Origin of the sequence: Corynebacterium sp. HMSC065D07, assembly GCF_001810695.1 — a bacterium.
Classification (GTDB): domain Bacteria; phylum Actinomycetota; class Actinomycetes; order Mycobacteriales; family Mycobacteriaceae; genus Corynebacterium; species Corynebacterium hesseae.
The window spans coordinates 13,796-56,930 of the sequence record NZ_KV802432.1 but is presented as its reverse complement, the minus strand read 5'-3'; the positions used below and the strand labels follow the sequence as shown (position 1 = coordinate 56,930).

General features: G+C 62.3%; 35 protein-coding genes and 2 pseudogenes. 12 read left to right on the top strand and 25 right to left on the bottom strand.

What is annotated here, in order from left to right; translation table 11 throughout:
• Positions 1-129: 129 nt before the first annotated feature.
• From HMPREF2760_RS12505 to HMPREF2760_RS03395, 5 genes are all read right to left on the bottom strand, one after another.
• Positions 130-231 (bottom strand): 30S ribosomal protein bS22, encoded by a 102-nt coding sequence (locus HMPREF2760_RS12505; protein ID WP_003855542.1) that lies wholly within the window; start codon positions 229-231, stop codon positions 130-132.
• A gap of 244 nt (positions 232-475) precedes the next feature.
• A complete protein-coding gene (locus HMPREF2760_RS03410) occupies positions 476-664 on the bottom strand; it encodes a helix-turn-helix domain-containing protein (protein WP_010189818.1) in 189 nt (62 codons plus the stop codon).
• Positions 665-864: 200 nt separating this feature from the next.
• Positions 865-1,656: a pyrroline-5-carboxylate reductase gene (gene proC, locus HMPREF2760_RS03405; RefSeq protein WP_070596625.1), complete on the bottom strand. Its 792-nt coding sequence runs from the start codon at positions 1,654-1,656 to the stop codon at positions 865-867.
• Positions 1,657-1,858: 202 nt separating this feature from the next.
• Positions 1,859-2,707: a hypothetical protein gene (locus tag HMPREF2760_RS03400; protein WP_070563644.1), complete on the bottom strand. Its 849-nt coding sequence runs from the start codon at positions 2,705-2,707 to the stop codon at positions 1,859-1,861.
• Positions 2,708-2,716: 9 nt separating this feature from the next.
• Entirely contained in the window at positions 2,717-3,646 is a 930-nt protein-coding gene (locus HMPREF2760_RS03395; RefSeq protein ID WP_083299172.1) for a Ppx/GppA family phosphatase, read from the bottom strand.
• 33 nt (positions 3,647-3,679) lie between these two features.
• Here HMPREF2760_RS03395 and HMPREF2760_RS03390 point away from each other — a divergent pair, with 33 nt between their 5' ends.
• Entirely contained in the window at positions 3,680-4,561 is an 882-nt protein-coding gene (locus HMPREF2760_RS03390) for a DUF3109 family protein (protein ID WP_070596624.1), read from the top strand.
• Here HMPREF2760_RS03390 and HMPREF2760_RS03385 read toward each other — a convergent pair.
• The 4 genes from HMPREF2760_RS03385 to mshA all read right to left on the bottom strand — a co-directional run bounded on the left by HMPREF2760_RS03385 (position 4,558) and on the right by mshA (position 8,696).
• Positions 4,558-5,256: a response regulator transcription factor gene (locus tag HMPREF2760_RS03385; RefSeq protein WP_070521121.1), complete on the bottom strand. Its 699-nt coding sequence runs from the start codon at positions 5,254-5,256 to the stop codon at positions 4,558-4,560. The two genes, HMPREF2760_RS03390 and HMPREF2760_RS03385, sit on opposite strands and share 4 nt — an antisense overlap.
• Positions 5,253-6,518, bottom strand: a complete 1,266-nt coding sequence (locus HMPREF2760_RS03380) for a sensor histidine kinase (RefSeq protein ID WP_070563639.1) — start codon at positions 6,516-6,518, stop codon at positions 5,253-5,255. The genes HMPREF2760_RS03385 and HMPREF2760_RS03380 overlap by 4 nt, the downstream gene beginning before the upstream one ends.
• Before the next feature lie 73 nt (positions 6,519-6,591).
• A complete protein-coding gene (locus tag HMPREF2760_RS03375) occupies positions 6,592-7,341 on the bottom strand; it encodes a phosphoglyceromutase (protein ID WP_070563655.1) in 750 nt (249 codons plus the stop codon).
• Positions 7,342-7,430: 89 nt separating this feature from the next.
• Positions 7,431-8,696, bottom strand: a complete 1,266-nt coding sequence (mshA, locus tag HMPREF2760_RS03370; RefSeq protein WP_070563636.1) for a D-inositol-3-phosphate glycosyltransferase — start codon at positions 8,694-8,696, stop codon at positions 7,431-7,433.
• Positions 8,697-8,772: 76 nt separating this feature from the next.
• Between mshA and HMPREF2760_RS03365 the strand changes: the two genes are divergently transcribed.
• On the top strand, positions 8,773-10,485 hold the full coding sequence (locus tag HMPREF2760_RS03365; protein WP_070596623.1) for a long-chain-fatty-acid--CoA ligase: 1,713 nt from the start codon (positions 8,773-8,775) through the stop codon (positions 10,483-10,485).
• A 179-nt stretch (positions 10,486-10,664) separates the two neighbouring features.
• Positions 10,665-12,404 (top strand): long-chain-fatty-acid--CoA ligase, encoded by a 1,740-nt coding sequence (locus HMPREF2760_RS03360; RefSeq protein ID WP_070596622.1) that lies wholly within the window; start codon positions 10,665-10,667, stop codon positions 12,402-12,404.
• On the opposite strand, the gene HMPREF2760_RS03355 is transcribed toward HMPREF2760_RS03360, so the two are convergent.
• The gene (locus HMPREF2760_RS03355; protein ID WP_070596621.1) at positions 12,401-13,327 is read right to left on the bottom strand and encodes a hypothetical protein; all 927 of its coding nucleotides are present in this window, start codon (positions 13,325-13,327) and stop codon (positions 12,401-12,403) included. The two genes, HMPREF2760_RS03360 and HMPREF2760_RS03355, sit on opposite strands and share 4 nt — an antisense overlap.
• 369 nt (positions 13,328-13,696) lie before the next feature.
• Here HMPREF2760_RS03355 and HMPREF2760_RS03350 point away from each other — a divergent pair, with 369 nt between their 5' ends.
• On the top strand, positions 13,697-22,624 hold the full coding sequence (locus tag HMPREF2760_RS03350; RefSeq protein WP_070596620.1) for a type I polyketide synthase: 8,928 nt from the start codon (positions 13,697-13,699) through the stop codon (positions 22,622-22,624).
• A 164-nt stretch (positions 22,625-22,788) separates the two neighbouring features.
• A complete protein-coding gene (locus HMPREF2760_RS03345) occupies positions 22,789-22,992 on the top strand; it encodes a hypothetical protein (RefSeq protein WP_070533974.1) in 204 nt (67 codons plus the stop codon).
• Positions 22,993-23,067: 75 nt separating this feature from the next.
• Here HMPREF2760_RS03345 and HMPREF2760_RS03340 read toward each other — a convergent pair whose 3' ends face one another.
• Positions 23,068-24,252 (bottom strand): YihY/virulence factor BrkB family protein, encoded by a 1,185-nt coding sequence (locus HMPREF2760_RS03340; RefSeq protein WP_227486026.1) that lies wholly within the window; start codon positions 24,250-24,252, stop codon positions 23,068-23,070.
• Between the two features lie 84 nt (positions 24,253-24,336).
• On the opposite strand from HMPREF2760_RS03340, the gene HMPREF2760_RS03335 reads away from it, so the two are divergent.
• Positions 24,337-24,813, top strand: a complete 477-nt coding sequence (locus tag HMPREF2760_RS03335) for an S-ribosylhomocysteine lyase (RefSeq protein WP_070563621.1) — start codon at positions 24,337-24,339, stop codon at positions 24,811-24,813.
• Positions 24,814-24,848: 35 nt separating this feature from the next.
• On the opposite strand, the gene HMPREF2760_RS03330 is transcribed toward HMPREF2760_RS03335, so the two are convergent.
• A complete protein-coding gene (locus tag HMPREF2760_RS03330) occupies positions 24,849-25,046 on the bottom strand; it encodes a hypothetical protein (RefSeq protein ID WP_070533977.1) in 198 nt (65 codons plus the stop codon).
• A 75-nt stretch (positions 25,047-25,121) separates the two neighbouring features.
• On the bottom strand, positions 25,122-26,240 hold the full coding sequence (locus tag HMPREF2760_RS03325; RefSeq protein WP_070563618.1) for a UDP-N-acetylmuramate dehydrogenase: 1,119 nt from the start codon (positions 26,238-26,240) through the stop codon (positions 25,122-25,124).
• Positions 26,241-26,264: 24 nt separating this feature from the next.
• Here HMPREF2760_RS03325 and HMPREF2760_RS03320 point away from each other — a divergent pair, with 24 nt between their 5' ends.
• From HMPREF2760_RS03320 to HMPREF2760_RS03310, 3 genes are read left to right on the top strand one after another with little or no spacing between them, the layout of a single operon-like run.
• Entirely contained in the window at positions 26,265-26,756 is a 492-nt protein-coding gene (locus HMPREF2760_RS03320) for a DUF2505 domain-containing protein (RefSeq protein ID WP_070521152.1), read from the top strand.
• Positions 26,757-26,783: 27 nt separating this feature from the next.
• The gene (locus tag HMPREF2760_RS03315; protein WP_070563614.1) at positions 26,784-27,593 is read left to right on the top strand and encodes a class I SAM-dependent methyltransferase; all 810 of its coding nucleotides are present in this window, start codon (positions 26,784-26,786) and stop codon (positions 27,591-27,593) included.
• A 23-nt stretch (positions 27,594-27,616) separates the two neighbouring features.
• The gene (locus tag HMPREF2760_RS03310) at positions 27,617-28,417 is read left to right on the top strand and encodes an LmeA family phospholipid-binding protein (RefSeq protein ID WP_070563611.1); all 801 of its coding nucleotides are present in this window, start codon (positions 27,617-27,619) and stop codon (positions 28,415-28,417) included.
• A 3-nt stretch (positions 28,418-28,420) separates the two neighbouring features.
• Here the strand turns inward: HMPREF2760_RS03310 and HMPREF2760_RS03305 are convergent, their stop codons facing one another.
• The 11 genes and pseudogenes from HMPREF2760_RS03305 to HMPREF2760_RS03255 all read right to left on the bottom strand — a co-directional run bounded on the left by HMPREF2760_RS03305 (position 28,421) and on the right by HMPREF2760_RS03255 (position 36,937).
• On the bottom strand, positions 28,421-28,882 hold the full coding sequence (locus tag HMPREF2760_RS03305; RefSeq protein ID WP_070563608.1) for a deoxyribose-phosphate aldolase: 462 nt from the start codon (positions 28,880-28,882) through the stop codon (positions 28,421-28,423).
• Entirely contained in the window at positions 28,882-29,172 is a 291-nt protein-coding gene (locus HMPREF2760_RS03300; protein ID WP_070596619.1) for a DUF2516 family protein, read from the bottom strand. The genes HMPREF2760_RS03305 and HMPREF2760_RS03300 overlap by 1 nt, the downstream gene beginning before the upstream one ends.
• 3 nt (positions 29,173-29,175) lie before the next feature.
• Positions 29,176-29,628 (bottom strand): CGLAU_01105 family protein, encoded by a 453-nt coding sequence (locus HMPREF2760_RS03295; RefSeq protein WP_070521169.1) that lies wholly within the window; start codon positions 29,626-29,628, stop codon positions 29,176-29,178.
• A 15-nt stretch (positions 29,629-29,643) separates the two neighbouring features.
• On the bottom strand, positions 29,644-30,978 hold the full coding sequence (locus HMPREF2760_RS03290; RefSeq protein WP_070596618.1) for a DUF445 domain-containing protein: 1,335 nt from the start codon (positions 30,976-30,978) through the stop codon (positions 29,644-29,646).
• 115 nt (positions 30,979-31,093) lie between these two features.
• Positions 31,094-31,585, bottom strand: coding sequence for a hypothetical protein (locus HMPREF2760_RS03285; RefSeq protein WP_070596617.1), 492 nt, complete (start codon positions 31,583-31,585; stop codon positions 31,094-31,096).
• A complete protein-coding gene (locus HMPREF2760_RS13050; RefSeq protein ID WP_246823612.1) occupies positions 31,582-31,890 on the bottom strand; it encodes a phage antirepressor KilAC domain-containing protein in 309 nt (102 codons plus the stop codon). Before HMPREF2760_RS13050 ends, HMPREF2760_RS03285 begins: the two co-directional genes overlap by 4 nt.
• A 73-nt stretch (positions 31,891-31,963) precedes the next feature.
• Positions 31,964-32,122 (bottom strand): annotated as a pseudogene (locus HMPREF2760_RS13045) (BRO family protein); the annotation flags it as partial.
• Positions 32,123-32,976: 854 nt separating this feature from the next.
• Positions 32,977-33,348: a hypothetical protein gene (locus HMPREF2760_RS03270; RefSeq protein ID WP_070596615.1), complete on the bottom strand. Its 372-nt coding sequence runs from the start codon at positions 33,346-33,348 to the stop codon at positions 32,977-32,979.
• 47 nt (positions 33,349-33,395) lie between these two features.
• On the bottom strand, positions 33,396-34,145 hold the full coding sequence (locus tag HMPREF2760_RS03265; RefSeq protein ID WP_070534020.1) for a succinate dehydrogenase/fumarate reductase iron-sulfur subunit: 750 nt from the start codon (positions 34,143-34,145) through the stop codon (positions 33,396-33,398).
• A complete protein-coding gene (locus HMPREF2760_RS03260; RefSeq protein ID WP_070521219.1) occupies positions 34,145-36,166 on the bottom strand; it encodes a fumarate reductase/succinate dehydrogenase flavoprotein subunit in 2,022 nt (673 codons plus the stop codon). The genes HMPREF2760_RS03265 and HMPREF2760_RS03260 overlap by 1 nt, the downstream gene beginning before the upstream one ends.
• Before the next feature lie 15 nt (positions 36,167-36,181).
• Entirely contained in the window at positions 36,182-36,937 is a 756-nt protein-coding gene (locus tag HMPREF2760_RS03255; protein ID WP_070521222.1) for a succinate dehydrogenase cytochrome b subunit, read from the bottom strand.
• A gap of 401 nt (positions 36,938-37,338) precedes the next feature.
• Here HMPREF2760_RS03255 and ramB point away from each other — a divergent pair, with 401 nt between their 5' ends.
• Complete coding sequence (gene ramB, locus HMPREF2760_RS03250; protein WP_070596614.1) at positions 37,339-38,745, top strand: acetate metabolism transcriptional regulator RamB; 1,407 nt, start codon at positions 37,339-37,341, stop codon at positions 38,743-38,745.
• A gap of 375 nt (positions 38,746-39,120) precedes the next feature.
• Here ramB and lpdA read toward each other — a convergent pair whose 3' ends face one another.
• A complete protein-coding gene (gene lpdA / locus HMPREF2760_RS03245; RefSeq protein WP_070596613.1) occupies positions 39,121-40,533 on the bottom strand; it encodes a dihydrolipoyl dehydrogenase in 1,413 nt (470 codons plus the stop codon).
• A 647-nt stretch (positions 40,534-41,180) separates the two neighbouring features.
• On the opposite strand from lpdA, the gene HMPREF2760_RS03240 reads away from it, so the two are divergent.
• Together HMPREF2760_RS03240 and HMPREF2760_RS03235 are read left to right on the top strand one after the other, a co-directional pair.
• On the top strand, positions 41,181-42,617 hold the full coding sequence (locus HMPREF2760_RS03240) for an alpha/beta hydrolase (RefSeq protein ID WP_070563589.1): 1,437 nt from the start codon (positions 41,181-41,183) through the stop codon (positions 42,615-42,617).
• 37 nt (positions 42,618-42,654) lie between these two features.
• Positions 42,655-43,135, top strand: a pseudogene (locus HMPREF2760_RS03235) (esterase family protein); the annotation flags it as partial.

Below are 43,135 nucleotides of genomic sequence, written 5' to 3'. Positions count from 1 at the left end.
GAAATGTCCCTTAGTGCGACACGCCGCAAATCCACACGAAATGTCCCTTAAGCCTAGAAGGGAGAATAGATAGCAGAAACTCCCCGCCACGATCCCAAAAGGACCATGCGGGGAGTTGCAGGCGAAGCTTTACTTGCCCAGCTTACGACGCTGAACACGGGTGCGGCGCAGCATCTTGCGGTGCTTCTTCTTGGACATGCGCTTGCGGCGCTTCTTGATGACAGAACCCATAGCAGGTTTCCTCACTTTCGGTATCAGTACGTACGTAACCCGGCCGGCAACGCCTGGAACAAAACCACCCACGGTGCACTCGAGGCGGTCCCCGCAAAACAGGGAGACGCAGGCATGCCAGTGCCGAAACGAATGTTCACTATCTTACCTAGCGGCCTGCCCAGCACCAAAACTAAGGGCAGCGCCCACCGCCGTGGACCGCGAGGGGTCCGCAGTGGTGGGCGCTGCCAGAAAGAGGTGAACGCTAGGCTCCGTATACGGAAGCCTCAAGGTATTCCTTGACGGCGGATTCGTGAACGCGGAACGAGCGTCCCACGCGCACGGCCGGCATGTCACCTGCATGAACCAACCTGTAGACCGTCATCTTGGAGACACGCATGATCTCCGCAACTTCGGCGATGGTCAGGAAAGTTCCCTTATCTTCATTCGTCATAGTTTATTTAACCCTTCAGCACGTGACGCGCTGTAGGCTTCCCCTCCCACAGGACTATCACGCACGCGCTCCTGCCAGCTTAGCGTGAAACCTGTGACTAATGCGACCCAAGAGCTAATTTTTTCCTCTTTCGCACCGCTGCTGCCCTTGAAGCCCGTGTGGTAACACGTGCCACAGGGCTCCCAGGGCGACGGGAAGTTTTAGGCAAGTTCCTGCGCACGCTGGGTGCAGGCTTCGGCGGCTCGGAAGAACGCACCCCGCAGGCCAGACTCCTCGAGCTCGCGAAGAGCGGCGGCAGTGGTTCCCCCCGGGGAGGTCACCCCTGCGCGCAAAGCAACCGGATCCTTGCCGGATTCAGCCAGCATCGTTCCGGCGCCTTGTGCGGTGCGGGTGGCTAGCTTCTCGGCAACATCGCGGGTGAGGCCGAGCTGCACGCCGGCGTCGATCAGCGCCTCCGTGACTAGGAAGTAGTAGGCGGGTGCGGAGCCGGCCAGAGCGGTAGCAGCATCAATGTGTTTTTCCTCAATGACGGCAACCTCGCCGACAGCCTCCAGGAGCTTGACCACGCCGTCGAGCTGTTCCTCCGTCACGTGGGTGCCGCCCGCGCAGGTGCACATACCCTTGCCCACCAACATGGGGGTGTTCGGCATGACGCGGACGACCGGCACGCCCTCCCCAGCGGCCTTCTCCAGGGTCTCGAGAGTTAAGCCGGCTGCCATGGACACAACCACGGCCGTCTGTGGGATGTCGAGCCCCTCAAGAAGCTCCACGATGGCATAAGGCTTCACGCAGGCGAAGATGTAGTCGGCGCCGTCGACAGCCGCGGCGTTATCGCTCGTGACGCTGACGCCGTAGGCGCTCTTCAGCTCCTCGCCGCGCTCAGTGCGGCGGTTGGTCACCACGACGTCCGCGGCATCATAGCCCGCATGCACCAGCCCAGAAACGAGGGCTTCGCCGATTTGTCCTCCACCAAGTACTGCAATTTTTGTCATGCTTTCCAGGGTGCCAGAAAGGCCAGGACGCGGCCACCAATCAACAGGGCTGCTCGCACGCTACCCTTACACATGCAAAAGGCATCTGCCAGAAGGCGTTTTCTGCCCTGAATATGCCATTTACAGAAGGATAGATGGCGTTCTCAGGGGCAAAAGTACCTTCTGGCAGATGCCTTTGAGAAGATGCCCTTTGGGCCGGTGCCTACATCACCACGAGCAGCGGGCCAAAGGTCAGCACGAGACCGGCCACGGCTGCGAGGAACATGGACAAACCATCGCGGCTCGTGCGGAGTGCGTGGACGATTCCGACGATGACGCCGGTGACAACAACGCCGAGTACCACGACGACCAAGCGGTCAAAGCGGTCCCAGAGAATCTCAAAGCCCTTGAACACGATGGCACCGAGCACGATGCCCACGAGGGCGAGCAGGACGACGGCGAAGGGGTTGAGCTTGCCCTCGTCCTCCTCGTCATAGTCCTCGTCGTACTCTTCAACATCATGGTCGACTGCCTCGAGTTCACCCGTGGTAAAGGTGTCATCCTCGGCCTTGTCTTCGACTTTGTCGTTGGCCTTTGGCTCAACTTTTTCCTCGGTCTTCAGCTCAGCCTTGGACTCGACCTTTGACTGGGCCTTGTCTTCAGCCTTCTTGGGCTCGTCCTTGACCTTCTGGATTACGCGCGTGTCCTCGTCAGAGGGCTGGGAAGGCTTGGACTCAGATTCGGTTGGCTTCTCCGCAGGGGCGGCGGAGTGAGACTTATCAGCGTCCTTCTGCGGGGCCTCCTGCTGAGGTGTCTCTTGCTGAGGCTTCTCCTTCTTCTCCTTCTTCGGCGCAGGAATAACCGGGGCCGGCTCATCGATGGAGACACTCGAGTGCTTAGCCTCTGCCGGAGTTGCCTTGACCTTTTCGAGATTGCCGGTCAGCTCCGCAACCGAGATGCCGCCTTCGTCAAGGCTCCGGCGATGGCGGCGCGAGCTCTTCTCCTCGCCGGATCGGTCCTTCGCGTTACGGGCCAGCAGCTCCGCAACTGTCAACTGTTTCTTGTCAGCCACGTTTCTTTCCTATTCCAGTCCCTTATCGGTACGGCGCAAAATGACACCTTCTCGGAGAGCCCAGGGGCAGATCTCCAGCTTTTCGATTCCCAGGGCACGCATGCTCGCCTCCGCCACTAAAGCGCCGGCGACGATCTGATGCGATCGGGTAGAACTTACACCCTCAAGGTCCGCCCTGTCAGCTGCAGTCATACGGGAAATGAAGGAAATCAGCTGACGCAGGCCCGGCGCAGTGAGCGTGCGCTTCACATAGGGGCCCGCCGAGGACGGCGCAGCACCTGTCAATCGGGCCAGCGTGCGGAAGGTTTTCGAGGTACCCACGGCCAACCCGGCAGGGCCCAGCGCGCGCATTTTATCGGCGACGCCGGCCAGTTCCGCATCGATATAATCCCGCAGCAGGTTCACCTTGGATTTTTCCGGCGGGTCGGTATCGAACCAGTTGTGAGTCAGACGGCCTGCTCCCAAATCGAGGGAGAAAGCCATTTCCGGATGCTCGTCGGTACCGGTGGACAGCTCCAGCGAGCCACCACCGATGTCGAGGTTGGTAATGCGGCCAGCGGACCAGCCATACCAACGGCGGGCGGCCAGGAAGGTCAACCGAGCTTCCTCCTCGCCCGACAAGATCTCGAGGCGGACGCCGGTTTGTTTCTCAACTTCATCGAGAACCTTGGCCGAGTTAGTGGCCGAGCGCACGGCAGAAGTAGCAAAGGCAATGAACTCGTCACAGCCCAGCTTGTCGCCCAACTCAGCGGCTTCCCCCACGGCGGAGATGAGCTTCTTCATGCCCTTCTCATGGATGTTGCCGTCTTTGTCTAGCTGTTCCACCAGACGCAGCGGGGTCTTCCAATCGCTCATCGGCGAAGGCCGCCCACCGGTTGCGGCATCGACCGCAACGAGGTGGACGGTATTACTTCCGACGTCTAATACACCTAATCGCACGCCTCTACAGTAGTAGGTCTACCGTGGGTAGGTGTGAATCGCCCGAAATCAAAAGAAGTTTACCTGGGTTTTCCGGCCTCCTCCCCCGCGGCGGCTTCCATTATCGCCGGCCGCGAAAAGGCCCCCGACTTCCCCAGAGAGTGGTTCGAATTTACGGATCCGCACGATCCACTCCACGTCTTTTCCATCGACCTGACTTGGCTCGAATCGCACTATGCCTGCCAGTTTGGGACGGAGAGGTGCCACGGCATCGATAAGCAACAGCCCGACGTCGGCTGCTGCGTGCACGGCGCATACATGGCCGATGAGACGGATCGGGAGCAGCTTCGCGACGCCGTCGCCCGCATGCCCGCACGTTTCTGGCAGCACCGCCCAGAGGGGGTAGATGGGTTCCTGAAGCACGGTGAACCCGAAGAACTGGAACCGTGGCTGGAGTGGGATGAGCTCGACGGCGATGATGGCGAGCCGGAACCGGCGCTGAAGACGCCGCTTGTCGACGGCGCCTGTATCTTCGCCAACCGCGCCGGCTGGCCCACGGGCGCGGGCTGCGCTATCCATCAGTGGGCGCTCGACGCGGGGGAAGAGCTCACCGTGGTCAAGCCCGAAGTGTGCTGGCAGCTGCCGATTCGCCGGCACGAAGACTATGAGGAGCGCCCCGACGGGGAGGAAATACTGCGCACCACCATCGGTGAGTACGACCGCCGCGGGTGGGGCAACGGCGGCGAGGACTTCGATTGGTATTGCTCGGCCGATCCCTCCTGCCACACCGCGGAAGAACCGCTGTGGAAGTCGCAGAAGACCGAGCTGATCGCGCTACTCGGCGAGGAGTGCTACGAAATCCTGGCCAAGCACTGCGAGGCCCGGGCGCGCTCCGGAGTCGAGTTCCCGCGGCACCCAGCGGACCCTGGCGCTTAAGCCTCAAACTTGTATCCCAGGCCGCGCACCGTCACGAGCTGCTGCGGGTGGGAAGGCTCAGCCTCGATCTTGGAGCGGAGGCGCTTGACGTGGACGTCGAGAGTCTTTGTGTCACCCACGTAGTCCGCGCCCCAAATACGGTCGATGAGCTGACCGCGGGTCAGCACGCGCCCAGAATTGCGCAGCAGGTACTCGAGGAGATCAAATTCCTTGAGCGGCATGGACACCGGCTCGCCGGCGACAAGCACGGTGTGGCGCTCCACGTCCATGCGCACGCGGCCGCCTTCCAGAATCTGCTCGTCGGGCTCCTCCTCACCGTGATCGGAAGAGGCATCGTTGCCGCGGCGCAGCACCGCGCGGATGCGGGCGATGAGTTCGCGAGAGGAATAGGGCTTGGTCACGTAATCATCTGCGCCCAGCTCGAGCCCCACGACCTTGTCAATTTCAGAGTCGCGCGCGGTCACCATGATCACCGGCACAGAGGATGTCGCGCGCAGTTGCTTGCACACGTCCGTTCCGGACATGCCTGGCAGCATGAGGTCCAGCAAGACGATGTCCACGTGGTTCGCTGCGAACTGTTCTAGCGCACTGGGCCCGTCCGGGGCGAGGAGAACGTCGAATCCCTCCTTTCGGAGGAGGAAGGCGAGGGGATCGGCCAGCGACTCTTCATCTTCAACGATGAGGATGGTGGTCATTGCGCTTTATCCTTTCGACGAGCGGCTACGCGCGCCACGGCGCGCTGTAAACCAGGGGCGGCGGAGCTGACGGCCCCGTCTTCTATATTATCCCGATGAATAAGATTATCTGCTGGCTTTTCTTCCGCGTAGATAGGGAGCTCGATTGTGAACGTCGAGCCAGTTCCGGGGCGTGACCACAGTTTGATATTGCCGCCGTGATTAGCCACGACGTGCTTCACAATGGCCAGACCAAGGCCGGTTCCACCGGTCTGCCGGGACCGCGCCTTATCCACGCGGAAGAAGCGCTCAAAGACCCGCTTCTGGTCTTCCGGGGCAATGCCGATGCCACGGTCGGTGACGCGGATGTGGACGACCTTTCCGCCGACGACCTTCTGCGTGACCGACACCGGCATCTCATCCGGCGAATAGTGGATGGCATTTGAGATGAGGTTGGAGATCGCCGTGACCAAGAGGGACTTGTCCCCCATGACCTGGACCCCCTCCGAATCACCGCGGGTGAGCTGATTGTGGTGGGAATCGGCGGCAAGCTGGTTGCGGGTAATGGCCTCATCGATGATCTCATCGAGATCGAGCGGCTCCATTTCCGGGAGCGCCTCCGCGCCCTGCAGTTTAGACAAGGAGATGAGCTCGCTGACCATGTCGGCCATACGCGCCGCCTCCTTCTGCACCTTGCTGCCGAAATACTCGACGTGCTCGGGATTCCCGGTGTCCTCAAGGAGGGCCTCAGCCAGCAGCGCGATGCCACCCACCGGGGTTTTCAACTCGTGGGAGACGTTGGCCACGAAGTCACGGCGAGCGGATTCCATGCGCACCGACTCGGACTCATCGGTGCCGTAGACGATGACAAAGCGATCGTCGTTCAGCGTCAGCGGCTGGACCACCGCACGCACCTGAATCACGCGATTTCCGGTGCGGCGCTTCGGGATAGATAGGTCCAGCGTTCGGGTCTCTTTATCCTCGAAAACCTCCTGCGCAACTTTCCACAGATCGGGGTTCACCGCCCGGTCGTGCACCATCGACATCTCATGGGAGGCAGGGTTAGAAAAGATGATCTCTTTGGACCGCGAGAGCACGGCCATCCCGGCTGGAGAGCCGGACACGGCGAGGTGCAAGACCTGGCTAACGCTGGTGACCTGGTTCGCATCCGCATCACGGACGCGGCGGCGCACTAGGCGCTCGCGGACCCGGGCGATCACCGGTATGGCCAGGCCGCAGGCCACCACGCCGGCCAGGAAAGCTAGTACCAGTTCCACAATCATTCACGCCCCTACAAAGAATCCCCAAGGAGTATAGGCTCCTTGGGGATCGTGCGCAGCACGTAGCGGTTTTCGGCTACTTCTTGCCACCCTGCGCGGCCACGGCGGCTGCACCAGCAGCGGCAGCCTCCGGATCCAGGTAGGTGCCACCCGGGTTCACCACGGAACCGTCTTCGGCGATCTCGTAGACCAGCGGGATGCCCGTCGGGATATTGAGGCCGGCGATCTCCTCATCGGAGATCTGATCCAGGTGCTTGACCAGCGCGCGCAGGGAGTTGCCATGTGCGGCGATGAGAACGGTCTCACCCTTCTTGGCGCGCGGGAGGATCTCCTCTTCGAAGTAAGGAACGAAGCGCTCGACGACATCCTTCAGGCACTCCGTACGCGGAACCTGATCCAGGTTGGCGTAGCGCGGGTCACCGGCCTGGGAGTACTCGGCGCCGTCCTCCAGCTCCGGCGGCGGGGTGCCGTAGGAGCGGCGCCATGCCATGAACTGTTCCTCGCCGTACTTGTCCTTGGTCTCGGCCTTGTTGAGGCCCTGCAGTGCGCCGTAGTGGCGCTCGTTCAGGCGCCAATCGCGCACGACCGGAATCCAGTGGCGGTCTGCGGCATTAAGCGCAATGTTGGCCGTGCGGATGGCGCGGCGCAGGAGGGAGGTGTAGACAACGTTCGGCAAGATGCCCTGTTCCTTGAGCAGCTCGCCGCCACGCTTGGCCTCACCCTCACCCTTGGCGGTGAGGTTGACATCAACCCAACCGGTGAACTGGTTGGACTCGTTCCATTCGGACTGTCCGTGTCGAAGTAGAATCAGCTTTCCGTTACTCATAAACACCAGCATGCCACGTTTTTCGGCCGCTTGCCTGTGAACCCGGGCACATCACCCCTAACTGTGGGTTTATGCCCGCTTATGTGGGATTAGTATCCGATTGCCCGGCGCGCGTGGCAGTCCGGAATCTCAATACTCATCGCGTCGGCGTAGATGTTCTCCAACTGGCCGGCAGCCGCCGCCCAACTAAACTGCTGGGCGTGATCGACGGCGGCTTCACCCATGGCGATGCGGCGGGGGTCGTCGTCAAGCAACTGCTCCAGCGCATCCGCCCAATCTTGCGCCGAATGCGTGTGGACAAGCAGGCCAGTATCACCGTCCGCAACCGCGATGGGCAAGCCGCCGACAGCCGCCGCCACGACGGGCGTTCCGGAAGCCTGAGCCTCCATGGCCACCAGCCCAAAGGACTCGTTATAACTGGGGACCGCGACAATATCCGCGGCCTGATAGATGGCTACGAGCTCCTGTGGCGGGCGCGGGCTGAGGAAGCGCACGACGCGCTCCACCCCCAGCTCGCGGGCGAGGTTGTGGTAGGTATCCGGCGAGGAATTCGCCCCCGAAGCACCACCGCAGATGACGACGCGCAGGCGGCGATCCGGATCGCGCTCCATCAGCTCCGCCGTTGCGCGAATGAGCACGTCAGGGCCCTTGAATTTTTGCAGGCGGCCCACAAACGCCACCACCTTGGTGTGCAGCGGGATGCCCAGCTGGCGGCGCGCACGCTCCGTCATGCGGTCGGTGCCCGGGGTATAGAGTTCCGTGTCCGCACCCGGGGAGACCACAACGATATTGTCCGGCGATGCATCATAGTGCTCGATCAGATCGCGAGTCTCCTGGGCTGTATTAACCACCAGGATGTCAGCGTTATCCACCAGCTGCTGTTCACAGATGCGGCGCGCCTCAGTTTCTGGGGTGTCATCGAGAGTGCGGTGCACGTTCTTCACCGCGGCCAGCGTGTGTGCGGTGTGGACGAGGGGGATGTCCCACAGATCGCGCAATAACCAGCCCACCTGACCGGAGAGCCAATAGTGAGAGTGGATGACGTCATAGTCCACCTCAAAGCAGCGCGCGAAGTTATAAATCCCGCCCGTAAACGCAGCCAACTGGGTGGGCAGCTCTTCCTTGCTCAAGCCCTCATAGGGCCCCGCCACAATGTTGATGACGCGCAGGCGCTCCTCGACGCCCACCACCTCACCCTGGCTGGGGCGCGTGGCGCGGGTGAAAATATCGACCTCCACGCCGCGACGTGCGAGCTGGCGAGCAGTGTTGAGAACGTAGACGTTCATGCCACCCGCATCCCCGGAACCGGGCTGCTCAAGGGGCGAGGTATGCATGGAAATCATCGCGATGCGCATAATTTCCCAGTGTATCCCGAAACGACCCGCGTTATACTGGCCCGTACCTTAACCTACGCGACCGAAAGGTGAATCGATGTCGGCATACGAGTCCAATGCGTGGCTCCAGTACTACCCAGAGTGGACACCGCACAGCCTGGAATACGGGGACACCACGCTTCTCGACGTTTACGACAACAACCTCGCGCTCCACCCCGACAAGCCGGCAACCTACTTCTTCGGCCGCACGCAAACCTACGCCGAGCTGGATAAGCAGGTCCGCCGCGCCGCCGCCGGCCTGCGCGCCTTCGGGGTGCGCCCGGGGGACCGCGTGGCCATCGTCGCCCCCAACTGCCCGCAGTTCATCGCCTCCTTCTGGGCCGTGCTCAAGCTGGGCGCCATCGCGGTTTTGCACAACCCTCTCTACACTGCCCACGAGCTGGAGGGCTTGTTCCAGAACCACGGCGCGCGCATCGCTATTTCCTGGGATAAGACGGCCTCCACCTTGGAGAAGCTGCGCCCGACGACCTCCCTGGAGACCGTCGTCTCCATCAATATGATCAACGCGATGCCGACACCTCAGCGCCTGGCCCTGCGCCTGCCTATCCCGCCGCTGAAGTCCAAGCGCGATCAGCTCACCGCCCCGGCACCGAACACGGTGCCGTGGGAGTCCCTCGTGGGCAACGCCATTGGCGGCGATGGTTCTGACGTCCTCACCCCGGAGGCAGTCACCAAGGACACCACCGCGCTCATCCTCTATACCTCCGGCACCACCGGTAGCCCCAAGGGCGCGGAGCTGACCCACGGCAACCTTTTCTCCAACCTGCTCATGGGCAAGCACTGGGTCCCGGGCCTGGGCGATTCTCCGGAGCGCATGCTCGCAGCCTTGCCTTTCTTCCACGCCTACGGCCTGACCATGAACGCCACCTTGGCACCGCTCATCGCCAGCGAGCTGGTTCTGCTGCCGAGCCCGCAGATGCCGCTCATCATGGACCTGATGAAGAAGCACACCCCGACCTGGGTGCCGGGCGTGCCAACCCTGTACGAGCGCATCGTGGCGAAGGCGGAAGAAGATGACGTCTCCCTGGACGGCGTGCGCGCGGCCTTCTCCGGAGCGTCGACCCTGCCTGTCAATACCGTGGAGAAGTGGGAGAAGTACACCGGCGGCATGCTCGTGGAGGGCTATGGCCTGACGGAGTGTTCGCCCATCATCGTGGGTAACCCGATGAGTGATGCCCGCCGCCCCGGCTACGTGGGTATCCCCTTCCCGGATACCGAGATTCGCATTGCCAACCCGGACAACCTTGATGAGACCATGCCGGATGGCGAAGAAGGTGAGGTGCTGGCCCGCGGCCCGCAGATCTTTAAGGGCTACTTCGGCGATGAGGAAGCCACAGAGAAGGCCTTCCACAATGGTTGGTTCCGCACGGGCGATATGGGTGTGATGGAGGAAGACGGCTTTATCCGCCTGGTCAGCCGCATCAAGGAGATCATCATCACCGGCGGATTCAACGTCTACCCCGGTGAGGTTGAGGAAACCCTGCTGGATCACCCAGATGTGGCGGAGGCCGCCGTGGTGGGCCGCCCGCGTTCGGACGGTTCGGAGGACGTCGTGGCCTGCATCGTGCTTAACGACGGCGCCGCGCTCGACCCCGAAGGCCTCAAGGACTACTGCCGCGAGCGCCTGACCCGCTACAAGGTGCCGCGCACCTTCTACCACTTCGAAAAGCTGGCCACCGACCAGCTGGGCAAGATTCGCCGCCGCGAGGTTCAGGCGGATCTGCTCGAGCGCCTCAAAGCGGAGAAGTAGCACTCCATAGCCCCGGAACCGATCCCTGCGCGATAAACGCACATCACCGGGGCTATTGATTTATCCCGAAAAGATTTCGTTACTGCAAGCAACTTTGCAAAGATTTGCGAGACTCCCGTCACAAATTAGTTATACTGTTTCACACATAACAAGTTTGACCACCTAAGGAGTTCGCGAACATGACCGAAGCCCCCGCTCAGGCCTCTTCCGCCTTTGAGACGAAAGCCTGGCTCCAGTACTACCCTGAGTGGACTAAACCTAATCTGGACTACGGCACCGAAACGCTTTTGGACTCCTACCGAGAGACCGTGGAGGAATTCGGCGACAGGCCGGCGACGTGGTTCTTCGGTCACCAGATGACCTACCGCGAACTCGATACCCACGTGCGCGCCGCCGCGGCGGGCCTCAAGGCCTTCGGCATCCGTCCCGGTGATCGCGTCGCCGTGGCACTGCCCAACTGCCCCCAACACGTGGCGGTGTTCTACGCCATCCTGAAACTGGGGGCGACCGTCGTGGAGCACAACCCGCTCTACACCACGGCTGAGCTCGAGCCCCTCTTCCAGGATCACGCCGCCCGCGTGGCCGTGGTCTGGGATAAGGCGAGCCCCACCTTTGAGAAGCTGCGTGATTCCACACCGCTCGAAACGATTGTTACGGTCAACATGATCGAGGCCATGCCGCGCCGCAAGCAGCTGCTGTTGCGCTTGCCGCTTCCCTTCATCAAGGACAAGCGCGCGGAGCTCTCAGTTGCCGCTCCCAATACCGTGCCGTGGAACGTGCTCACGGGGCGCGCCATCGGCGGGCAGGGCTACAAGCTGGAGGATGCGAAGGTCGATCTCAATGACACCGCACTCATTCTCTACACATCCGGAACCACCGGCAGGCCCAAAGGCGCGGAGCTGACCCACTCCAACCTGTATTGCAACATGAAGATGGCGGAAGCATGGGTCCCCGAATTGGGCAACAAGGCCGAGCGCATGCTCGCCGCCCTCCCCCTCTTCCATGTCTACGGCCTCACCCTTATCGCCGCCCTCGGCGTGCACATCGGCGGTGAGCTCGTCCTCACCCCAGCTCCCAAGGTGCCGCTTCTTCTCGAGATCATGAAGAAGCGCCGCCCTACTTGGATGCCGGGCGTGCCCACGATCTACGCCAAGGTCATGGAAGCGGCCCAGGAACGGGGCATCGATCTGCACGGCATCGAGAACAGCCTTTCGGGCGCAGCGGCGCTACCGGCGGAGATCGTTGAGGAATGGGAAACGGTCACCGGCGGCCTGCTCGTAGAAGGCTACGGGCTCACGGAAACCTCGCCGATCGTGGCCGCGAACCCGCTCAACAAGAACCGCCGCCCCGGCTACATCGGCATCCCCTTCCCGGATACCGAGGTGCGCATCGGCAACCCAGACAACCTCAGCGAGACCCAGCCGGATGGCACCGCGGGCGAGCTCCTCGTGCGCGGACCGCAGGTATTCAAGGGCTATTTCAACATGCCGGAAGCCACCGAGCAGGCTTTCCACGACGGCTGGTACTGCACGGGCGACATGGCGGTTATGGAGTCCGATGGCTTCATCAAGATCGTCTCCCGCATCAAGGAAATGATCATTACCGGCGGCTTCAACATTTACCCGGCCGAGGTGGAAGACGTGATCCGCCAGCACCCAGACGTCACCAACGTGGCTGTCGTTGGCCGTCCGCGTGCGGATGGATCCGAGGACGTCGTGGCCTGCATCATCCTGGAGGACGGCGCGGTGCTCGACCCGGAGGGTCTCAAGGACTACTGCCGCGAGCGCCTGACCCGCTACAAGGTGCCGCGCACCTTCTACCACTTCGAGCACCTGGCCTCCGACCAGCTGGGGAAGGTCCGCCGCCGCGAAGTACAGAAGGACCTCCTGAAGCTGCTTGGAGAAGAGGCACCGGCCTAGGCAGCGCGGTCGATATAGCGCATCACGCGCATAGGGTTGAAGGTTCGGTAGAACGCTTCACCAGCACCGACAAGCTGGCTCACCAACGTGCTGAGCTGCCAATCCAGCTGCTCATCGGTGTAGCCCCACTTCGTGGGAATACGGGCCGTGGTCACCAGAACCAGGTCCTGTTCTTCGCCGCCATCGAGGTTCACTACCTCGATGCGCGCGGAGTAAACGTATTGATCATCATTCATAAACTCGGCCCAGCGCACGAGCGCATCAAGGTCACAGGCACAGCGGCCGGAGGGTGTGACGAGGCTGAGTTCAATATCTCCGGAGCCATCACGCGCGGATTCAATAGTGATCGCGTGTTCATTAATGAGAATGCTCACGGCCCCATTCCGGTGATCCACCACATGGACGGGCGTGCCGACCATCGCCAGGCGCGTCGCGCGCTCGTGGACCCGCCACATCCCCACTACTGAAACACCATAAGCTTCGCTGAAATAATGGGGAGAGACCGGCTTGATCCCGGCCCCTTTGCGCGGCTTCGAGGGATGCTCCGGAAACTGCTCATCCAGGCGCGCGAAGACCGCTGACATTTCGACTGCATAGCCCGCGATGATGCTCTTGAGCTGAGCATTCGTGGCCGTCGACGGCAGATAAGGCGGTGCGAAGATCCGCAAGTGGGTGCGCATGTCGGAGCTTCCACAGGGCTCGGCCACGAGGTTGCCGGAGATTCCACCGCCGTTGAGATCGTTGACCTCCATGCGCAAAGGCTGCCGGTCTGGGTCGAAGCACACCGCGCCACCCCAATACCCGAGCACGCAGAGGCCACCCATTTCCTCGTTGACGTCGATACTTAAGAATCCGCCCGCAATCTTGATGGTCGGCATGCCGGTTGAGGAATCTTCCTCAAGCTTGCCTGCCAGCTTGGTCATGGTTTTGATAACTCGGCTCTTACTAATCCGAGCCGGTGTCTTGATTGTTTTCTTGGTTGCTGATTGAGACATTGTCCCCCCTTGATTTTCTTTTCTCTATGCTGCGCGAACCGTTGCTGAGCCACCCCACTCCTCCCCGAGCCGCCGCAGTGAGGCCAAGAATACAAAAGGTTGCGCAATTTCGCGCGGCAGGACCCTTAAGAGTGCACCCGCACCCAAACGTGAGAAAAACCTCACATTTTCCGCGCGGGAGACAGCTTTGCGTGAAAGCTTCGACTACGGTGGCACATCATGATTGTTCTGTAGGGCTAACTAATTCTGCCCGCAGCTTGTCATAAAACCGTTCCCCATCAGCTCAAAAGAGGAAAGATGCCTGTTACTATGCTGCATTCCATGCCCCGCCCGGCCGTACTTTTCGCCGGACAAGGCTCCGATTGGCAGGGTTTCATCACCACCGCCGCGCAGTCTGCCGCCACTGCTGACACCCTGCGCGAGACCCTCGCCCAGGCACGCAGCCTCACCGGCCCCGCCGCACGCACCATCGCCTCCACCTGTCCCGGCGCCCTCGAGCGCCTCGAGCAGCTCATTGCTGGTGCCACCGAGTCCACTTCCCTCGACGCCCTGCCGGCGGTCTCCATCCCCGGCATCGTCCTCGGCCAGATTGCCGCTATCGAGCAGCTGCGCGACCTGGGCGTCGACATCGACGAGCGCGCTGGGCATTCGCAGGGCAGCTTGGGCGCGTTGGCCGTCGACAAGCCAGCGCAAGCCCTGGCCCTAGCGATCCTGATGGGCACCGCCGCCAGCGCCGTCAATGGCGCCGATCCGCGCTCCCAGATGCTGTCCATCCGGGGCCTGGAGCGCAGCTTCGTCACTGAACACCTGCACGGCACCGCCGCTATCGCCGTGGTCAACGGCCGCCGCCACTTTGCGCTGTCCGGCAGCCCGGAGGACCTGGCTGCCACCCGCACCGCCATCGACGAGGCCGTGAAGAGCTTCAACGCTGAGCTGGAGAAGCGCACCGTCGGCGGTGATGAGCTCAGCCCGCGTTTTGATGAACTGCCCGTGGCTCTTCCTTTCCACAACCCGGTGCTCGCTCCGGCCGCCGAGCGCACCGTGGCGCTGGCTCAGGAGTGCGGCCTCGACGTGGATGAGGCCCGCGCGCAGGCCGAGGCCATCCTGGTCAACGAACACGACTGGCCGGCCACGCTGGCCGAACTCAACTCCGAGCACCTCATTGTTCTGGACCGCGCGCTGACCACCCTCACCCGCCGCGTGGTGGAAGGCACGGGTGTCACGGTGATCTCGGCCGCCACCCCGCAGGAGCTCAATGCGCTGGCCACACCAGGCACTGAACTGCCCAAGGCCCTCAACTACGCCGACTTCGCCCCGCGCACCATCGAACTCCCGAACGGGCGCACCTATACCCAGACCCGCTTCTCCGACCTCACGGGCCTGTCTCCCATCATGCTGGGCGGCATGACGCCGACGTCTGCTGATGGAGAGATCGTGGCCGCGGCGGCCAACGCCGGACACTGGACGGAGATGGCCGGCGGCGGCATGTACTCCGATGAGGTCTTCCGCTCGCACCTGGCCACCATGGAAAAGCACCTGCGCCCCGGACGCACGGCACAGTTCAACACCATGTTCTTCGACCGCTTCCTGTGGAACCTGCACTTCGGCCAGGCGCGCATCGTGCCCAAGGCCCGCGCGGCCGGTGCGGCTTTCAACGGCGTGTGCATCTCCGCCGGTATTCCGGAGGTAGAGGAAGCCGGCGAGCTGCTGGACCGCCTCCACGCCGACGGTTTCCCTTTCATCTCCTTCAAGCCCGGTACCGCAAAGCAGATCCGGGATGTGCTGGCCATCGCCACGGCCTACCCGGAGGACCGCATCATCATGCAGGTCGAGGACGGCCACGCCGGCGGCCACCACTCCTGGGTCAACCTGGATGACATGCTGCTGGATACCTACGCCGAAATCCGCCAGCACCCCAACGTCTACCTGGCAGTCGGCGGCGGTATCGCCTCTCCGGACCGCGCCACCTCCTACCTCACCGGTGAGTGGGCGATAAAACACGGCCTGCCCGCCATGCCTGTCGACGCCGTCTTCATCGGCACCGTCGCCATGGCCACCAAGGAAGCCAAGGCCACGGATTCCGTCAAGGACCTGCTGGTCAACACCACCGGCATTTCCCCGGAGGACAACGATGGCTGGGTCGGCCGCGGAACCGGCGCGCACGGCGTGGCGTCCTCGCAGTCCCACCTGCTGGCGGACATCCACGACCTTGATAATTCCTTCGCGGCGGCCTCGCGCCTGATTACTTCCCTGAACATCGAGGACTACCCGGCGCACCGCCAGGAGATCATCGACGCCCTGGCCAAGACCTGCAAACCCTACTTCGGCGATGTGGAGTCCATGACCTACGCGGAGTGGCTCGAGCGCTTCGTGGAGCTGGCCCACCCGTTCGTGGATCCCAGCTGGGATGACCGCTTCCTCGATCTCCTCCACCGCGTCGAGGCCCGCCTGAACCCGGCGGACCACGGCCAGATTGAAACCCTCTTCACCAGCGTTGAGGACGTCCACGATGCCCCGCGGGCCGTCGCTAAGCTGCTGGCCGAATACCCCGCCGCACGTACCACCGAGGTCTCCGCGCGCGATGCCGCCTGGTGGATTTCGCTGCACTATAAGCACGTCAAGCCCATGCCGTGGGTGCCCGCCATCGATGGTGATCTCAAGAGCTGGTTTGGTAAGGACACCTTGTGGCAGGCGCAGGATGAGCGCTATTCCGCCGACCAGGTGCGCATCATCCCGGGCCCGGTAGCCGTGGCAGGCATTACCAAGAAGAACGAGCCGGTGGCAGAGTTGCTTGCCCGCTTCGAACAGGCCACCACGGATGCGCTGCTGGAGCAGGGCTCGACCCCGCAGAAGGCTTTCTCCCGCCTGAACTCCGCCGCCGATGAGGCCGCGTTCCTGCGTACTTCTCCTACCCTGCTGTGGCACGGCCACCTCATGGCCAACCCGGCTTATGAGATGGATGAGAACGCCTTCGACCTGCGCCAGGATGCCGAGGGCAACTGGGAGATCGTCATCACCGCGGATTCCTACTGGGATGACCTGCCGGAGGAGCAGCGCCCCTTCTACGTTCGCGAGGTCACCGTCCCAGTAGACTTGCCGGAGGACGTGGCCACGGGTGGCTCCCCGGTGGTCTCCGAGGAGCGCCTGCCCAACTCCGTCTTCACCCTCCTGGAGGGCCTGGCTGGTGTCGGCTCCACGGCGGAGCAGGGCGATGAGATCACGGAGATGCCCACCGTCGAGTCTGGCTACTCCTTCCACTTCCCCGCCTCGCTGCTCTCCGCACACAGCGCGGTGACCTGCGGCGATGCTGCAGCCGAGAAGGCCGGCACCCCGGATGTTCTGGTCGGTCCCTGCTGGCCGGCCATCTATGCCGCGCTCGGCTCCGGGCGCTTGGAGGATGGCTACCCCGTCATCGAGGGCCTGCTCAACGCGGTGCACCTGGACCACGTCATCGACCTGCGCGTGCCGCTGGAGCAGCTTGCCGACGGCCGCCAGATCGACGTCACCTCCTCCTGCACCGCCATCGAGGAATCTGTCTCTGGGCGCATCGTCACGGTCGAGCTCGAGCTCAAGGACCACGCTTCCGGTGATGTCGTGGCCACGCAGATGCACCGCTTTGCCATCCGCGGCCGCGCCACCGGCACCGCCGCGCCGAGCCAGGCACCGGAGTGGGGCGGCGGCAAGTCCGCCACCAAGGTGGTGCCGACGCCGCGCTCCTTCGTCGACCGCGCCACCGTCACCGCCCCGCAGGACATGACGCCCTTCGCGCTGGTCTCCGGCGACTATAACCCGATCCACACTTCCTATAACGCTGCCCAACTGGTGAACCTGCAGGCACCGCTGGTGCACGGCATGTGGCTCTCGGCCGCCGCGCAGCAAGTGGCCGGACGCCACGGCCGCGTGGTGGGCTGGACCTACTCCATGTACGGCATGGTGCAGCTGGGCGATGACATCGAGGTCACCGTCGAGCGCGTCGGCCGCAAGGGTATCCATGAGGCCCTCGAGGTCACCTGCCGCATCGACGGCGAGGTGGTCTCCCGCGGCCAGGCTCTGCTCGCCGCGCCGACCACGGCGTACGTCTACCCCGGCCAGGGCATCCAGGCCGAAGGCATGGGCAAGGGCGACCGCCAGGCCTCCCCGGCAGCGCGCGAGGCGTGGCGCCGTGCCGATGCGCATACCCGCGAGAACCTGGGCTTTAGCATCCAGAAGATCATCGATGAGAACCCGACGGAGCTCACCGTTCGCGGAACTACCTTCCGCCACCCGCAGGGTGTGCTGCACCTGACCCAGTTCACGCAGGTGGCCCTGGCCGTGGTGGCCTATGCCCAGACCGAGCGCCTGCGCGCCGAGGACGCTCTGGCGCCGACCTCCTACTTCGCCGGCCACTCCCTGGGCGAGTACACAGCGCTGGCCTCGCTGGCGAATATCTTCGACCTCGAGGGTGTCATCGACATCGTCTACTCCCGCGGCTCCGCCATGGGCAGCCTGGTCCCGCGCGACGCGGAGGGTAACTCCGAATACGCCATGGCGGCACTGCGCCCGAACATGGCTGGTATTGATGCCGACAGCGTCGACGCTTGGGTGGCTGAGGTCGCCGAGGCCACCGGCGAGTTCCTGGAGATTGTTAACTACAACATCCGCGGTCAGCAGTACTCCGTCGCCGGCACCAAGAAGGGGCTCAAGGCCCTGGTGGACAAGGCCAATGCCATCGCCCCGCGCGCGGCGGTCATGGTCCCGGGCATCGACGTGCCTTTCCACTCCCGCGTGCTGCGCGAGGGTGTTCCGGCCTTCGCCGAAAAACTCGACGAGCTCCTGCCACAGGAGCTGGACCTCGATGCCCTGGTAGGCCGCTATATCCCGAACCTGGTGGCCCGCCCCTTCGAGCTCACCCAGGACTTCGTCGACGCCGTGGCCCCGCTGGCACCCTCCGGCAAGCTGGACGGGCTGAAGGTGGAGGACCTCTCCGAGCACGAGCTCGCCCGCCTGCTGCTCATTGAGCTGCTGTCCTGGCAGTTCGCCTCACCTGTGCGCTGGATTGAGACCCAGGACCTCCTCTTTGGCAAGGTCGAGCAGATCATCGAGGTCGGCCTGGCTTCTTCCCCGACCCTGACCAACCTGGCCACCCGCTCGCTAGCCGTCGCCGGCATCCCGGAGGGCACCATCCGCGTGCTCAACGTGGAGCGCGACCAAGAGCAGGTCATGCTTGCCGACGTCTCCGAAGCCCCCGCCGCCGAACCCGCTCCGGAATCCGACGCCGAGGAGGCACCACAAGCCAACGAGGCACCAGCCGAGGCTGCCGAGGCTCCGGCTGCGGCCGCGCCAGCTGCCGCACCTGCTCCTGCGCCTACCGCAGCCGCCGCCTCCGGCGACGCCCCCGAGCTGCGCTTCGGCGCGGCGGAGGCCATCATGGTGCTCTTCGCCTTCCAGAACAAGATCCGCGTGGATCAGATCGCGGACTCCGACACCGTGGAGGAGCTGACCAACGGTGTGTCCTCGCGCCGTAACCAGCTGCTCATGGACATGTCCGCGGAAATCGGCGTGCCGGCCATCGATGGTGCCGCCGATGCCGACGTGGCCACGCTCCGCGAGAAGGTCGCCACCGCCGCCCCGGGCTACTCCGCTTTCGGCCCGGTGCTGGGTGAGGCCGTCGGCGCGCGCCTGCGCCAGCTCTTCGGCGCTGCGGGCCTCAAGCCCACCGCCGTGGCGGACTACGTCACCGGCACCTGGGGCCTGCCCGAGTCTTGGGTTGCCCACGTCGAGGCAGAGATCCTGCTCGGCTCCCGCGAGGAGGACTCCGTGCGCGGCGGCTCGCTGAGCACCGTGCCGGCGAGCGCTACCTCGAAGTCCGCGGCGCACGAGCTGATCGACGCCGCCGTCCAAGCCGTCGCCGCTACCCACGGTGCATCCGTGTCCAAGGGCGCGGCCGCCGGTGGTGCCGGTGGCGGTGCCGTGGTTGACTCCGCTGCGCTCGATGCCTTCGCCGAGACCGTCACCGGTGAGAGCGGCGTGCTGGCGACTGTCGCCCGCCAGGTTCTCTCCCAGCTGGGCTTGGACTCCGAACCGGAGCTCATCGAGGCCCCTGACACCACCGTCATCGATGCCGTCGAGGCAGAGCTCGGCTCCGGCTGGCTCAAGTCCGTCACGCCTTCCTTCGATGCGAACAAGGCCGTGCTTTTCGACGATTCCTGGGCCATCGCCCGCGAGCGCCTCGCCCGCGTGGCGCTGGGTCAGGCCGAGTACCCGGTGGAGAGCTTCCGCGGTGCCGGCGAGGACCTGGCGCGTCAGGCCCGCTGGTGGAAGCATGAGGACATCGCGCAGGCCGCCGTGGACACCACCCCCGGCGCGTTCGCCGGTGAGGTTGCCCTGGTCACGGGTGCTGCCCCTGGTTCCATCGCCACCGCGCTGGTGGAGCGCCTGCTGGAGGGCGGCGCGACCGTCATCATGACCGCTTCCCGTGTCAGCCAGGCCCGCAAGGAATTCGCGCGCACGCTCTACGCCGAGCACGGCGCTGCCGGTTCCGCCCTGTGGCTGGTCCCGGCGAACCTGTCGAGCTTCCGCGATATCGACGCGCTCATCGACTGGATCGGCACCGAGCAGCGCGAGTCCGTGGGCAACGAGGTCAAGATTCTCAAGCCTGCGCTGACCCCGACGCTGGCCTTCCCCTTTGCCGCGCCGAGTGTCGCCGGTTCGCTGGCGGATGCCTCCGGAACGACCGAGACGCAGGCCCGCCTGCTGCTGTGGTCCGTCGAGCGCACCATTGCGGGGCTGGCGAGGTTGAGCCAGGGGGACGTCGACAAGCGCTGCCACGTCGTCCTTCCGGGCTCGCCCAACCGCGGCACCTTCGGCGGCGACGGCGCCTACGGCGAGGTCAAGGCCGCGCTCGATGCCATCCTCAACAAGTGGAAGGTCGAGGCCGGCTGGCCGCAGGGTGTCACCCTGGCGCAGGCCAAGATCGGCTGGGTGGCTGGCACGCACCTCATGGGCGGCAACGATGGGCTGGTGCCCGCCGCCGAGAAGGCCGGTATCAAGGTGTGGAGCCCGGAGGAGATTTCCACCGAGCTCATGGATCTGGCCAGCGCCGACTCGCGCGCGCAAGCAGCGCATGCCCCGGTGGAGAAGGACCTCACCGGTGGCTTGGAAGGCTTCTCCCTCACCGAGCTTGCTGCCGGTGCGGAAACCGCTAACGCAGTTCCGCACGAGGATAAGGACGCCCCCGCGACCATCACCGCGCTGCCCAACCAGGTACAAGCAGTACAGCCTGGGCTGGAGGAAGAAGTTGGCCAGGTCACCACGGATCTGGAGGACATGGTGGTCATCGCCGGTATCGGCGAAGTCTCCTCGTGGGGCTCCGGCCGCACGCGCTTCGAGGCCGAGTTTGGCCTGCAGCGCGATGGTTCCGCAGAACTGACCGCCGCCGGTGTGCTGGAGCTGGCGTGGATGACCGGACTGGTGGAATGGCGCGAGGATCCGCACCCGGGCTGGTTCGTGGTGGAGAGCGATGAAGAGATCGCCGAGGAGGACGTCTTCGAGCGCTTCCGCGATGAGGTCGTCGCACGCTCCGGTGTGCGCACGCTGACGGATAAGTACCACCTGACCGACCGCGGCTCCATCGATCTCACCACTGTCTTCCTCGACCGTGACGTCACCTTCACCGTGGATTCGGAGGCCACCGCCCGCGATATTCAGGACGCGGACCCGGAGTTCGTCAGCATCGTCGAGGCGGACGGCGAATGGCAGGTCACCCGCCGCCAGGGTGCCACCGTTAAGGTGCCGCGCAAGGCCACGCTGACCCGTACCGTCGCCGCGCAGATGCCGGATGACTTCGACGCCGCCAAGTGGGGAATCCCGGAGCACATGCTCGATTCCCTGGACCGCATGGCGGTGTGGAACCTGGTCAGCGCAGTGGATGCCTTCACCCAAGCCGGTTTCTCCCCGGCAGAGCTGCTGCGCTCCATTCACCCGGGTCAGGTAGCTACCACGCAGGGCACCGGTATCGGTGGCATGGAATCCCTGCACAAGGTCTTCGTCACCCGCTTCCTCGGTGAGGAGCGCCCGTCCGACATCCTGCAGGAGGCCCTGCCGAACGTCATCGCGGCGCACACCATGCAATCCCTGGTGGGCGGCTACGGTTCCATGATTCACCCCATCGGCGCCTGCGCTACCGCGGCGGTCTCGATTGAGGAGGCCGTGGACAAGATTGCCCTGGGCAAGGCCGATGTGGTCGTGGCCGGCGGTATCGACGATGTCCAGGTGGAATCCCTCCAGGGCTTCGGTGACATGAACGCCACCGCGGAGACCGCGAAGATGACTGCCAAGGGAATTGATGATCGCTTCATCTCCCGCGCCAACGACCGCCGCCGCGGCGGCTTCCTCGAAGGCGAAGGCGGCGGCACGGTCCTGCTAGTTCGCGCCTCACTAGCAGCCGACTTAGGACTGCCGGTGCTCGCGGTGGTCGCGCACGCTGCCTCCTATGGCGACGGCGCCCACACCTCCATCCCGGCCCCGGGCCTGGGTGCGCTGGGCGCTGGCCGCGGCCGGGAGAACTCCCGCCTGGCGCGCTCGCTGCGCGGTCTGGGCCTGACGCCAAACGACGTCAGCGTCCTGTCCAAGCACGACACCTCCACCAACGCCAACGACCCCAACGAGTCGGAGCTGCACTCCCTGCTGTGGCCGGCGATTGGGCGCGATGAGGACCAGCCGATGTTCGTCATCTCCCAGAAGACGCTCACCGGCCACTCCAAGGCGGGTGCCGCGCTCTTCCAGACCGGCGGCATCATCGACGTCTTCCGCACGCACCGCATCCCGGCGAATGTGTCCCTGGACTGCGTCGACCCGCTCATCGCCCCGAAGGCGCCGAACCTGGTGTGGCTACGCTCCCCGCTGGACCTCGCTGCGGCGGGCCACAGCGTGAAAGCAGCGGCGCTGACCTCGCTCGGCTTCGGCCACGTCAGCGCGCTCATCGTCTACGCCCACCCAGGCGTGTTCGAGCAGGCCGTGTCCCAGCAGTGCGGGGCGGATGCCGCCGCCCAGTGGCGTGAGCGCGCCGAGCAGCGCCTGCGTGCCGGCCGCGCCCGCTTCGAGGCCGGCATGCTGGGCCGCGCCCCGCTCTTCGAGGTCATCGAAGGCCGCCGCCTCCCGGCACGCGACGCCAAGGCCGCCGAGATTGCCATGCTTCTCGACGACTCCGCGCGCCTCACCGAAGACGGCACCTACCCCTCCGCCTAAGGCGCAGATCCCCTAACAGCAAGCCCTAAGAACAAGCCGAGGACGTCCGCTAAGAAGCGAGCCTCCTCGGCTTCTTTTCTACCTGTGCCCCTCGCCTCGTGATAGTTTTCGCATAAGGCACCGTTTACTTGATTGCGAGACTTCCACGAACCAGAGGACGAAGCATGGATATTGAAAAATTCCTCATGACAGCTGTCGGCTCACTCAGCGTCATTTCCCTTATCGGGTGGCTCTCCGCTGACTACGAGTGGTCAACCAGGGCCACAACGGTAATGGGGTTTGGATTCCTTATCTCAGCACTGATTGACAAGCGCAGGCAAGAAAAGGCCGCGGGCCAACGCCGGGTTCCAGAAGAGTCTGTGCAGTAACCGCCCGGCTTCACAACTGCCCTATCTGCCAAACTTATCGCCGATCCATGCAACGCGGGGGCAAGGTTTTGGCATCTAGGCGCGTTCTTCCTCTGATTCCTCCGCCTGCTCGTCCTGCACCTGCCGCGCATTATCTGAAATCTCACGTGCCCTCTGCTCCAAGCTCTCCTGGGCGCGGGCCTGGGCTTGGGATGAATTCTCGGCGCGCGGCGGAGCTTGGATGAAACGCTCGGAGTGCAATCCCAGCTGCAGCTCCTTAGCGCGCAGCACCTCGGCATCTATCTTGATGCCGACGATGAGCACAGTGTTCATCAGCCACATTGCCACGAAGACCGCCATGACGGTACTCAGCGCACCATAGGCGCTGGCCGCAGCAAGGTACTTCAGGTAGAGACCCACCAAACCCCAGGACACAACCGTGCCCACGAGCGCCACGATGGAACCGTAGGTAATCCACCTAAAACGCCCCGGCCGCACGTTGGGGCTGAAGTGATAGAGCACCGCGATAAGCGTGAGAACCACAACCACGGTGACTGGGAAGCGCAGCCAGTTCCACACCGGGAGAAAGATTCGCACCAGGTACGTGGCGGCATCTTCTAGTCCTACGTTGCGAGCAAGCGGAATCAGCCCCTCATTAAGAACTGCATCACGCAGTAAGTTGGCAAAAAGCACGATGACCGCGCCCACCACGATGACTGCTGTCAGCCCCCACATCAGCGACCAGGTCCGGATGATGCCGCGACCTTCCACCCGGCCGTACACGGTATTGGCTGTGCGTGAGAAGGCCCGCACATACGCCGAGGCAGAAAACAGCGAAATGGCCAGGGAGATGATCAAGGCCAACGTACCCTGCGCGCTGGAGCCAATAATCGTCCCGACGACCGTATGTGCTTGCTCAGAAAGCGAACCTGGGACGTACTGTTCGACGAGCTCAGAGGTCAGTTGCTCCACTTCCGCTTGGCGGGAGGAGAAGATGAGCGTGACAATGGAGTAGGCGGCCAGTACCGTTGGTGCAAAAGCCATGAGCGTGAAGTAGGTCATCCCGGCGGCGCGGTCCATGAAGGCATCGTGGAAGAAGTCATTCCACGTACGGCGGATGACCAGCCCCCAGCTTGCCTTGCGCAGACGGTTGCCTTTGGCGAGGGGGTTGTGTTCTTCATCGTGGCCCTGGACCTCCAGGACGGTCGGGCCTTTAAACGGCACGATTGTCTCCGGCTCCTCGGCCGACATAGCGTTGCCGTCAATCTCCTCTTCGCTCATATCTGACCAGCGTATGCGGCACAGCGCGCATTCAGGGGAAGGACACTCGGGCCACAGCCAGAGCCGTGGTTACACTGGGGAGGCATGACTGAGAAGAACACCGAGACCAAGATCAACGTAAAGTCCTTCGAGCTCGATCACCGGCTTGTCGCCGCCCCCTATATCCGCGTCGCCGACCGCACCGACCTGGGCGGCGGGGTCGAGATTATCAAGTATGACCTGCGCTTCTGCCAGCCCAACAAAGAGCACCTCGGTACCGAAGCACTGCACTCGGTCGAGCACATGATGGCCAACTTCATGCGCAACTACACCGACAAGCTCATTGGTTTTGCCCCGATGGGCTGCCGCACCGGCTTCTACGCCATCACCAACGGCATGGAGCAGGATGAGCTGCTCCGCGCTGTCGAGGGCGCGCTCAATGACATCCTCAATGCCACTGAGGTTCCCGCCGCCAACGAGGTGCAGTGCGGCTGGGGCGCCCACCACTCACTCGAAGGCGCGCAGGAGGCCGCACGCAACTTCCTCGCGGCCAAGGAAGAGTGGCTCAACGTCATGGCCTAAATGGCCATGACATCGGGGGCGGCGGCCCACCCGTCCTAGGACTCGAGGCGTCGGATCTGGGTGCGGGCGACGAACAGCCCGGCGACGCCAAGCCCCAAAACACTCGCCATCAAGGTGCAACGTGCTGCGCTGAACTCCGCGAACAGTCCAGGGATCAATAGGATCGCCGCCACGCAGAGAAGGCTCGAAGCAAAGAGGAGGATGGCAAAGAGTACGTCTTTGGGGATGTACATGCGAGGTCCTTTCTAGGCAGCTAGTGACTGCCTGCGGCGAACTAGTAATTCAACGCTATTTTAAATATTTCGCACTTATATTTCTACCCCTAGCCAGATGGGCTCCGGCTCCAACGTCACGCCGAAGGCCTTCTGTACCCCGGCGCGGATGTCGCGGGCCAGCGCAACGATATCGTCGGCGGTGGCCTCACCGCGGTTGGTCAGCGCCAGGGTGTGCTTGGTGGACAAGGTTGCCTTCGCGCCTGACTCTTCACCTGGGTAGCCCTTGGCAAAGCCGGCGCGCTCGATGAGCCACGCGGCGGAGAGTTTTTCCATCTTCCCCGACGTGGTGCCGCTTGCCGGCACCACGTGTCGCGGCATGCGGTAAGCATCCTCGTCGCCGCGGGTGGCGCGGACTGCTTCCTGGATGGAATCGGCAAGCTCGGGCTCGACGATGGGGTTGGTGAAGAAGGAACCGGCCGACCATGTGTCGTGGTCTTCTGGGTCAAGCACCATGCCCTTGCCGCGGCGCAGCTTCAATACGTCCTCGCGGACGTCGGCCACGGGGCGGCGCTCACCAGGGTTCTGGGTGAGCTGGCCAAAGCGCAGGGGCCTCGACAGGCCGTCGGTAGTCAGCTGCAGCTCAATAGCCAGCACCACGCCGCGCCCGGTGAACTTCAGGTTGGAGTAGCGATAGGCCAACTCCAGGTCCGCGGCCGGCACCCACGTCGCGGTCTGGGTAGCGCGCTCGTAGAGATAAACCTGCGTGAGGACGTCGGAGGTCTCCGCGCCATAGGCGCCGACATTCTGCACCGGCACGGCACCCGCATTGCCCGGAATCCCGGAAAGGCACTCGATGCCGCCCAGGCCGCAGTCCACGGACAAAGCCACGACGTCATCCCACACCGCGCCCGCATCAGCGCGCACGAGGCCGCTGGCCACGGAGACGTCGATGTCCTCGAAGTCGAGGATGACCACCACGACATCCAGCTGACCTTCCGCCACCACGAGGTTGGAGCCGCCGCCGACGACGAGGTAGTCCTGGGAGGCGTCGTCAAGCGCTGCCAGCGCAGCGATGGCGGCCTCAGCGCTGGCGCAGCGCACCGTCACCAGCGGGGCACCGCCGATGCGCAGCGTCGTGAGATCGGCGAAGGTGGTCTCGGAATCAAGCGTGACTCCGTCAATATCAGCGAGGGTCAGGAATTTATCTAGCACGTCTACCAAGGTAGTCTGTAACTCATGTCAACCCGTAGCGAAAACACCGTGATCATCAACCAGCCCATCGATAAGGTGCACAAGGCACTGTCCACCCAGGAGTACTGGGACTTCATCGTGGCCAAGCTCTCCCCGGAACCGGGCACCGTGCACGAGTTCACCGGCAACACCGCCGTGCTCTACGAGATTCTTCCGACCTCCCTCCTCCCGGAGGCCGTCCGCGCTATGGTCTCCCAGGACCTCAAGGAAAAGCGCACCGTGACCATCGGCGAGGTTGTCGATGATCAGATGTCCGTCTCCTTCACCGCTGACGTCAAGGGCACCCCGGTCGACTTCAAGGGCGACATCACCTACAAGGGCCAGGGCGAGTCCACCGCTCTGGATTACGTCTCTGAGGTTTCCGTCAACATCCCGATGATGGGCGCTGCCATCGAACCGAAGGTCGCTGAGGCTCTGCAGGAGCTCTACACCAACGAGGGCAAGCTCACCGAAGAGTGGATCTCCAACAACCTCTAAACAGCTCTCTACAACGCAGTTGTTGCCATGGCCGATCACGCGCATAACCTGAAGGCTCAGGAAAGCGCTGGTCGGCCTTTTGGCGTTATTACCCGCGGCACCACTAATCCCAACCGCCTGCGCCGCTGCGATCGCTGGATGGTGGCGCACCCGGAAATCTCCTCGCTGCTGCGCTCCACGAGTAAGCCGCTGGCGCTCGACGTCGGCTACGGCGCCTCCCACACCACCACGGTGGAGTGGGCCGGCTGGCTGCGCAGCGTTAATCCTCATACCCGGGTGACGGGTCTGGAGATTTCCCCCGAGCGCGTCCTGCCGCCGCGCGATGGCGTGACCTTTGAGCTCGGCGGCTTCGAGCTGGCCGGCTACCACCCGCAGCTGGTGCGGGCCTTCAACGTGCTGCGCCAGTATGACGTGGACCAGGTGGAGAAAGCCTGGAACACCGTGAACTCGCGCTTGGCCCCCGGTGGGTTCTTCGTGGAGGGAACCTGCGACGAGCTGGGGCGCAGGGCGGCCTGGGTGCTTCTCGACGCCTCCGGCCCACGCACCCTAACCCTCGCCTGGGATCCCTTCGACGTTGCGCGCCCCAGCGATATCGCGGAGCGCCTGCCCAAAATCCTCATCCACCGCAACGTGCCGGGTGAGCCGATCCACGAGCTCTTGCAGGCAGCCGACGCCGCCTGGGACCGCGCCGCCGGCTGGTCTCCTTATGGCCCGCGAGTGCGCTGGCGCATGGCGCGCGAAGAACTCCGGCACACAGTTCCCATCCATCCGGTACACCGCCGCCTGCGGGATAACGTGCTCACAGTGGATTGGAACCTGGTAGTTGGCCATCTTTAAGCCGGTGCGCCACACTAGTAGTCATGGCTTCTTCTAAATCTTCCGCCTCGACGGCCTGGAAAATCTTCATTGGCGTACTCGTGGTACTCCTGCTCATCATCCTGGTAGCTGAGCTCGGCCTGCGCTGGTTCTTAGGTTCACAGATGAAGAGCCAATTCACCGAGTCCGCCAAGGAACAGGGCGTGGAGACATCTGAGGAACCGGAGGTGAGCTTCGGTGCTAGCCCCATGATCTTTGGCATGCTCAACGGCAAGATTCCGCAGATGGATATGAAGACCCCGTCCACGCTGAAGATTGATGGCACCAACATCGCTGGCCAACCGGCTGCGGATGTCCACGTCGAAGACATGACGCTGTCCCAGGAGCCAGTCGCGGGCACTCTGCGGGCCTCGACGACGGTCCCGGATCAGTTCCTGCTTGCCAGCTTCCAGAAGGCCATTGCTGAGCAGTCCGGCTATGATGCCTTGGGCAACCTCGTGGTCACCGCGATTGCCGCCAACGATGCCGAGGATGACCTCGAGGTGGAATTCGCCGGTGGCCTGGCCACGCTCTCGCTCAAGCCGGAAGCTCGCGACGGCAAGCTCGCCATCGATGCGAAGGAAGCATCGCTCTTCGGCTTCGACCTGCCGGAGCAGGCAACCTCCGCGATTTCGAATGCCTTGGCCGAAGGCATGGAGGAACAGCTCGCGGGACAAAAGCTCACCTTTGAGTCCGTGGACGTCGGCGCTGGCGAGCTCACGCTGACCCTCATTGGCCACGACGTCCCGATGAGCGAGCTCGATTCCGCCACGGCACCAGCACCGGAATCGGCACCGGCCAACTAAGGCTTAAGAATTAGAGCGCAGGCACTCTACGGTGAGCTGCGTGTCTAGGTCTTCGTCGTCTGAAACGACGGACCCCGGATCAACAAGGGATTGATAGCCCGCCTGCTCCGCCAGGCGGGCTATTTCTTTAAGCGGCAATCGCGAGTCTTCGGGAAGAATGAGCCCTAAACGCACGGGCAGCGGGCAGGCCTCGCGGAGGGTGACGAGCTCGGAGAGGAGCGAGGTGGCGTCGCCAAGCAGTGCATCCACCGCAACCCACACCTCTGCGGCGCCTGATTGCACGGCCAGCCGCGCCTCCGCCGCCTTCACCAAAGAGTGGTGGCGCCCAGTGGGATAGCCGGCGACGGCAATGACGTGCTCGGCGCCCTCGGCGGCAAGCACATGGTGCGGGGAGACAAGCACTCGCTGCTGCCCCGCGGATTGGGTCCGCACCTCCTCCAGGGAGGCCTCAAGCAGATTCAGCATTAGTAGGAATAATCGCCGTTGATGATGGCCTTGAGCTGCGGGCGCACATCAAACCAGTACACGCCGGTGATGATGGCGCCAATCCAGCTAACGAAAGGCAGCGGCAGGTTCATCACCAGGGCGGAACCGACGAGCAACCCGACCCATACCCATTTGTTCTGGCGGTCACCGGCGCGGAAGGCATCCTCCCGCGTCATCGCCGCTAGGACGGCACCGATGAGGGCAAAAAGGGATACCGCCATAAAAATGTACTGCGGTATCGACGAAATAATATCTAGAAAAGTGTGCATTAATTAGTTCTCGTCAACGACTTCGCCGTCGATGACATCGTCGTTCGGCTTTGCTGCATAGGGGTTGCGCGGGCTCTGCGGCTCCTGCGGCTGCTGACCCGCCGCGCGCTGCTCCTTGGCGTTGTTGATAGCGCCCTGAACTCCCTCACGGGTCTCATTGAAGGCGGTGTTGAAATCCTCACGAGCCTTCACGAAGGACTCCGAATTGCGGGTCTCGCGTGCAGCGGAGGACACAGACTCCCCGATGTTCTTGGCCGTGGAGGTCACGCGGTCAAAGAAGGACTCTTCCTTCGCGGTGCCATCACCCATGCCCGCCGCATCAGCGGCGCGGGCAATGCGTTCCGCCTGCGCGTTCTGGGCCTGGTTCTGGCGCTCTTCCTTGAAACGGCCACCAAAATCCTTGGCCACATCAAAAGCAGAGGAACCGGCATTCTTGATTGAGTCAAATACGGACATGGTCGTCACTCCTTGTTAGACGCCAAAAAGCAGATGATTAACAGTGTAGATAACCAACCCAGCCAGTGCACCCACGACCGTGCCGTTGAGGCGAATGAACTGCAGGTCCTTGCCCACCATGAGCTCGATATTCTCGGAGGCCTCCTGGGCATCCCAGCGCTTAATGGTCTCCGGGATAATCGCGATGATCTCCGGTGCGAACTTCTCCACCGCGTAGCGCGCGGCCTTGTCCACGAACGCATTGGCCTGGGCCAGGAACTCCGAATCTTCCAGCAGGCGGTGCGCCAATTCTTTCACCTTGGCGGTCATCTTCTGGCGCAGGAAGGACTCCGGGTCGGTGAGCTGTTCAATGAGCGTGGAGGAGACCGTCGCCCACATTGCCGCCGGGGCCTTCTGCGCCTGATCGGAAGTCAGCATTTCCTGCTTGATTCCCTCGATGCGCCCGCGCATATCTTCATCCCACTGCAGGTCCGAGGACAACTTGGACAGGTTGCGGCGAATGGCCAGGCGGGCCTCGTGGTTGCCGTTGCGGCGGACCTCATCGGCGAACTCCACGAGCTCGGCGTAGACCTTCTCCCCCACCATCTCGCGGGCAAAGCGCGGCGCCCAGCCGGGCATGCGCTCATCGATGGCGGTGACCACCGTGGATTCCATGCCGAGGATCTTTCCGTGCGCCCAGTCAATGAGGTCATCTTCCAACGGCCGCGCCTTGCCTTCCGCGATATAGCCCTCCAACAGACGGCCCAGCGGCGGGCCCCACTCGGGTTCTGCCAGACGGTCCATGACCTGGGTGCGGATGAATTGCTCTGCCTCCGCCGGGTCTAGGTCCGCGACCACGCTGGCGGCGCGCTCACCAATCCACGCGGAGACCTCCTCCGCCCGCCCAGGCTCCACGCCCTGGCGCGCCAGCCACAGCGGTAGCTCCGCCTCCCGCACCTTGGCGCTGAGCGCATCCGCGGTGAGGAAGTTCTCCTCCACGAAATCCTTGAGCGCATCACCCACGCGGTCCTTGTTGTTGGGGATGAGCGCGGTGTGCGGGATGGGCAGCCCCATCGGCCGGCGGAACAGCGCGGTCACGGCGAACCAGTCCGCCAATCCACCGACCATTCCTGCCTCCGCCGCCGCGCGCACGTAGCCCACCCAGACGGGAGCCCCGCTTGCCGACGCCTGCCACCACGAGCACCCCAAAAAGATCACCGCCGCACCAATCAGGAAGGACAGCGCAATCGCCTTCCAGCGGCGCAGGTCCGCCCGGCGCGCCTCCTGGTTTCCTGGCTGCGGCACAAACGACGTCTGCGACGCCGACGTTTCCCGAGCCGGCTCAAGCCCTGCGTCTGCGCGGTGCGTCATGGGTTGGTTCTCCTTGGGTCTGCGTAATGATGGGGAATAGTGAATCCATCAATCAACATTAGTGGGCGTACCGGACACATTCGATAGCCACCAACACTAAGATCGACTCCTAGCTTTATGAACGCCTGCCTGCCGAGGGCCCGTTTGTGGTTCCGTAGATGAACCGTCCGGCATCCAACGCCTGCTGATCAAAGAAACCGAACCTAACCGCCAGCACGCCTTTCGCCTTCTGGTGATTACGGGAAGTGGCGGTCATGAACACCACACCCGCCATCAACTCGGCGAGCTTCTCCGGTGTCACCCAGTTGGATGATTCCTCGGTGTGGTCGTTGTCGATGTCGATGTCCATCACGACACAGTCCGAGGAAATGAAGCTCGCAGACGAGCGCCGGTCGTTGGTGTAGGCGGCGGCGACGTGATCCAACCTGGCCACCTGCTCCAGCCCGGCTTGGTCGGTGATCTGGTGGTGGTTCGGGATGTCCATCTGGTGAGCCCAGTCGATCTCGGCGCGCTGAATCGCTTTCAGCGCCCGGTAGCAGGTCGGGTCGGGGTATCCTTCGACGTTCTTCTTCGGTATTCCGATATCAAGAAGCGCAGTGGTGGTCATCTGGCGTCCTCGCCTTCACGCTCGACCACCGGCAGCAGGCCACGGATGTTCTTCAACAGATCATAGATGAACAGGCGGCCTTTCTGCGTCCAGTACATGCGGGTGCAGGTCTTGCCCTCGTCGTACTCGTACGTCTTGGACTGGGTGTAACCCTTCTCAGCAAACTTGGCGTAGAGGAACCAACGCCCGGACTGGTGAAACTGCACCTGCTCTCCGCGCAGAATCTGGTTGAGCTTCTTCGCCGACAGGCCGTAGTCCTTGGCGATCTCGGTGGTAGTGATAAGCGACGGCGACGCCAGCACCACGTCGCAATAGGACACCTTCGCTGATGAACCTGACCTGCTGGATGCCACCAGGCTTTTCAAAGGGGTAGTGATTCACGACCCCCTTGCAGTGACGCACCAGGGCATCTTTCGTGTTGGCGTAGCCGAGAGCGGTTGCCACGTCCTTGCCGTAGAACAGGACCTGCCCGCCCGAGGTGATGGTTCGGATCGTACCGAACTCGTGGTTGGTGAACGCATGTAGCGCGGTAGCCATGATCGACGTCTTTTCCAAGAGCCGGGTAGACAATCGCGGGCACGAAATGCGCCAAGCTCTCACCTGTCAGGCACGGCAGGCACCGAAACCGGACACGGTGCGAGGAAGGCTCTCGCCCCATACGCCCCCGAGCACCGACAAATCCGGACGGGTCAGAAGGCACACTGGTGTGTGAACGTACCGATGGCCCCGTGCCCCGTGCTCTTGCTTCGGCGTCATCAACCAGGTAGCTTTGCAATCAACATGACCGGTTCCGCTGCCCGCCTCGGTGGGAGTCCAGGGCCGGTCTTCGTTTTTGTATCAAACAGGGGTGCGCGTGGAGCAGGTGAAGCAGTTCAAGACCTACGGTGAACAAACACCGAGCCCTAGCCGGGATCAAAGGCTATGAAACCGACCTTGTTAACTTGCCTGCTAACGAGGTAATTGGATATTACCGCAGGTTATTCAACATTGAGAAATCGTTTCGGATGTGGAAATCAGACCTGAAAGCACGCCCAAACTACGCCAGGAAACAAGACTCGGTCACCGCACATCTCAACATTGGTGGCGAAACCATCCACGCCGCCGTACCACTACCCCCGGAAATCCAAACCCTCGTCAACACCATCACCGCCCCAACCCTTCGGCACTAATTTGAGCCAAGTCAGGTTAGTGTTCGCGTCGCTCCCTGCGGCGCCATTCACGCGTATGGCGCCGTAGGGGCGTCGTCAAGCGCCCGCTCCCCCTCACCCTGCGCATCCATCCCAAACGCCAACAACCCCAACCTCCTCACATGGTCTCCCATGTGTGTTTGGAGGTGGGGGTTGTGGTGGTGTCAGTACAGAAACTTAGGCGTTCAACGTCCTAGGAGGTGCCTAGTTGATGCGGCCGGTTTCCTTGCGGTACTGGCGGTAGTAGCGGCGGCCGAAGTGGACGGAGCTGACTGCCAGGATGGCAACAACGACGAGCGCGATAGCGCCGACGATGATGTTGATTTGGTAGTCAGCACCAGCGGTGCCCTCCGGGTAGAGCCACGTACCGAGGCCCCAAATGAGGATGCCGGCTGCCGGCAGGAGCGAGAGAATCAGGCCCATGCCCACCCAGGTGGAGGTGCGCAGCAACGAAGAGTGCGGTGCACCGTAGGATACGGGCTCGTAGCCCTCGATGTAGGAGTCCTGGATCTTGCCGGAGAACTCCGGGTAGGTCTCGCTGTGGTGATCAGCTACTGCCGGGTTGAGGTCGCTCATGGCTGAAACTTTCTCTCGTTCCTGTTAATCCTGTGAATGACTATAGCTTAGTCGTCCTTGCCGCGGAAAGCAGCACGTGCACGTTCGCGGGTAACCGCGGAAACCGCGGTCAGCGGCACACCAGCCGGGCACACATCAGCACACTCGCCGTAGAGCGAGCAGTGGCCGAAGTTCTGCTCCAGATCGTCCACCATGTTGCGTGCGCGGCGGCCACGCTCTTCCTTGCCCAGCGGCATGAGGGAGAGGTGAACCAGCTTTGCGCCGGTGAACAGGTGGGCAGCACCGTTCGGGCAGGATGCCACGCAGGCACCGCAGCCGATGCAGGCAGCGTGATCCAGGGCGTACTCGGAGGTCTCGTGGTTGATGTGCAGGGTGTCAGCATCCGGAGCGGTACCCGCATCCATGGATACGTAGCCGCCCTGCTCCATGACGTGGTCCAGCTTGGAGCGGTCCACGATCATGTCCTTGATCACCGGGTAGGCAGCGGAGCGGAAAGGCTCCAGCTTGATGGTGTCGCCGTCCTTGAACTGGAACAGGCGCTGCTGGCAGGCCGGGGTGTTCTGGCCCGGGCCGTGCGGGCGGCCGTTGACCAGAAGGCCACAGGTACCACAGATGCCCTCACGGCAGTCGGAAGCGAATGCGAACGGCTCCTTGCCGGCCTCGATGAGGCCGTCGTTGACGTGGTCGAGCAACTCCAAGATGGACATCTGCTCGGCGGCGTCGTCAACCTGCACGGTTTCGAACTTGCCTTCTTGCGTCGGTCCGGCTTGACGCCAGATCTCAAGTGTCAGTTTCATTACTTGTAGTTCCTTGTCATCAGCGGGATCGAATCAAAGTACAGCGGCTCGGCGTGGCGGATGAACTCGCCCTCAGCAGCGCCCGGCTCCCATGCGGAAACGAAGCACCAGTTCTCGTCATCACGCTCGGCCTCGCCGTCCTCGGAGAGGTGGTCATCACGGAAGTGAGCGCCACAGGACTCGTCGCGGTCGAGAGCGTCAATGCACATGAGCTCGCCCAGGTCGATGTAGTCAGCAACACGCAGACCGTACTCGAGAACCTGGTTCATGTCATTGGCGTCGCCAGTAATGCGGACGTTAGCCCAGAATTCCTTGCGCAGTGCGCGAACCTTCTCGATGGCAACCTTGAGGTCCTCGACGTTACGGGACACGCCACAACCCCAGTAGAGGATGTCACCCAACTGGCGGTGGTAGTACGCCGGGCCGTGCGGATCCTGCCCCTGGATGGACATGAGGCGGTCGATGCGAGCCTGTGCGCGAGCAACAGTCTCGTTGGCCTCTGCCGAGTCCTCAGCCAGCTTGGCCTCACCCAGGTGGTGGGCCAGGTAGTTCGGGATGGTGAACGGCAGGGTGAACCAGCCGTCGACGGAAGCGGACAACAGGGAGTTAGCACCCAGACGGTTCGCACCGTGGTAGGTCCAGGAGCACTCACCGGCGGCGAAGAGGCCGTCGATGGTGGTCATCTCGTTGAAGTCCGTCCACAGGCCGCCCATGGTGAAGTGGCAGGTCGGAGCGATACGCATCGGGGTCTCATAAGCGGACTCACCGATGGCCTCTTCGTACATTTCGATGAGGTTGGAGTAGCGCTCGCGGATCTTGTCCTTGCCCAGGCGCTCGATGGCGTCGCGGAAGTCCAGGTACACGGAGTTGTGCAGCGGACCAACGCCCAGACCCTTGTTGATCTGCTGGGAGATGGCGCGGGAAGCCACGTCACGCGGGACGAGGTTACCGAAGGCCGGGTAGCGGCGCTCCAGGAAGTAGTCGCGCTCCTCTTCCGGAATCTCATTGGCAGGACGGTCATCCTTCTCCTTGATCGGAGACCAGATGCGGCCATCGTTACGCAGCGACTCGGACATGAGGATGGTCTTGGACTGCCACTCGGAGTTGACCGGCAGGCCAGTCGGGTGGAACTGGATGAATGCCGGGGAAGCCAGGTAAGCACCGTTCTCGTACGCACGCATCATGGCGCCGGCGTTCGAGTTCTTGGCCAGCGTGGACATGTGGTAGACGTTGCCGTAACCGCCGGTACCGAGGATGACTGCGTGGCCGGTGAAGGCCTTGAGCTCGCCGGTGATGAGGTTGCGGGTCACGATGCCGCCGGCGCGCTTCTTACCACCGTCGGTGTAAGTGATGATGTCCTGCAGGTCGTGGTGAGCGAAGAGCTCCACGTTGCCTAGGCCAATCTGGCGGTAGAGCGCAGACGTGGTGGACAGCTGCAGCTGCTGGCCTGTTTGGCCACGGGTGTAGTAGGTACGGGAGACCTGCACACCACCGAAGGAACGGGTAGCCAGGGTGCCGCCGTACTCGCGAGCAAACGGAGCGCCGATGGCGTTCATGTGGTCGATGACGCGGATGGACTCATAGGCCAAGCGCCAGCAGTCGGACTCGCGGCAGCGGTAGTCACCACCCTTAACGGTGTCCTTGGTGTGGCGGTAAGCGGAGTCGTTATCCACCTTCTTGTGGCGGGAGGAGTTCACACCACCCTGCGCAGCAATGGAGTGCGCACGGCGCGGTGAATCGTGGTAGGTGAAGACCTTGACCTTGTAGCCCAACTCGCCGAGAGCAGCGGCGGCGGAACCAGCGGACAGGCCGGTACCGACAACGATGATCTCGAACTTGCGGCGGTTCAGCGGGGAGACGAGCTCCATGTGGTCCTTCTGGTAGCTCCACATGTCCTTCATCGGGACGCCGTGCGGCTCGTGGGACTCCAGGATGCGGCCCGGCTTAACGCCCGGGACGATGGACTGCGGGTGCGAGAAGTCAGGGTGCTCGCGCTTGAGTTCAGTGTTCGCGTTAGTCATGGGTTCAAAACTCCTTTAGCTGACCCAGCCCAGGGCGACGGACAACGGCATAACAATGTTTGCCAGGCACACGACGGCCGGGACGATGTACGCCAGGACAACAAAAACCTCGCGCCACTTTGCACCGGTGATGCCCAGGTCAGAAGCCGCAAGGCGGATACCGTGGGTCAGGTGCAGGAAGAGGCAGAGCATGGCGACGATGTAGACGATGGTCACCGGCCAGCGCGAGAAGGTTGCGATCATGTTGGCCTTAACGGCACCGTGAGCAAAAGCTTCTGCTGCAACCGGCTGGACACCAATCGTCAGGTCCAGAAGGTGGAAGATGATGAACAGGAGAAGCACGACGCCAGTAACCAGCATGCTCTTGGTGGCAAAGGAATCCATGCCGCCCATCAGGTTCGTGCGCTTGAACTTGCCGCGGGATGCCTTCGAGCGAGCAGTCAAAGCAAAAGCGCCGTAAATGTGAGCGATTACGCAGGCCAGCAGGACGATGCGAATGATCCACAGTGCGTGACCGCTCGGGATCAGTGGCTCACCAAGATTACGCAGGTAAGCGCCGTAGGCATCGAGAGCTTCCTGGCCGTCGTGAGCCGGCAAGTAAAGCTTCAGGTTGCCGGCCATGTGTCCCACAACGAAGAGCGCGAAGAACAGACCGGTAATTGCCATCGTCAGTTTCAAAGCCCAGGACGGAATTCCTGGCTTAGGACGAATCGTTTCATTAGTAATACGGCCGTGAGCGAGGGCTTCACGGTCAGGATTTTTTACAGACATGACACCTCCATTGTCGCCCTTACCTTACGCAGACCTTTGCGCTGACCACTAGTTATATCTTTGCTTTGCATACCCCCTCCCCCTCCTATGGTCCCCGTATTTAAACGAGTTAAGGCAAGGATCACCTTAGGCGCCACACCTCTTTGACCGCTCTACCTTGATCACTTCCTTTTACGCAATATTGAGCTTGCGAAAACATTTCACGGATGAGACTTTTGTCACAGGGTGTGGCCTGAGTGACGACCCTACCCCTTTAGGTGTCAAACTTTCGCTTGGTATACACCCCTATCGCCCGCTCGGCACCCCGCCAGCACCCCCACTTCGCAGCGGAGTTAAAATACTTCACACATTCCTTGCAAAACAATTGTTATGACCGAAAGGCACTAGGTAACCTAGCTCACATGAGCAAGACATACGTGGGTTCGCGCCTGCGCCAGCTGCGCCGCGAACGTGATCTCAGCCAAGCTACTCTCGCCGCTACGCTGGGGCTTTCAGCTAGCTACGTCAATCAGATTGAGCATGACGTGCGCCCCCTTACCGTCCCGGTCTTGCTGAAAATTACTGAAGCCTTTGGTGTGGATGCCACGTTCTTCTCCCGCGATGATGATTCACGTCTGCTTGCGGAAATCCAGGATGTCGTCCAAGACCAGGAAATCTGCCCCTCCCCCGTGGAGCTTCAGGAATTGTCCGAATTGGTCTACAACCACCCCACCGTCGCCCGCACGCTCGTGGATATCCACCGCCGCTACCGCAATATTCGTGACAAGCTCTCGCTCGCCACCGATACCCGACGCTCGGACGGGAACCAGGCGCTGTCCATGCCTCACGACGAGGTGCGGGACTTCTTTTATGCCCGGCAGAACTATCTCGACGAGTTGGATATCCACGCAGAGGAAACTGCCGCGGAGATCAACGTTATCCCTTTCCACATTCGCGACATTGAACAGGCACTTAATGAGCGGCTCACTTCCAAACACGGCGTGGAGATTCTCACCACCGATCGCATGGATGGCACCCTGCATCGCTTCGACAAGGAGAGTGGCACCCTTCGCCTTGCCAGCCGCCTGAGCGTGGGCCAGCGCGCCTTCCGTATGGCGGCAGAGTTGGGTTTCCTCGAGGCGGGCGCGCTAATCGACGCCCTCGTGGACGAAGAACCCTTCACCTCGGACGCCTCCATCAACCTGGCCAAGCGTGGAATTGCTAACTACTACGCCGCCGCCACACTGCTCCCCTACAGCCTCATCCACAGTGAGGCCGAGCAATCCGGGTATGACGTGGAGTACCTCTGCAACGTCTTTGGCGTGGGCTACGAGACAATTGCCTCGCGCCTCTCCACGCTGCAGCGCCCCAACAAGCGCGGAATCCCCTTTACTTTCGTGAGGGTTGATCGCGCCGGCAATATGTCCAAGCGCCAATCGGCCACGGGCGTACACTTTTCCAATTCCGGCGGAACGTGCCCGCTATGGAACGTGTATGAGTCCTTCGCCCGCCCCAACACCATCTCGCGTCAGCTGGCGCAGATGCCGGATGGCCGCAACTACCTCTGGATTTCACGGACGGTGAGCTACCCCCAGGGCCGTTTCGGCGATACCAATAAACTCTTCTCCATCGGCCTAGGCTGCGAGGCGCGCCACGCCAGCCGCACAGTCTATGCCCAAGGCCTCAACCTCGACGCCCTGTCTGCCGCAACCCCCATCGGCGCCGGCTGCCGCACTTGCCCTCGCCAGAATTGCGCTCAACGCGCCTTCCCGGCCATTAATGAAGAGCTGGTGGTCGACGCCCACCGTTCCGCCGTCGCACCGTATTAATCGGGAGCAATAACCAGGCAGTTTTCCGCTCTGGCCCCTACGTTTACCCCTATACCACCCTTTATATATTGCCAATAAAAAGCATTGTAATGGTTTTGGCTAGAAAAATTCATGGATTTTCCAGGGTTTGCTTGCTTATGGTGGGACGTGAACGATATCCCCTATCGAAAGGATTACCATTATGAGCAGCTTCGCTGGAAACTTCCTGGGCCAGATTCAGGGCCTTCTTGTATCCATCGTCAACGCACCGTTCGTTCTGTCCTCCAAGCTCTTCAGCTAAAGGAAGTAGCGCCACGGCACTAAACCAACGCTCCCCCTCAATCCCTTTGCCGGGATTGAGGGGGAGCGTTCTTGTTTTGGCTTCTCGCCTTGGCCTTAGAGGTTAATCATGTGGCCGCCGATACCCTCGGCAGCTTCCTTCATAGCCTCAGACAGCGTCGGGTGAGTATGAATGTTGCGTCCGATTTCCTCAGCGGTGAGGTCGAAGCGCTGCGCCAGGGTCAGCTCCGGCAGCAGCTCGGAAACGTTGGAGCCCACCATGTGGCCGCCGATGAGCTCACCGAATTCGCCGTCAGCAATAAGCTTGACGAAGCCCGCGGTCTCATTCAGGCCGGCCGCCTTGCCGTTAGCGGAGAATGGGAAGGTAGCGACCTTAATGTCGCGGTCAGCGAACTTCTCACGAGCCTGCTCCTCGGTGTAGCCGAAGGAGGCAACCTGCGGGTTGCAGAAGGTGGCGCGTGGCATATTCATGTAGTCACCCAGCAGCTGGGTCTCAGCGCCGGCGATGACCTCAGCGGCCACGACACCCTGTGCCTCAGCCACGTGTGCGAGCTGCAGCTTCGCGGTGACGTCGCCAATGGCGTAGATGCCCTCAACGTTGGTGCGCATGTAGTCATCGATGGCGATGGCGCCGCGCTCGGTGAGCTCAACGCCGGTGTTCTCCAGGCCGAAGCCCTCGGTACGCGGGGCGAAGCCAATGGAGACCATGCAGCGGTCCACAGTCAGCGTATCGGTCTTGGAGCCGTCCTTGGACTCAACCTCAACGGTGACATTGTCGCCATTGTCCTTGATGGCGGTGGTCTTGTAGCCGGTCAGGAGCTTCACGCCGAGCTTCTTGTATTCCTTGGCGATGGCCTTGGAGACATCCTTATCCTCGTTCAGCAGGACGCGGTCCATGAACTCCACGATGGTCACGTCCACGCCGTAGTTGGCCAGAACGTAAGCAAACTCCATGCCGATGGCGCCTGCGCCAACGATCACCATGGAATCCGGAGCCTCATCGTTGAGGATCTGCTCCTCGAAGGACACGATGTTGCCGCCGATTTCCACGCCCGGAAGGGAACGAACGACGGAGCCGGTGGCGATAATGCAGTTATCAAAGGTAATGGTCTTACCCTTGTCATCACCCTCAGTAATCTCGATGGTCTTGGCGTCCTTGAAGGAGCCCAAGCCATTGATCTCCGTAATCTTGTTCTTCTTCATCAGGTAGTGCACACCCTTGACAATGCCCTCCGACACCTTGCGGGAGCGCTTGTGTGCAACTCCGAAGTCGAAGGAAACATCGCCGGAAATACCGAAGGCCTTAGCCTCATGGTTGAAGGTATGTGCAACCTCAGCATTCTTAAGAAGAGCCTTGGAGGGGATGCAGCCCACGTTGAGGCAGACACCGCCCCAGTACTGCTTCTCAATAACGGCAACCTTCTTGCCCAGCTGGGCAGCGCGGATGGCGGACACGTAGCCGCCGGGGCCCGCGCCGAGTACTACAACGTCAAAATGTTCATTAGTCACGTTCTACAGGATACGTAACTTTATGCTCGCTGTCCCACCACCCCCGCCCTGCACCCGCCGGACAGCCCATAGCAGTCAGGATGCTTTAAACACCTTCGGGCAAAAATCAACCCTTAACCCCCAAGAAGGGGATTAAGGGAAAGAAAACGAGGGCACAGCCCTCAACAAACTATTTAGAACAGGCCCCAGTCCAAGGCAGCCTTCGAGGAGGTGGAGGAGCCAGAGTGAGCGATCTGGCCCAGCACCTGGTTGATGGAAACGAGGATGGTGTCAAAAAAGTTCATTCTTCTTCTTTCTGTTGTTGTTCTAGCGGCGCGTACGGCTTCATGCGGCGCCCTCCAGCGAGGCCACGGCGATGCAGGACGGTCGCCGCCAAAAGCGGTCACGGTACCTAGCCCCACTAACGAAGGAGACGGCCGTTGCGTTACATAGCCCACGAATAGGCACGGAAAGATTATGACACGGTTTTCACTTCAATACCACCATTCACTTTTATAACTTGGTATGTTTAGTCTGACTGCCCTTATCTTCGGGGGTGCTGGATTACCCATCTATCAGCGCTTTTGCCCATGTCAAGGGTGGTTTGTCCGGAGCATCTTTTAAACTTGCCCCTACACTTCCGCTCATCACTTAGAAAGCGAGATTCCATGAAGATTGCGCGCTCTCTCACGACGCTTGCGGCGGCCTCCGCCTTAGCCCTCGGCGCCGTCGTTTCCCCTATCGCCAGCGCATCCGACGTTAAACCGGAACAAATCAGCGGTGAGGCTACACCGTCCGATATTTCCGAGCTCGACCTTTACACCGAACTCGAGGAGTACCTGCCCAAGGATGAGGCCGGCAACCCATCGCCGTCCCGCGAACAGTATGAGGCTTCCTTCGACAAGCAGGTCACCTTTAAGAACGTCGACATCAAGAAAATCCCGGACAACAAAAAATGGATGGGCTACGTCTTCAAGTACTGGGATTACCGCCACAAGGTCAAGACCATCAAGGCCACCGCTCCTGCAATGGATAACCGCGACGTCCCCCTCGCAGTGATCACCCCGGACGGTACCTTTGATGCTTCCCGCCCGACCCTCTACTTGCTCAACGGTGCCGGCGGCGCCGAGCAGGGCATGGACTGGATTGTCTCCACCGTGGCCAAGGACCTTGATCCGAAGACGGAGAAGACTCAAGACCTCGTTCACTACTACGCCAACCGCAACGTCAACGTTGTCATCCCGCAGGCGGGCGCTTTCTCCTACTACACCGACTGGCTGACTACACCGGACCGCAGCTACCTCAAGGGCCCGCAGAAGTGGGAGACCTTCCTAACCAAGGAGCTTCCTGGCCCGCTGGAGAAGCACATTAACGGCAACGGCAAGCGCGGCATTGCCGGCATGTCCATGTCCGCTACCTCCTCGCTGGTGCTGGCCCAGCACAACCCGAACTTCTACGATGCCATCGGCTCCTACTCCGGTTGCGCTGCTACTTCGACGCCGCTGCCGAACTTCTACTCGCAACTCACGGTGAACCGCGGTGGCGGAAGCACCGAGCAGATGTGGGGACCGATGGGCGGTGACTACAACCGCTACAACGATGGCCTCATCAACGCCACGAAGAACAACATGGGCAACTCCAAGGTCTACGTTTCCGCCAACTCCGGTTTGGCTGGGGCAACTGACTTGGGCTCGTCCAAGATTGATGCCTTGGGCTCGTCCCAGGCCTTCAAGTCCTCCTCCACCCTCGTGGTTGAGGGCGGCGTCATCGAAGCAGCCATGAACGCCTGCACACATGACCTGAAGGCAAAGATGGAGCGCGAGGGCGTCGACGCGGTCTTTAACCTGCGCAACACCGGTACCCACTCCTGGCCGGGCTGGTTGGATGACGTCAACTCCTCCTGGCCTACCTACGCACGCGCCTTTGGCCTTCCCGTCGATCCAGCTGAGCCTGTAGCGACTGCGTATTCAGCAGATGCGGATTCGGACGCTAACGAAAAGGCCGCCGATGCCGATAGTCAGGATGCGAAAAAGGCGGAGGCGGAAGCAGACACCGAAGGCCTCGCTGATTCCCTGCCAGAAGATCCTGCGGTGACCGAGCAGTAAGCTCAATCGCCGTACCAATTGTTGAATAAGGAACGTAATGAAGCGTCTTAGCTCTCTCCTCGCCGCCGGCGCGCTCAGCGCAGCCGCGCTGGTCAGCCCCGTTGCAGGTGCTGCCACCATCACCCCGCAGCAGGTTGCGGGTGACACTGCCCTATCCACCATCTCGGACCTGCAGGTCACCCCGGAGGTGGAGAGCCAGAAGTGGTATGACCACTACAAGGATGATGCCCGCGTTCTCAAGCTGGAAGCTACGTCGCCGGCGATGAACGGCCGCGCCATTCCGCTGGCTGTCATCCCGGCCAAGAACCCGGACCGCCCGACGGTCTACCTGCTCAACGGCGCTGGTTCCGCCGAGCAAGATTCCGACTGGCTGTACATGTCCGATGTCGTGGATTTCTACGCGGACAAAGACGTCAACGTTGTGGTTCCGCAGGCAGGCGCCTTCTCCTACTACACCGACTGGCTGGAAGAGCCCAACGGCAAGTACCTCAAGGGCCCGCAGAAGTGGGAGACCTTCC

Excerpts from the sequence above, each read along its gene's own strand:
- HMPREF2760_RS12505 (WP_003855542.1), bottom strand. The coding sequence starts at position 231 with ATGGGTTCTGTCATCAAGAAGCGCCGCAAGCGCATGTCCAAGAAGAAG.
- HMPREF2760_RS03410 (WP_010189818.1), bottom strand. The coding sequence starts at position 664 with ATGACGAATGAAGATAAGGGAACTTTCCTGACCATCGCCGAAGTTGCG.
- proC (WP_070596625.1), bottom strand. The coding sequence starts at position 1,656 with ATGACAAAAATTGCAGTACTTGGTGGAGGACAAATCGGCGAAGCCCTC.
- HMPREF2760_RS03385 (WP_070521121.1), bottom strand. The coding sequence starts at position 5,256 with ATGACCACCATCCTCATCGTTGAAGATGAAGAGTCGCTGGCCGATCCC.
- HMPREF2760_RS03380 (WP_070563639.1), bottom strand. The coding sequence starts at position 6,518 with ATGATTGTGGAACTGGTACTAGCTTTCCTGGCCGGCGTGGTGGCCTGC.
- HMPREF2760_RS03375 (WP_070563655.1), bottom strand. The coding sequence starts at position 7,341 with ATGAGTAACGGAAAGCTGATTCTACTTCGACACGGACAGTCCGAATGG.
- mshA (WP_070563636.1), bottom strand. The coding sequence starts at position 8,696 with ATGCGCATCGCGATGATTTCCATGCATACCTCGCCCCTTGAGCAGCCC.
- HMPREF2760_RS03365 (WP_070596623.1), top strand. The coding sequence starts at position 8,773 with ATGTCGGCATACGAGTCCAATGCGTGGCTCCAGTACTACCCAGAGTGG.
- HMPREF2760_RS03360 (WP_070596622.1), top strand. The coding sequence starts at position 10,665 with ATGACCGAAGCCCCCGCTCAGGCCTCTTCCGCCTTTGAGACGAAAGCC.
- HMPREF2760_RS03355 (WP_070596621.1), bottom strand. The coding sequence starts at position 13,327 with ATGACCAAGCTGGCAGGCAAGCTTGAGGAAGATTCCTCAACCGGCATG.
- HMPREF2760_RS03350 (WP_070596620.1), top strand. The coding sequence starts at position 13,697 with ATGCCTGTTACTATGCTGCATTCCATGCCCCGCCCGGCCGTACTTTTC.
- HMPREF2760_RS03345 (WP_070533974.1), top strand. The coding sequence starts at position 22,789 with ATGGATATTGAAAAATTCCTCATGACAGCTGTCGGCTCACTCAGCGTC.
- HMPREF2760_RS03340 (WP_227486026.1), bottom strand. The coding sequence starts at position 24,252 with ATGAGCGAAGAGGAGATTGACGGCAACGCTATGTCGGCCGAGGAGCCG.
- HMPREF2760_RS03335 (WP_070563621.1), top strand. The coding sequence starts at position 24,337 with ATGACTGAGAAGAACACCGAGACCAAGATCAACGTAAAGTCCTTCGAG.
- HMPREF2760_RS03330 (WP_070533977.1), bottom strand. The coding sequence starts at position 25,046 with ATGTACATCCCCAAAGACGTACTCTTTGCCATCCTCCTCTTTGCTTCG.
- HMPREF2760_RS03320 (WP_070521152.1), top strand. The coding sequence starts at position 26,265 with ATGTCAACCCGTAGCGAAAACACCGTGATCATCAACCAGCCCATCGAT.
- HMPREF2760_RS03315 (WP_070563614.1), top strand. The coding sequence starts at position 26,784 with ATGGCCGATCACGCGCATAACCTGAAGGCTCAGGAAAGCGCTGGTCGG.
- HMPREF2760_RS03310 (WP_070563611.1), top strand. The coding sequence starts at position 27,617 with ATGGCTTCTTCTAAATCTTCCGCCTCGACGGCCTGGAAAATCTTCATT.
- HMPREF2760_RS03305 (WP_070563608.1), bottom strand. The coding sequence starts at position 28,882 with ATGCTGAATCTGCTTGAGGCCTCCCTGGAGGAGGTGCGGACCCAATCC.
- HMPREF2760_RS03300 (WP_070596619.1), bottom strand. The coding sequence starts at position 29,172 with ATGCACACTTTTCTAGATATTATTTCGTCGATACCGCAGTACATTTTT.
- HMPREF2760_RS03295 (WP_070521169.1), bottom strand. The coding sequence starts at position 29,628 with ATGTCCGTATTTGACTCAATCAAGAATGCCGGTTCCTCTGCTTTTGAT.
- HMPREF2760_RS03290 (WP_070596618.1), bottom strand. The coding sequence starts at position 30,978 with ATGACGCACCGCGCAGACGCAGGGCTTGAGCCGGCTCGGGAAACGTCG.
- HMPREF2760_RS03285 (WP_070596617.1), bottom strand. The coding sequence starts at position 31,585 with ATGACCACCACTGCGCTTCTTGATATCGGAATACCGAAGAAGAACGTC.
- HMPREF2760_RS03270 (WP_070596615.1), bottom strand. The coding sequence starts at position 33,348 with ATGAGCGACCTCAACCCGGCAGTAGCTGATCACCACAGCGAGACCTAC.
- HMPREF2760_RS03265 (WP_070534020.1), bottom strand. The coding sequence starts at position 34,145 with ATGAAACTGACACTTGAGATCTGGCGTCAAGCCGGACCGACGCAAGAA.
- HMPREF2760_RS03260 (WP_070521219.1), bottom strand. The coding sequence starts at position 36,166 with ATGACTAACGCGAACACTGAACTCAAGCGCGAGCACCCTGACTTCTCG.
- HMPREF2760_RS03255 (WP_070521222.1), bottom strand. The coding sequence starts at position 36,937 with ATGTCTGTAAAAAATCCTGACCGTGAAGCCCTCGCTCACGGCCGTATT.
- ramB (WP_070596614.1), top strand. The coding sequence starts at position 37,339 with ATGAGCAAGACATACGTGGGTTCGCGCCTGCGCCAGCTGCGCCGCGAA.
- HMPREF2760_RS03240 (WP_070563589.1), top strand. The coding sequence starts at position 41,181 with ATGAAGATTGCGCGCTCTCTCACGACGCTTGCGGCGGCCTCCGCCTTA.